This is a genomic window from Burkholderia sp. RF7-non_BP4, assembly GCF_001521935.1.
In the GTDB taxonomy this organism is placed as follows: Bacteria; Pseudomonadota; Gammaproteobacteria; order Burkholderiales; family Burkholderiaceae; genus Burkholderia; species Burkholderia diffusa.
In genome coordinates this window covers 1-54,840 of the sequence record NZ_LOTA01000048.1, presented here as the reverse complement: position 1 = coordinate 54,840, position 54,840 = coordinate 1, and the positions used below count along the sequence as shown (strand labels likewise).

Sequence of the window (54,840 nt, the reverse complement as noted above, 5' to 3'; positions counted from 1 at the left end):
TGCTGAAGAACAACGCCGGCTACGACCTGAAGCAGCTGTTCATCGGCAGCGAAGGCACGCTCGGCGTCGTCACGCGCGCCGTGCTGCGGCTGCATCCGAAGCTCGCCGCGCCGGCCACCGCGCTCTGCCGCGTGCATGGCTACGACGCCGTCGTCGGGTTGTGGAACCGCCTGCGCGCACTGCCCGAGATCGTCAGTTTCGAAGCGATGTGGCCGGCCTTCTACGACTACGTCGCGGGCCACACGCCCGGCGTCGTCGCGCCGTTCGCGGGCGACGGCGGCTTCGCGGTGCTGATCGAATGCGCGACGAGCGCACCGGGCGGCGATGCGCGCCAGGCGCTGGAAACCGGCCTGGCGGATGCGATCGAGGCGGGGCTGGTCGACGATGCGGCGCTCGCGACGTCCGAGCGGCAGGCGCGCGACCTGTGGACGTTGCGCGAGGGCCTTGCGATCGATGCGCTGCCGCATCTGGTGAACTTCGACGTGAGCCTGCCGACGGGCGAACTCGGCCGGTTCGCCGAGCGCTGCGAGGCGGCGTTGCGTGCGGTCTGGCCCGACATCGTGTGCCTGTTCTTCGGCCACGTCGGCGACGGCAACGTGCATATCGGCGTATCGCTCGCCGGCATGCGCGACGCGGACGCCGATGCGATCGATCGCTGCGTCTACGCGGTCGTTCGGGACATGGGCGGCTCGGTGTCGGCGGAGCACGGCATCGGCATGCTCAAGCGCGCCTATCTCGCGCACACGCGCAGCGAAGCGGAAATCGGCTTGATGCGGCGCCTGAAGGCCGCGCTCGATCCCGCCGGCGTGCTCAATCCCGGCAAGGTGCTTTGATCGGCGCGAGCCGGGGCGGGCGCGTCAGCCGTCGACCCAGCGCAGCGCGCCGATCTTCAGGTGTTCGACGACGCTGCGCGCCCAGTCGAGCTCCGCGTTGAGCAGCACGAGCGCATGTTCGTTCTGCAACAGGAACAGGCGCGGCACCTGGTCGTTCTGCGCGGCGTTGCGCAGCGACTCGAGACGTTCGCGTTCGGTGTCGAGCGCGGCGATGCGGCGCTCGAGTTGCTGGCGCGCATCGTCGGCGTCGAGCAGCGGCAGGAATGCGAGGCCGGCGCCGAACGCCGGAAACTCGCGCGCGGGCTCCGCGAGCAGCGCATGCAGCCACGCCTGCCCGGCCGTATGCCCGGCTTCGGTCAGCGTGTACAGCGTGCGTTCGGGAAACGCGCCGTCGCGCTCGGTGTCGTGCACGGCGATCAGCCCGTCGCGCAGCAGCCGGTCGATCGTCTGGTAGAGGCTCGTGCGCTGCCGCACGTTGACGACTTCGTCATAGCCGCGCGCCTTCAACTGCTGGAGCATTCCGTAGGGATGCATCGGCGTTTCGGTGAGCGTCGCGAGGACCGCGAGCGCGAGCGGAGACGGGCGGCTTGTTGCCATGAATAGTTCGGTTATATCTAGTGAGAATATAACTAGTATCGACTAGACTATCATATTCCACAAGGGTTTCAGCCGAGGTGTGAGCGCTTCGCGGCCGGCGCGACGGTTTCCATCGTCGTGAGACCGTGAACGATGCCGCAGTCCTCGACCGAATGTTCGCCGACGCACTGGCGGCGCAATTCGGTGAGCTGATCGCGCAGATGCGTCAGTTCGGCGAGGCGCGCGTCGACGTGGCCGATGTGCTCGTCGAGCAGCGCGTTGACCGAATCGCACGGGTCGGCCGGCGTGTCGGTGAGCTGTAGCAGCGCGCGGATTTCGTCGTGCGCCATGTCGAGCGCGCGGCAGTTGCGGATGAAGCGCAGCCGCTCGACGTGCACGTCGGTGTAGTTGCGGTAGTTCGAATCGGTGCGCTCGGCGTCCGGCATCAACCCCTCCTTCTCGTAGAAGCGGATCGTTTCGGGCGTGCAGCGGGCCGCCTTGGCCAGTTCGCCGATCTTCATGGCTTTCTCCGTTGTAAGGGTTGACCTTGTAGTGGCTTCAGGGTGTTAACTCTACACCGTCAAGCCATAGAGGAGGTTGTCATGACCGACGCCCAGCGTACCCCCGACCCACGACACCGCCATGCCGGCGGCGCCGATGCGTGCTGCGCCGACGCGCGCGACACGCAGGCGGCGACCGTTGCCGACGCGGCGCCGGCGGCCGGCGAGCACGCGCATGGCGACGCGGCGGCGCACCGCGCGCAGCCGCATGCATGCGGCCACGATCATGAGCACGATCACGCATCCGCGCACGGGACGGCGCACGCCCACGCGGCGCATGACCATGCCGGTCACGACCACGACCACGACCACGACCACGACCACGACCACGACCACGACCACGACCACGACCACGACCACGACCACGCGGCCGGCGCCTGCTGCGCGCCGGCCGCGCTGACGCTCGCGCCGCTGCCGGTCGCGCGGGCGACCGCGACGGGTCACGTCCGCTCCGCGTTCCGGATCATGCAGATGGACTGCCCGACCGAGGAAACGCTGATTCGCAAGAAGCTCGGCGGAATGCAGCAGGTCTCGGCGCTCGAATTCAACCTGATGCAGCGGATGCTGACCGTCGAACACGTACCCGGTGCGCAGCCGGCGATCGAAAGCGCGATCCGCACGCTCGGGATGACGCCGGAAGCCGCGTCGGCCGACGCACCGGCAGCCCCCGTCGCGCCGCCGCCCGCGAAGCCGTGGTGGCCCCTCGCGCTGGCCGGCGTCGCCGCGATCGCGTCCGAGGCCGTGAGCTGGGCCGGCCTGCCGGTGTGGCTGTCGGCGGTGCTGGCGCTCGCGGCGGTGCTCGCATGCGGGCTGACCACTTACAAGAAAGGCTGGATCGCGATCCGCAACGGCAACTTGAACATCAACGCGCTGATGAGCATCGCGGTGACGGGCGCGATGGCGATCGGCCAGTGGCCGGAAGCCGCGATGGTGATGGTGCTGTTCACGATCGCCGAGCTGATCGAGGCGAAGTCGCTCGATCGCGCGCGCAACGCGATCCAGGGCCTCATGCAGCTCGCGCCCGACACCGCGACCGTGCAGGACGCCGACGGCACGTGGCGCACGATCGAGGCCGCGCAGGTCGCGCTCGGCGCGATCGTGCGCGTGAAGCCGGGCGAGCGGATCGGGCTGGACGGCGAAGTGGTCGCGGGCCGCTCGACGGTGAACCAGGCGCCGATCACCGGCGAGAGCCTGCCGGTCGACAAGACGTCCGGCGACGCGGTGTACGCGGGCACGATCAACGAAGCGGGTTCGTTCGACTATCGCGTGACGGCGGTGGCCGCCGACTCGACGCTCGCGCGGATCATCCACGCGGTCGAGGAAGCGCAGGGCGCGAAGGCGCCGACGCAGCGCTTCGTCGACCAGTTCGCGCGCGTCTATACGCCGATCGTGTTCGCGGTGGCGCTGCTGGTCGCGGTGGCGCCGCCGCTCGTCATGGGCGGCGCGTGGCACGACTGGATCTACCGTGCGCTGGTGCTGCTCGTGATCGCGTGCCCGTGCGCGCTGGTGATCTCGACGCCGGTGACGATCGTGTCGGGGCTCGCGGCCGCGGCACGGCGCGGGATTCTCGTGAAGGGCGGCGTATATCTCGAAGAAGGCCGCAAGCTCGCATGGCTCGCGCTCGACAAGACCGGCACGATCACGCACGGCAAGCCGGTGCAGACCGATTTCGACCTGCATGCGACGGACGTCGACGCGGCGCGCGTGCGTCACCTCGGCGCGAGCCTCGCGGCGCGTTCCGATCACCCCGTGTCGCAGGCGATCGCCGCCGCGGCCCGCGACGCGCAGACGGCAGCGTTCGCCGATGTAGAGGACTTCGAAGCACTCGTCGGGCGCGGCGTGCGCGGCACGATCGACGGCACGCGCTACTGGCTCGGCAACCACCGCCTCGTCGAGGAGCTCGAACGCTGCTCGCCGGCGCTGGAGGCGAAGCTCGACGCGCTCGAGCGGCAGGGCAAGAGCGTCGTGATGCTGGTCGACGACACGCGCGTGCTCGGCATCTTCGCGGTGGCCGACACGATCAAGGACACCAGCCGCGCGGCGATCGCCGACCTGCACGCGCTCGGCATCCGCACCGCGATGCTGACCGGCGACAACCCGCACACCGCGCAGGCGATTGCGCGGCAGGCCGGCATCGACGATGCGCGCGGCAACCAGTTGCCCGAGGACAAGCTTGCGGCGGTCGAGGAACTGTCGGCGGGCGGTGCGGGCGCGGTCGGGATGGTCGGCGACGGCATCAACGACGCACCGGCGCTCGCGCGCGCCGACATCGGCTTCGCGATGGGCGCGATGGGCACCGACACGGCGATCGAGACGGCCGACGTCGCGCTGATGGACGACGACCTGCGCAAGATCCCCGCGTTCGTGCGGCTGTCGCGCGCGACGCACCGCGTGCTGGTGCAGAACATCGGCTTCGCGCTCGGCGTGAAGATCGTGTTCCTCGGCCTCACGGTCGCGGGGCTCGGCACGATGTGGATGGCCGTATTCGCCGATGCGGGCGCGAGCCTGATCGTCGTCGGCAACGGGCTGCGGCTGCTGTCGAAGACAGGTGTGTTCGACGGCGCGACGGCGAAGCGATGAGGAGCGGGCGATGAGCTTTCTGAAGCGGATCCTGGGCGGCCACGGTGGCGGTCACGGCGGAGGTGGCCACGGCAGCGGCCATGGAGGCGGCCACGGCAGCGGCGGGCATCACGGCGGGCAGCAACGCGGCGATCACGGCGGCCACGATGCACGCGGCCGCGACCGGCACGGATGGGGCTGGCAGCCGTCGGCCGACGCGCAGGGCAGCCTAGGCGGCAACGTGCCGCTGCGCCAGCTCGCGTGCGCAGGCTGCGGCGCGATCAACGCCGCGGATGCGCGATTCTGCGCGCAGTGCGGCGTATCGCAGCGCAGCAAGGCGTGCAGCCGGTGCCACGCGGCGCTCGCCGCCGACGCGCGCTTCTGCCCTGGCTGCGGGACGCAGGCCGGGTAAGGCGCGATCGCCGGCCGTGTTGCCGGCCGTGCTGCCGGCGTGACGGCCGATCCCCAAGACGGCATGGCGCGCGGGCTCGGCGCCCCCGCGCCACGCAACACCGCTCAACGCAGCGGCAAATGAATCTCGGTGCGCAGGTCGGCCGGCGCCGCATCCATCGGCGTATTCAGATACAGCTCGAACGGCGGCGCGTCGGCGGCTTCGCGGCCCGAGTGCCGCAGCCAGTCGCCGTAGAGCCACTGGTAGGCCGTCTTCAGGTCCGCATACGGCCCCGTGTGCAGCAACACCGCGTACTCGCCGCCGGCAACCGCGATGCGCTCCACGGGCGGCGTCGGCTCGACGTCCGGCGCGCCGTCGGCCGGCACGAAGCACGCTTTCGCGCGCAACTGCACCTCGGGCGTCGTATCCGGATCGTCGTAGAAGATCCCGATCATCCGCGCGCCGGGGCCGATCAGCCCGTGCCGCCCGGCCCACGCGCCGATCTGCCCGAACGCGTCGCCGACCTTCAGGTACGCGCCCGTATGCGGCACCGCATAACCGCGCAGTTCCGGCAGCCGCCGGATCTCGACTTCCTGCTTGAACATGTCTTCCTCTCCTCGCTGTAACGGATAAATCGGCCGGTGGACCCCGGCGAGCCGGTGCTGCGCGGGCGGCACGCCGTAAGCGTCGCGAAATGCGCGGGCGAACGCGTGCGTCGAGCCGTAGCCGGCGCGCCGCGCGATCGCGTCGAGCGGCAGCGCCGTGCACACCAGATCCTCGGACGCGCGCACGATCCGCATCCGCCGCACCGTCAGCACGATCGACTCGCCGTACAGCGCGCGATACACGCGCTGCCAGTGATACGGCGACAGGCACGCGATTTCGGCGAGCCGGTTCAGGTCGAGCGTGTCGTCGAGGTGCGCGAGGATGTAGTCGTGAACGCGCGCGATGCGTGCCGCATAGCGGGTCCACGCGGGCGTTTCGGCTTTCGTGTCGACGGTCATGCGTGCATCCCGGGCAAGAGTCGACGTCACGGTAGCACGCCGCCGATTGATAAATCTTGCGGAAATGCGTAGGGCAAAGAATTCCGGCCCTTTTTATTTTGGCGAAATTGGGTCTCGTTCCCGTCGATCTATGTCTAAAGTTAAAGACGGTGAAATCGGGTGATCGCGTCATTTTTCTCGGGTAAGTTGCTCGGACGGCAACGCACGGTTTTCGGAGTACGCAGGTAGTTCGTCGATGTTCAATCGCAACGCCACGTTTTCGGGAGAAGAAGAAATGGATGCTTCCAGCTTCATCACGTCGCTGCAGACCACGCTAGGCGGATACCTGCCCAAGATCGCCGGCGCGATCGGCATCCTGGTGATCGGCTGGCTGATCGCCGTGGCGGTGCGGGCCGGCGCGCTCCGGCTGCTCAACGCGCTGAAGGTCGATCAGCGGATCAACGAAAGCACCGGCCAGGGCGCGTGCGTCGAGCGGATCATCGCCGGCGGGCTGTTCTGGCTCGTGCTGCTCGTCACCGCGGTGGGCATCTTCAACGTGCTCAACCTCTACGCGGTCTCCAATCCGTTCTCGCTGCTCGTCACGCACATCGTCAACTACCTGCCGAACCTGATCGGCGGCGCGGCGCTGACGCTGATCGCGTGGCTGATCGCATCGCTGCTGCGCAGCCTCGCGAACCGCGCGCTGAAGGCGAGCAAGGTCGACGACAAGCTGTCCGAAAGCGCGGGCATGCAGCCGATGAGCGGCTATCTCGGCGACGTGCTGTTCTGGCTCGTGATCCTGATGTTCCTGCCGGCGATTCTCGCGTCGTTCGCGCTGTCCGGCCTGCTGTCGCCGGTGCAGGGGATGGTCGACAAGCTGCTCGCGATCGTGCCGAACCTGTTCGCGGCCGCGGTGATCGGCTTCGTCGGCTGGATCGTCGCGCGCGTGCTGCGCGGTCTCGTGACGAACCTGCTCGTCGCCGCCGGCGCCGATCGCCTCACGCAAGGCCTCGACAGCCCGACGCCGGTGCGCGTGTCGAGCCTGATCGGCACCATCGTCTACGTGTTCGTGTTCGTGCCGACGCTGATCTCCGCGCTCGATGCGCTGAAGATCGACGCGATCTCGATCCCGGCCACCAACATGCTGAACCAGTTCCTCGGCGCGGTGCCGGACATCGTCGCGGCGATCGTGATCGTGCTCGTCACGTTCTACTTCGCGCGCTTCGTCGCGTCGCTCGCGCAGAAGCTGCTGGAGGCCGCCGGCGTCGACGGGCTGCCGGCCGTGCTCGGCGTCGAGCGCGTGTTTTCGGGGATCCTGCAGCCCTCGGTGCTGGTCGCGCGGCTGATCGTGTTCTTCGCGATGCTGTTCGCGTCGGTCGAGGCCGCGAACCGGCTCGGCTTCACGCAGGTGCGCGACGTCGTCACGCTGTTCATCGAATTCGGCGGCCACGTGCTGATGGGCGGCGTGATCCTCGTGATCGGCGTGTGGCTCGCGGGCCTCGCGCGCCGCGTGATCGAGCAGGCCGACCGCGAGCACAGCGTGCTGTTCGCGCGGATCGCGCAATTCGCGATCCTCGGCCTGGTGTTCGCGATGGGGCTGCGCGCGATGGGCATCGCCAACGAGATCGTGCAGCTCGCGTTCGGCCTCGTGCTCGGCGCGATCGCGGTGGCGGTCGCGCTGTCGTTCGGCCTCGGCGGCCGCGAAGCCGCCGGCAAGCTGCTCGACCGCTGGTTCAACCAGCGCGGCGGCGGCCCGTCGGGCCAGTAAGCGTCGGCCGCCCGGCCGCCTCGTGCGGCCGGACGGCGCGCGCGGGACGACCGCGACGCGCGGCCGGCGTTGCCGTCAGCGAAACGTCAGCCGTCATCTTTGCCGAATTTCGATAACACGTCGTTTAATGACTCTCTAGCATCGATTCTCAGTCGCGCGGGCCTGGCAGGCCGGCGCCTTTCAGGAGAATCCGATGAAAGCAGAGTCGAATGGCCGGCCCGTCGCCGGCGCCAAGTCGTCCGGCCAGCCCGCGCTGCAGCAGACGCTCGGGACCTGGCAACTGTGGGGCATCGCGGTCGGCCTCGTGATTTCAGGCGAATATTTCGGCTGGAGCTACGGCTGGGCGAGTGCGGGCACGCTGGGTTTCGTCGTCACCGCGCTGTTCGTCGCGGCGATGTACACCACCTTCATCTTCAGCTTCACCGAGCTGACGACGTCGATCCCGCACGCAGGCGGCCCGTTCGCGTATGCGCGCCGCGCGTTCGGCCCGGCGGGCGGCTATCTCGCCGGCGCGGCGACGCTCGTCGAATTCGTGTTCGCGCCCCCCGCGATCGCGCTCGCGATCGGCGCGTACCTGCACGTGCAGTTTCCGGGGCTCGAACCGAAACACGCGGCGATGGGCGCGTATCTCGTGTTCATGGCGCTGAACATCGTGGGCGTGCAGATCGCCGCGACGTTCGAGCTGGTCGTCACGCTGTTCGCGATCTTCGAGCTGCTGGTGTTCATGGGCGTCGTGTCGCCGGGCTTCGCGTGGAGCAACTTCATGAAGGGCGGCTGGTCGGGCGCCGATCATTTCAGCGTCGGCGCATTCCACGGCATGTTCGCGGCGATCCCGTTCGCGATCTGGTTCTTCCTCGCGATCGAAGGCGTCGCGATGGCCGCCGAGGAGGCGAAGAACCCGAAGCGCTCGATCCCGATCGCCTACGTGGCCGGCATCCTGACGCTCGTCGCGCTGGCCATCGGCGTGATGGTGTTCGCCGGCGGCGCGGGCGACTGGACCAAGCTCGCGAACATCAACGACCCGCTGCCGCAGGCGATGAAGTACATCGTCGGCGCGAACAGCGGCTGGATGCACATGCTCGTGTGGCTCGGGCTGTTCGGGCTCGTCGCGTCGTTCCACGGGATCATCCTCGGCTATTCGCGCCAGATCTTCGCGCTGGCCCGCGAAGGCTACCTGCCGGAGTGGCTCGGCAAGGTGCATCCGCGCTTCAAGACCCCGCATCGCGCGATCCTCGCGGGCGGCGTGGTCGGCATCGCGGCGATCTACAGCGACGAGCTGATCCAGTTCGGCGGCCAGACGCTCACCGCCAACATCGTGACGATGTCGGTGTTCGGCGCGATCGTGATGTATATCGTAAGCATGGCGGCGCTGTTCAAGCTGCGCCGTTCGCAGCCGAACATGGCGCGGCCGTTCCGCGCGCCGCTGTACCCGTTCTTCCCGGCATTCGCGATCGTTGCGGCCCTGATTTGCCTCGCGACCATGGTGTACTTCAACGGGCTGGTGGCGATGGTGTTCGTCGCGTTCCTCGCGCTCGGCTACGCGTACTTCCTCGCGACCCGTTCGCAGCGCGCGAGCGCGCCGGCCGACGTGCTGCTGGAGGAATGACGATGACGAACCCGAACGCCCGCTGGTGACGGCATCCGGCGCGCCCCGTCGAACGGGCGCGCCGTTGGCGTTTCGCAAGGCAAGGACTGGCAAGGAGATTCGAACGATGTCCTACACGGAGACGATCGGCCCGCGTACGTACCGCTTCGCGGACCTGAAGACGCTGCTCGCGAAGGCGAGCCCGCTGCGCTCCGGCGACCAGCTCGCCGGCGTCGCGGCGGCGAGCGAGGAGGAGCGCGTCGCCGCGAAGATCGCGCTCGCGGGCGTGCCGCTGAAGGCGTTCCTGAACGAGGCGGTGATTCCGTACGAACACGACGAGGTCACGCGCCTGATCCTCGACGATCACGACGCGGCCGCGTTCGCGGAAATCTCGCACCTCACCGTCGGCGACTTCCGCAACTGGCTGCTGTCGCCCACGGCCGACGGCGCCGCGCTCGAACGGATCGCGCCGGGCCTCACGCCCGAGATGGTCGCGGCCGTGTCGAAGCTGATGCGCAATCAGGACCTGATCGCGGCCGCGCGCAAGCGCCGCGTCGTCACGCGCTTTCGCAACACGGTCGGGCTGCCGGGCCGGATGTCGGTGCGGCTGCAGCCGAACCATCCGACCGACGACGTGAAGGGCATCGCCGCGTCGATGCTCGACGGGCTGATGTACGGCTGCGGCGACGCGATGATCGGCATCAACCCGGCGACCGACAGCCTCGCGGCGATCGTGAAGCTGCTCGCGATGATCGACGGGTTCCGCGAGCGCTACGGCGTGCCGACGCAGTCGTGCGTGCTCACCCACGTGACCAACACGATCGCGGCGATCGAGAAGGGCGCGCCGGTCGACCTGGTGTTCCAGTCGATCGCGGGCACCGAGAAGGCGAACGCGAGTTTCGGGATCTCGCTCGCGCTGCTCGGCGAGGCGCACGAGGCCGCGTTGTCGCTCGGGCGCGGCACCGTCGGCAACAACCTGATGTATTTCGAGACGGGCCAGGGCAGCGCGCTGTCGGCGAACGCGCATTTCGGCGTCGACCAGCAGACCTGCGAGGTGCGCGCGTATGCGGTCGCGCGCAAGTTCGATCCGTTCCTCGTGAACACGGTGGTCGGCTTCATCGGGCCGGAATACCTGTACGACGGCAAGCAGATCATTCGCGCGGGGCTTGAGGATCACTTCTGCGGCAAGCTGCTCGGCGTGCCGATGGGCTGCGACATCTGCTACACGAATCACGCGGAAGCCGACCAGGACGACATGGACACGCTGCTGACGCTGCTGGGCGCCGCCGGCATCAACTTCATCATGGGGATTCCGGGCGCGGACGACGTGATGCTGAACTACCAGAGCACGTCGTTTCACGACCAGCTCTACGTGCGCGAGGTGCTCGGCCTGCGCCGCGCGCCCGAGTTCGAGGAATGGCTGGAGACGATGGAGATCGCCGACGCGCACGGCGCGCTGCGCGCCGCGAACGCGCGCGTGCCGCTGCTCGCGGGCGCGAACGACTGGATGGGGATTTCGGCATGAGCGACGCCGTCGAAAAGAATCCGTGGGCGCAGCTGAAGTCGTTCACGAACGCGCGGATCGCGCTCGGCCGCGCGGGCAGCAGCCTGCCGACCGCGCCGCTGCTCGCGTTCAACCTGTCGCACGCGCAGGCGCGCGACGCCGTGCACCAGCCGCTCGACGCGGACGCGCTGCGCCGCGAGATCGACGCGGCCGGCTTCGCGACGCTCGGCGTGCAGAGCGCGGCGCCCGATCGCCAGCATTACCTGCGCCGGCCCGATCTGGGCCGCAAGCTGTCCGACGACGGACGCGCGCTGCTGGCCGGCTACGGCGCGGCGCTCGACGATGCGCCGGACGTCGTGTTCGTGGTGGGCGACGGGCTGTCGGCCTTCGCGGCCGCGAAGCAGGCGCTGCCGTTGCTGCAGGCGATGCGGCCGCGGCTCGACGCGGACGGCTGGCGGGTCGGCCCGGTGGTGGTCGCGACGCAGGCGCGCGTCGCGCTCGGCGACGAGATCGGCGAGCTGCTGCGCGCGCAGGTCGTCGCGATGCTGATCGGCGAACGGCCGGGGCTCAGTTCGCCGGACAGCCTCGGCGTGTACCTGACCTGGGCGCCGAAGGTCGGCTGCCACGACGCGCTGCGCAACTGCATCTCGAACGTGCGGCCCGAAGGGCTGCCGCATGCCGCCGCCGCGCACAAGCTGCATTACCTGATGACGCATGCGCGCAGGCTCAAGCTGACGGGCGTCGGCCTGAAGGACGACAGCGATGCGTTGTTGCCGCAGGCGGAAGCGGAGCGGATCGGCGCGGTGTGACGGGGCGCTCCGTCTACTTGAACAACCGCTCGCACAGGAAATCGACGAACACGCGCAGCTTCGGCGACAACTGCCGGCTCGACGGCCACACGATCGAGAACTGCCCCGGCGCGATCCGGTAGTCGTCGAGCACGGTAACGAGCGCGCCGGTGTCCAGCGCGTCGCGCGCGAGGAAGTCGGGCATGTAGCCGATGCCGAGCCCCGCCATCACCGCGCCGCGCAGCGCCTCCATGTTGTTGCAGGTCATCGCGGTGCGCAGCTTCAGCGGCGTGCCGTCGTCGGCGGAGAGCGCCCAGTCCTGCAGCTTGCCGGTGGTCGGGAAACAGTAGCGCACGCAATCGTGCGTTTCGAGATCGTGCGGCGCCCGCGGCAGGCCGGCCCGCGCGAGATACGCGGGCGTCGCGCACAGCACGAACGCGAACGGGCCGAGCCGCCGCGACATCAGGCTCGAATCCGACAGCGGGCCGCTGCGGATCACCGCGTCGAAGCCGCCTTCGACGACATCGACCATCCGGTCGTTGAAATCCAGGTCGAGCTCGACGTCCGGATAGCGCTGCCTGAATTCGGGCAGCACCGGCAGCAGGAAGCGGTAGCCGATCACCGGCAGGCTCACGCGCAACTTGCCGCGCGGGCGCTGCGCGGAGGCCGTCACCGTCGCCTCCGCATCACGAAAATCCTCGAGGATCCGCTGGCAGCGTTCGTAGAAATGGCGCCCTTCGTCGGTCAGCGTGACGCGCCGCGTCGTGCGGTTGAACAGGCGCACGCCGAGCGACTGCTCGAGCCGCGCGATCGTCTTGCCGACGGCGGAGGCCGAGATGCCGAGCGCGCGGCCGGCCGCGACGAAGCTGAGCGCTTCGGCAGTGCGGACGAAGGCGGCGATGCCGTTCAGGTTTTCCATCGACGTAGGCGGGCGCGCGGGCGCGAATCGGTGAATTGAAGAATTTTAGTCCGCTATATGCGGAACTTCACGTTGTTTTTCGACGATTGAATCGAAATTATCCTTGATCGCGCTTGAGGCGCATCCGCGCCGGCTTTTCGAGGAGCGATGATGGATCACCCGTTTTCAGCCGCTACAGCCACGTCGGCGCGCCGGCGCGCGTGGGTGCTGGCCGCCGTCTGCATGGCGGCGGTCGCGCTGCCGCTGTCGTTTTCGGGCGGCGCGGTCGCGACACCCGCGATCGGCCGCGACCTGCACGGCGGCCCGGTCGCGATGAACTGGATCACCAACGCGTTCATGCTCGCGTTCGGCAGTTTCCTGATGGCGGCGGGCGCGCTGGCCGACCAGTTCGGCCGCAAGCGCGTGTTCGCGATCGGCGTCGGCGGCTTCACGCTGATGTCGGTGGCGCTCGCGTTCGCGCCGTCGATGCTCGCCGTCGACCTGCTGCGCGCCGCGCAGGGGCTCGCGGCGGCCGCGGCGCTCGCGGGCGGCACGGCCGCGCTCGCGCAGGAGTTCGACGGCGCGGCGCGCACGCGCGCGTTCAGCCTGCTCGGCACGACGTTCGGGATCGGGCTTGCGTTCGGGCCCGTGCTCGCCGGTGGCCTGATCGCGCACTTCGGCTGGCGCGCGATCTTCGTCACGGGCGCGGCGGCAGGCGCGGTGTCGCTCGCGTTCGGGCTGCCGCGCATGCACGAGTCGCGCGATCCGCACGCGACCGGGCTCGACTGGCCCGGCACGGCCGCGTTCACCGCCGCGCTCACGCTGTTCACGTTCGGCGTGATCGAGGCGCCCGCGCGCGGCTGGACGCATCCGCTCGTCGTCGCGCTGCTGGCGGCCGCGGCGCTGGGCGCGTGCGCGTTCGTCGCGATCGAGACGCGCGTCGCGCGGCCGATGCTCGACCTGTCGCTGTTCCGGATTCCGCGCTTCGTCGGCGTGCAGGTGCTGCCGGTGTCGACCTGCTGCTGCTACATCGTGCTGCTCGTCGTGCTGCCGCTGCGCTTCATCGGCATCGACGGCTTCAGCGAAATCGGCGCGGGCTGGCTGATGCTCGCGATCTCCGCGCCGATGCTGGTCGTGCCGCTCGTCGCAGCGACGCTCACGCGCTGGCTGTCGGCCGGCGTGATCTCGGGGCTCGGGCTCCTGCTCGCGGCGGCGGGCCTCGTGTGGCTGGACGTCGCGCTGCGCAGCGGCGCGGGGCCGGCGGCGATCGCGCCGATGCTCGCGATCGGCGTCGGGGCCGGCATGCCGTGGGGGCTGATGGACGGGCTGTCGGTCAGCGTCGTGCCGAAGGAGCGCGCGGGGATGGCGACCGGAATTTTCAGCACGACGCGCGTGGCGGGCGAGGGGATCGCGCTCGCGATCGCCGGCGCGGTGCTGGCGACGCTCGCGCACGCCGATTTGCGGCAGGCGTCGGGCGCGTCCGACGCGGCGTTGCGCGCGGCCGCGCGGCTCGCCACCGGCGATCTCGCCGGCGCGGCGGCCGTGTTGCCGGGTGTCGGGCGTACGGCGCTGCTCGCGAGCTATACGCACGCGTTCGACCGGTTGCTGATCGGGCTCGCGGTCGTCACGGTGCTGTGTGCGGTGGTGGTGTTCGCGTTTCTGGGTGCACGGCCCGGGGCGACGGAAGCGCGCGGCGACGACGGTGAACATGCGCATCGCGACGCGCCGGCGCGCGGCCGAACCGAGCCGGCTTGCGCGGAGGCAAGCGGGCGGTGAGCGGGGCGTCGCCGGGGGCGCGCAGGTCGACGACGACATGGCGCCGCGCCTCACCCCAGCACGAGCGGCGGCAACCCCGCATCGGCCCGCGCGTGCGCGCTTTCCACCTCGACGACCACATAGCGCAGCGCATCGGGCCACAGGTGCGCGCGACTGCCGGCATCTTCGTCGATCGCCGCGCGCCCTTGCACGAGCCACGTCGTCTGCCGGACGAAATCGACGAACAGCAGCGCGATCGCCGGATTCACGAGCAGGTTGCCGATCGTGTTGAACAGGTTGTTGCCCGCGAAATCGGGCAGCACGAGCGTACGGCGATCGGGCAGGTCGACGAGCGGGGCGAACGAACCGTCCGCGCGCGGCTGCCGGCCGCGATACGAGCAGTCGCCGTCGCCCGCCGCGTTCGCGGTCGCGACGATCAGGAAAGCCTGTTCGTGGATGAACGCGACGGCATCGTCGCCGAGGGGGCGCGGGTCGTTCATGGTTCGGGCGGCGCGTGGCCGGTGCGTGCGGATCCGCGTTCCGCACGCAAGCGACATGCCACGCTGCGCGCGGGGCGCGCGGCGACGCGTGCGCGGGCGCGCTGTGGAAAATCAGAACACCCGCCGCGCCGCCTGTGCCGTCGCGGTGTTCAGATTCGGCACACTCGTTTTCCGTGCGCCGGCACCGCCCGCGGCGGGCGGCCGGACGCACCGCTCCTGTTCCGTTTTCGGCCGGTTTGGCACGCATGTTGCGTAAACCGTGCAGCGCGATCCAACCGGCGCTGCATTCACACAAGCACGATGAACAGGAGACATGTATGAACCCGTTTGACCTGAAACAACTGGGCCTCGACGTCGAATATCCGTATCGTCAGCAGTACGACAACTACATCGGCGGCAAGTGGGTTGCGCCGGTGAAGGGCGAGTATTTCGAGAACGTGTCGCCGATCAACGGCAAGCCGTTCTGCCGCGTGCCGCGCTCCGGCGCCGACGACATCGAGGTCGCGCTCGATGCCGCGCACGCCGCGCGCCGCAAGTGGGGCAAGACGTCGGTCGCCGAGCGCGCGAACCTGCTGCTCGCCGCCGCCGACCGGATGGAAAAGAACCTGAAGCTGCTCGCGGTGGCCGAGACGATCGACAACGGCAAGCCGCTGCGCGAGACGATGGCGGCCGACCTGCCGCTCGCGATCGACCACTTCCGCTATTTCGCGGGCTGCATCCGCGCGCAGGAAGGCGGCATTTCCGAGATCGACGACAACACCGTCGCGTATCACTTCCACGAGCCGCTCGGCGTCGTCGGCCAGATCATCCCGTGGAACTTCCCGCTGCTGATGGCCGCATGGAAGCTCGCGCCGGCGCTCGCGGCCGGCTGCTGCGTCGTGATGAAGCCGGCCGAGCAGACGCCCGCGTCGGTGCTGGTGCTGATGGAGCTGATCGGCGACCTGTTCCCGGCCGGCACGATCAACATCGTCAACGGCTTCGGCAAGGAAGCGGGCGAGGCGCTCGCGACCAGCAAGCGCATCGCGAAGATCGCGTTCACCGGCTCGACGCCGGTCGGCAAGCACATCCTGCGCACCGCGGCCGAGAGCCTGATCCCGTCGACGGTCGAACTGGGCGGCAAGAGCCCGAACATCTTCTTCGCCGACGTGCTCGACCAGGACGACGCGTTCCTCGACAAGGCGCTCGAAGGGCTCGCGATGTTCGCGCTGAACCAGGGCGAGGTGTGCACGTGCCCGTCGCGGATCCTGATCCAGGAATCGATCTACGAACGCTTCATCGAGAAGGCCGTCGCGCGCGTCGAGCGCATCAAGGCCGGCCACCCGCTCGACCTGCAGACGATGATCGGCGCGCAGGCGTCGCAGCAGCAGCTCGACAAGATCCTGTCGTACATCGACATCGGCCGCGACGAAGGCGCGCAATGCCTGACGGGCGGCGAGCGCACGGCACCGGCCGCCGACCTCGGCACGGGCTACTACGTGAAGCCGACGATGCTGCTCGGCAACAACAAGATGCGCGTGTTCCAGGAAGAGATCTTCGGGCCGGTCGCGTCGGTGATGACGTTCAAGGACGAGCAGGAAGCGATCGAACTCGCGAACGACACGTTCTACGGGCTCGGCGCGGGCGTGTGGACGCGCAACGGCACGCGCGCATACCGCATGGGCCGCGAGATCGAGGCCGGCCGCGTGTGGACCAACTGCTACCACCTGTACCCCGCGCATGCGGCGTTCGGCGGCTACAAGCAGTCGGGTATCGGCCGCGAGACGCACAAGATGGCGCTGTCGAACTATCAGCAGACGAAGTGCCTGCTGGTCAGCTACCAGGCCGAGGCGCTCGGGTTCTTCTGATCGCCGGCGTGGGGAGGCGAAGTGCGGGCCGGGCGGCGGCGCAATGCTGCCCGGTGCGGTGGCCGGTGTTGGACGGCGGCGTGTCGTCCGACGCCGGATCGCCGTGCAACGTTCGACGGTCCGGGCGATCGTCCGGCACTTCGCCGTTTTTCGCCTTTCGTCATTCGATACGCGGCGTCGGCTGCGCGGCACCGGCCGTCGCGCGTTCGCGCCCGCATCGCGCATCCATCGATGGGCCCGACGGAAACCAGCATGGCAGAACCGCCCCGATCCTATCCGCGTCACCCGGTGTTCCACGCGGGCGAGCTCGACGCGCAGCACCGGTTCGGCGTCGCCGACGAAGCCGAGCGGATGAGCGACGTCGTCACGGCGCGGCTGAGCATCGGCGTGCGCCAGTTCGTCGAATCGCAGCCGTTCATGTTCGTCGGCACGACGTGCGGCGGCCCGGCGCGCGTGACCTGCGACATCGTGCAGGGCATGCGCGACGCGAACGGCGACCTGTGGCCGGTCGTGCGCGTGATCGACACGAAGACGCTGCGCTTCGCGCTGCCGACGCACGGCGACGGCGATCGGATCGATGCGCGCGCGTGCGACGGCAGCGGCATCGGGCTGTTGTTCGTCGATTTCGTGCGCGGCATCCGCTATCGGATCAACGGCCGCGCGACGTTGCGCGCCGATCTGCCGGCGGCGGATGCCGCGCCCTGGCCGGCCGGCGGCCCGATCGTCGAGCTGGCGGTCGCGCAGGCGTACGGCAATTGCGGCACGCGGGTCGTGCGGTTGCGGCCGGGCGCGTAGCGCGTCGCCGGGCCGCGCGCGGCGCGCATGCCGCACCCGCGCGGTGCGTGGCGTGCCGCCTCCGGGTGCGCCCTCATGGCGCGCGGCGGCCGCACGGCGTGCAATGACGGGCTTGTCGCCGGACCGCGCGGTTCGGCACGGGACTTGCGTGTTGGACGCAGTTCCGGGCAGGTGAGGAGAACACGATGGGTCAACGAGTGGAGTGCATGGCCGAGCCGACGGCCGAGGACACGCGGTGCAGCGCGCAGGGTGACGACGCGCTCGCCGGCCAGGCCGTGGTCAGCGTCGCGCACGACGCCGACGAGCAGGCGCGCAACCTGATCGGCTGGCGGCAGACTTACGACCAGCTCGCGGCCGGCCGCTTCGTCGGCACGCTGACCGAGCTGCCGCTCGACACGATGAAGCTGTTTCGCGAATCGACCAGCCACCTGCTGCGCCAGGCATGCGAGGTGCGCGGCGACGCGTACTGGTTCGGCATCCCGCTGGTCAGCGACGGCACCGCGCGCGTCGATGCGTGCCGCATCGGGCCCGGTGCGCTCGCGTTCCGGCCCGGCAACGTCGAATTCGAATTGCTGACGCCCGCGCAGTTCTCGATCTACGGCGTGGTCGTGCGCGGCGACGTGCTGCGCCGCTACGCGGAGGAAGTCGAACACCGCGCGCTCGACGAGCGGCTGTTCACGCAGCGCGTGATCCAGGTCGGCGATACGCGGCTCGCGCGCCTGTGCGCGCTGCTCGGCCGCCGGCTCGACGGTGCGGCGGCCGTGGGCGGGCCGCTGCCCGACGCGCAGCGCGACGACCTGCAGGCCGAGGTGCTGGCCGCGCTGTTCGATGCGTGCGCGCAGCCCGCGGACGACGGCGTCGGCGGCGCACCGTCGACACGGCGCTGGATCGTCGAGCAGGCGCGCGAGTACGTGCTCGCGCACCGCACGCGCCCGGTCGGCGTGCCCGAGCTGTGCGAGCAACTGCACGTGAGCCGGCGCACGCTGCAGTACTGCTTCCAGGACGTGCTCGGCATGGCGCCCGCGACCTACCTGCGCACGCTGCGGCTGAACGGCGCGCGGCGCGACCTGTGCGGGCGGGCGGCCGGCTCGGTGCAGGACGTCGCGGAGGCGTGGGGCTTCTGGCACCTGAGCCAGTTCGCGACCGACTATCGGCGGCTGTTCGGCAAGCGGCCGTCGGAGACGCTGCGCGAGCGCGCGGTGACGGTGGCGGCGGGATGAGTCGGGCGGCGGCGCATGGCTGCCGCTGCACGCCCGATCCTTCGGGCGATTTTCGTTTTTCTATCCGGACGTAGCCGCCGCGTCGCGCGGCGCAGGCCACGGCACGGCATCCCAGTCGATCGCCCGGTATGCGGCTTCGACCGCCGCGAGATCGTCCGGTCGCTCGCTGCGATGCAGCCCGTGCAATTCGGCCGGCACGTCGAGCGCGACCGGCACGCAGCGCGGATAGTCGCGCACGCGCAGCGCCGGCCCGATCGTCGTGAAACAGCCGAGCGTCGGCACGTCGAAGCCGTCGGCGAGATGCAGCGCGGACGTATCGGGCGCGAACAGCACGCTTGCCCCCTTGACCCAGGCAATGAAGCGCGCGGTGTCGGCCGCGTCGCGGCTCACGTCGACGTAAGCGGGATGCGCGACCGGGCCGAAGCCGACCACCGGCAGCCCGTAACGCTGCGCGAGTCGCTCGACGAACGTCGCGTGCAGCGCCGGCGGCACGCTGCGCACCGCGGTGCTCGCGGTCGGGCAGAACAGCACGTATGGCCGCGGCCATTCGGCCGGCAACGCGGGTAGCCGCAGCCGCGCGAGCCAGCGGTTGCGCTTCGCGGCGGGCGGCACCGTGGCCGGATCCGCGCCGAGCGCGTCCAGGAAGAAGTCGATCATCGGCTGCCGTGCGAACGCGGGCCAATACAGGTGATTGCCGAGATCGATGCGCGGCGCGTGCGCGGGCAGCGCATCGGCGGCGCACGGCAGCGCACGCGACGGCGCGACGACGTCGGCCGCGAGCGCATACAGCGCGTCGACGTAGCGCGGCGCGCGGGCCGGCCGGAACAGCGTGAAGCGCAGGCCGGGATGCATCGCGCGCAGCGCGGCGAGCGCGGTCAGCCCGATCACCGAGTCGCCGAGCGTGACGCCCATTCCGTTGATCACGTGCACGTCCGTCATGCGGTCGAAGTCGAGCCGGAACGGCTGGTGCGCGGCGTGCAGCAGGCCGAGCGCCGGCGCGGCCGGCACGTGATCCTCCGCGGGGCCGCCGCCGTGCTCGAGGTCGTACGGCGCGACGAGCGTGCCGTCGGGCGCGAGCAGCGTGCCGGGGTGGGCGAGCGCGTCGTCGCGCGACAGCGCGAGGCCGGCCGCGGCGGTGCGCCGTTCCACGGTCATGCGCCGCGCGCGCGGCGGCCCTGTTCGCGGATCTGCTCGAGCGTCGCGGCCGGCGTGCTGGCGTCCTGCGGGATGCGGATCTCGATCAGCGCCGGCAGCCCGCAGGTCAGTGCGCGCTCCAGCGCGGGCGCGAAGTCGGCGGTGCGCTCGACCGTCTCGCCATGCGCGCCGAACGCGCGCGCATACGCGGCGAAATCGGGATTCGTGAGCCCGGTGCCGTGCACGCGGCCCGGATAGTTGCGCTCCTGATGCATGCGGATCGTGCCGAAATGCCCGTTGTTGACGACGATTGCGACGATGTTCAGCCCGTACTGCATCGCGGTCGCGAGTTCGTTGCCGGCCATCATGAAGCAGCCGTCGCCGGCGAGCGCGACGACGGCGCGCGACGGATACAGCGACTTCGCGGCGAGCGCGGCGGGCAGTCCGTAGCCCATCGCGCCGCTGGTCGGCGCGAGCTGCGAGCGGAAGTGCCGGTACGCGAAGTGGCGATGCAGCCAGATCGCGTAGTTGCCGGCGCCGTTGGTCAGGATCGCGTCGTGCGGCAGGCGCTCGCGCAGCTGCACCATCACGTCGCCGAGCTGGACGTCGCCGGGCATCGGCAGCGGCGCATGCCATTCGCGGTATGCACGGTGCGCGTCGGCGGCCGTGCCGGCCCACGCGGGGTGCGCCGGCGGTTCGAGCGCGGCGAGCGGCGCCGCGATCTCCGGCATCCCCGACACGATCGGCAGATCGGCCGCATACACGCGGCCGAGTTCGTCCGCGCCCTGATGCACGTGGATCAGCGTCTGGCGCGTCTTCGGGATGTCGAGCAGCGTGTAGCCGCCGGTCGTCGCTTCGCCCAGGCGCGGGCCGAGCACCAGCAGCAGGTCGGCGTCGCGGATCCGCTTGCCGAGCGCGGGATTGATCCCGAGACCGACGTCGCCCGCGTAGTTCGGGTGCGCGTTGTCGAAGGTGTCCTGGAAGCGGAACGCGCATGCGACCGGCAGTTGCCAGCGCTCGACGAAGGTGCGCAGGTTCGCGCATGCGTCGGGTGTCCAGCCGCTGCCGCCGACGATCGCGAACGGCCGCTCGGCGCGCGCGAGCCGTTCGCGCAGCTCGTCGATCTGCGCGGCCGACGGCGACGCCGCGACGCGCTTCGCGGCCGGCACGACGGGCTGCGGCGCGCAGGCTTCGGACAGCACGTCCTCGGGCAGCGCGAGCACGACCGGACCGGGCCGGCCGGACGTCGCGACGTGAAATGCGTGGCTCAGGTATTCGGGAATGCGGCGTGGGTCGTCGATCTGCGCGACCCATTTCGCCATCTGGCCGAACATCCGGCGGTAGTCGATTTCCTGGAAGGCTTCGCGGTCGAGGTGCTCGCGCGCGCACTGGCCGACGAACAGGATCATCGGCGTCGAGTCCTGGAACGCGGTGTGCACGCCGATCGACGCGTGGGTCGCGCCGGGCCCGCGCGTGACGAACGCGATGCCGGGACGGCCGGTCAGCTTGCCGACCGCCTCCGCCATGTTCGCGGCGGCCGCCTCGTGGCGGCAGACGACCGTCTGGATGCGCGCGGTGTCGTCCGCCAGCGCATCGAGTACGGCGAGGAAGCTCTCGCCCGGCACGCAGAACACGCGTTCGACGTGATTGGCGAGCAACGCATCGACGAGCAGTCGCGCGCCGGAGGTGGCGCGCGGCTCGAGATCCTTGGAATGCGACATGGGCTGCCGTCTCCCTGGGTAGCGGGAGCTACAGCTTACGCCTGTCGGCGGGGTGTCGGTGCGCCGGCCGGTGAAAAGTGTCGGAACGAGCGGGGCGGTGGCGCGCCTCGGCGCGTGCGCCCGCCCGCCGTCACCGCATCAGCATTCGACGATATTCACCGCCAGGCCGCCGCGCGACGTTTCCTTGTACTTCGTCTTCATGTCGGCGCCCGTCTCGCGCATCGTCTTGATCACCGAGTCGAGCGACACGTAATGCGAGCCGTCGCCGCGCAGCGCCATGCGCGCCGCGTTGACGGCCTTCACCGATGCCATCGCGTTGCGCTCGATGCACGGGATCTGCACCATCCCGCCGACGGGGTCGCAGGTGAGGCCGAGGTTGTGCTCCATCCCGATCTCGGCCGCGTTCTCGACCTGCTGCGGCGTGCCGCCGAGCACGGCCGCGAGCGCGCCGGCCGCCATCGAGCATGCGACGCCCACTTCGCCCTGGCAGCCGACTTCCGCACCGGAGATCGACGCGTTGAGCTTGTACAGAATGCCGATCGCGGCGGCCGTCAGCAGGAAGTCGATCACGCCCTGCTCGTTCGCGCCCGGCGTGAAGCGCGTGTAGTAGTGCAGCACGGCGGGGATGATGCCGGCCGCGCCGTTGGTCGGCGCGGTGACGACGCGGCCGCCGGCGGCGTTTTCCTCGTTGACCGCGATCGCGTACAGGTTGATCCAGTCGATCATCGACAGCGGATCCTGCAGCGCACGCTCCGGGCTGCCCGTCAGCGTGCGGTACAGCTGCGGCGCGCGGCGCTTGACCTGGAACGGGCCGGGCAGGTTGCCGTCGGCTTCCGGGTTGCCGATCCCACAGCCGCGCGACACGCACGACTGCATCACGGCCCAGATCTTCAGCAGCCCGTCGCGCGTCTCTTCCTCGGTGTGCCACGCGCGCTCGTTTTCCCACATCAGCTGCGCGATCGACTTGCCGGTCGACTCGGCAAGCGCGAGCAGCTCGGCGCCGGTGCGGAACGGATGCGTCATCTGCTCGGCCGCGCTCAGCACCTTCGTGTTCGGCGCGCCGGCCGTCACGACGAAGCCGCCGCCGACCGACAAGTAAGTGCGCTCGACCAGCACCGCGCCGTTCGCGTCGGACGCGCGCAGCTTCATGCCGTTCGGGTGCTCGGGCAGCGCCTGGCGGTAGAACGCGATGTTCTCCTTCAGCACGAACGGCACCGGATGCGTGCCGAGCAGCGCGAGCTTCTTCGACTTGCGGACGTCCTCCAGACGCGCGTCGATCGTGTCGGGGTCGACGGTGTCGGGCGCGTCGCCGAGCAGACCGAGCATCACGCCGCGATCGGTGCCGTGGCCCTTGCCGGTGGCGCCGAGCGAGCCGTACAGCTCGACCTTCACGTTGGCCGTCGCGTCGAGCAGCCCGTCGCGCTCGAGGCCCTGGACGAACATCAGCGCCGCGCGCATCGGTCCGACCGTATGCGAACTGGACGGGCCGATGCCGATCTTGAAGAGGTCAAACACGCTGACTGCCATTTGGATTCCTGCCTTGCTTTGAGAATAGTGCTAACGCGCCTGCAACGGCAGGCACGCGGCGAGCCATGCGGGCGGATTGGGGGAAAGCTGCCGCGCGACGCGGGCATAACGCCCGTCGAGCCGCGCGGCCAGATGAAAGAGTTCAGTGGCGTTTTTCGGGTCCCACTGCCCCGTGTAGCCCGGCAAGCCGGCTTCGCGGCGCTTCGCGTCGAACGGCACCGGCGAATTCACGAATTCCTCGTGCGTCTTCTCGCCGAGCGCGTACGGCACGAGCCAGTCGAGCGCGGCCGCGAGCGTCGCGCCGTTCGCGCCGCGCTCGCGCAGCCAGTTGCGGTTGAAGCGGCGCGCGGCGAGCGCGGCCGTCACCAGCGGCTGGAGGTCGTACACCGCGTAGTGCAGCGCGTCGCGTTCCTCGAAATCCCAGGTCTTGCCGTCCGGGCCGATGTTGTCGGCGAGATGCTCGACGAACAGCCGCTGCGCGGCGTTCATCATCTTGCGGTCGCCGAGCGTGAACGCGGACAGCGCAATCAGCTTGATCCGGTGGCTTTGCCAGTTGTTGCGCCAGGTGCCGGCGAGCGGGCGCTTCTGCGCGTCGATCTGCGCGACGTAACCGGCGCCCAGCTTCGCGATGAACGCCGCCGTCGCGTTGCGCGTCTTGACCGGCAGCGCGCTCGCCGTCATGTCGTACGCGACGATCAGGCTGTCGAAGCGCGTCTCGTCGATCGGGTTGAAGCTCGGCTGGTAGGTCGACACCCACGCGGACAGGAAGCGGTCGACGAGCTGCAGGTAACGCGGCGCATTGGTCACGCGCCACGCGAGCGCGGCGTCGCGCATCAGCTCCATGTCCTTGAGCGCGTCGGCGCTCTGGTCGTAGATGCCTTCGTGCGGCAGCGTGCCTTCGGTGTGCACGCGCGGCAACGCCTTCGGCTGCTCGCCGATACGTGCGTCGACGCTGCGGATCAGCGCCTGCACGCCTGGCTCGGCCTGCGTCGTCTCGCTCGCCTGCAACGCGGGCGCCGCGCAGAAATTCATCGCCGCGCGCGCGCTGCCCGCCGTGCCGAGGCCGGCGGCGGCAAACGACAGCGACGCGACGAGCAGCGGCACGAAGCGGCGCGTGCGCGGCCGCTCCTGCGTTGCACCATGGCCCGGAAACATCGGACGCACCATGCGGAACTCCTTGATTGGCTGGATCGCGTGTGATGTTAGCCGGATTGGGGGGCGAGCGTGAATCGATCGGCCTGGCGGAGGACGCAAAAACCGCACGCAACCGGCGGTTGCGTGCGGTGTCGTCACGGCCGGACTCCGGTGCGCGCGGGCGTTATGCGTATTCCGACATCGGCACGCACGAGCAGAACAGGTTGCGGTCGCCGTAGGCGTTGTCCGCACGGCCGACGGGCGGCCAGTACTTGTTCGTGCCGAGCGATGCGACCGGGTACGCGGCCTGCTCGCGCGAGTACGCGTGCGGCCATTCGTTCGCGGTGACGACGGCTGCCGTGTGCGGCGCGTGACGCAGCGGGTTGTCCTCGCGATCGGCGCGGCCTTCCTCGACCGCACGGATCTCATCGCGGATCGCGATCATCGCGGCGATGAAGCGGTCGAGTTCTTCCTGCGATTCCGATTCGGTCGGCTCGACCATCAGCGTGCCCGGCACCGGGAAGCTCATCGTCGGCGCGTGGAAGCCGTAGTCCATCAGGCGCTTCGCGACGTCGTCGACGCTGATGCCGCTGGTTTCCTTGAGCGGACGCAGGTCGAGAATGCACTCGTGCGCGACCAGCCCGCCCGGGCCCGAATACAGCACCGGGTAGTGCGGCGCGAGGCGCTTCGCGATGTAGTTCGCGTTGAGGATCGCGGTTTCGGTGGCGGCGGTCAGGTTCTTCGCGCCCATCATCGCGATGTACATCCACGAGATCGGCAAGATCGACGCCGAGCCGTACGGTGCGGCCGACACCGCGCCGATGCCGTCTTCCGCGCGCGCGTAGCCGGTCGAACGCTGGTTCGGCAGGAATTTCGCGAGGTGCGCGCCGACCGCGACCGGGCCGACGCCCGGGCCGCCGCCGCCGTGCGGGATGCAGAAGGTCTTGTGCAGGTTCAGGTGCGACACGTCGCCGCCGAACTGGCCCGGCGCGGTCAGGCCGACCATCGCGTTCATGTTCGCGCCGTCGACGTACACCTGGCCGCCGTGCGCGTGCACGATCTCGCAGATTTCGCGGACGTTCTGCTCGAACACGCCGTGCGTCGACGGATACGTGATCATGATCGCCGCGAGGTCGTTCGCGTGCTGCTCGGCCTTCGCCTTCAGGTCGGCGATGTCGACGTTGCCCTGCGCGTCGCAGGCGACGACCACGACCTTCATGCCGGCCATGTGCGCGGACGCCGGGTTCGTGCCGTGCGCGGATGCCGGGATCAGGCACACGTCGCGATGCGCTTCGCCGCGCGACGCGTGATACGCGTGGATGATCAGCAGGCCCGCGTATTCGCCCTGCGAGCCGGCGTTCGGCTGCAGCGACACGGCCGCGTAGCCGGTGGCCGCGACGAGCATCTGCTCGAGCTGGTCGATCATCTCGCGGTAGCCGACGGTCTGCTCGGCCGGCGCGAACGGGTGGATCCGGCCGAATTCGGGCCACGTGACCGGCAGCATTTCCGACGTCGCGTTCAGCTTCATCGTGCACGAGCCGAGCGGGATCATCGAGCGGTCGAGCGCGAGATCCTTGTCCGACAGGCTGCGCAGGTAGCGCAGCATTTCGGTTTCGGAATGGTGGCGGTTGAACACGTGGTGCGTCAGGTAGGCGCTCGTGCGTTCGAGGCCGGCCGGCAGCGCGGCGACGCCGGCGAGGCCCGCGTCCAGCGCGTCGACGCCCGGCGCGGTGCCGCCCGCGGCCTGCGCGAACACGGCGAGGAGATCGGCGAGGTCGTCGCGGGTCGTCGTTTCGTCGACCGACACGCCGACTTGCGTGTCGCTCACGCGGCGCAGGTTGATGCGCTTGGCCTTCGCGAATTCATGGACCTGCGCGGTGCGCGCGCCGGTGTCGATCGTCAGCGTGTCGAAGAACGTGTCGTTGACGGTCGCGAAGCCGAGCTGCTTCACGCCGGCGGCGAACAGCGCCGCGATGCGGTTCACGCGCAGCGCGATCGTCTTCAGGCCGTGCGGGCCGTGGTAGACCGCGTACATGCTCGCCATGATCGCGAGCAGCGCCTGCGCGGTACACACGTTCGACGTCGCCTTCTCGCGGCGGATGTGCTGTTCGCGGGTCTGCAGCGCGAGACGCAGCGCGGGCTTGCCCTGCGCGTCGACGGTCACGCCGACGAGGCGGCCCGGCATCTGGCGCTTGAATTCGTCACGCACGGCCATGTAGGCGGCGTGCGGGCCGCCGAAGCCCATCGGCACGCCGAAGCGCTGCGTGTTGCCGACCGCGACGTCCGCGCCCCATTCGCCGGGCGGCGTCAGCACGGTCAGCGCGAGCAGGTCGGCCGCGACGACGACATGGCCGCCCGCCGCGTGGATTGCTTCGGTGAGCGCGCGGTAGTCGCGCACGTCGCCGTTCACGCCCGGGTACTGGAGCAGCACGCCGAACGCGTTGGCCTGCGCGGCGTCGGCCGCCGGGCCCGTCTTGACCTCGATGCCGATCGGCAGCGCGCGCGTGCGGATTACTTCGAGGGTTTGCGGCAGCACGTCGTCGGCGACGTAGAACACGTTCGACGCCGGCTTGCCGGTGCGCTGCAGCAGCGTCATCGCTTCGGCCGCGGCCGTTGCTTCATCGAGCAGCGACGCGTTCGAGATCGCGAGGCCCGTGAGGTCGGCGACCATCTGCTGGAAGTTCAGGAGCGCCTCGAGGCGACCCTGGGAAATTTCGGGCTGGTACGGCGTGTAGGCCGTGTACCACGCCGGGTTTTCGAGCACGTTGCGCAGGATCACGGCCGGCGTGTGCGTGTCGTGGTAACCCTGACCGATGTACGAGCGGAACACCTGGTTCTTGTCCGCGAGGGCGCGCAGCGCGGCGAGGGCTTCGGCCTCGCTCTTCGGTTGCGCGAACGGGCCGAGCGGCAGCGTTTCGGCGCGGCGGATCGAGGCCGGGATCACGGCGTCGATCAGGGCGGCGCGCGACGCGAAGCCGAGCGTGTCGAGCATGGCCTGCTGGCTGGCGGCATCGGGGCCGATGTGGCGTTCTGCGAACGCGTCGTGCGTTTCGAGCGCGGCGAGCGAGAGGGGCGTGCGGTTCATCAGGCGGTCCGGGTGTTCGAGCTTCATGGCGTGACTCTGGTCCCGCGCGGGCCGGTTGGCCGGCCGCGCGCGGTTCGGGTAGGGAAAATTAGTCGATCAGCTTGCTGTAGGCGTCGGCGTCGATCAGCTTGTCGGTCGAGGCGCCGGCCGCGAGCTTGATCTTGAAGAGCCACGTGCCGTATGCGTCGCCGTTCACTTCTTCCGGCGAGTCGGCGGCTTCTTCGTTGATGGCGACGACCTCGCCGGACACCGGCGAGTAGATGTCGGATGCCGCCTTCACCGATTCGACGACGCCGACGGCGTCGCCCGCGTTCACCGACTTGCCGACTTGCGGCAGTTCGAGGAAGACGATGTCGCCGAGCGTGCTCTGCGCGTGATCGGTGATGCCGACCGTCAGCGTGCCGTCGGCTTCGGTGCGGATCCACTCGTGTTCGTCGGTGTACTTCAGATCGGCCGGGACGTTGCTCATCGGATGCTCCTGGATAAAAGGGTGTGTTCGTTATGCTGGCGCGCCGCCGGGACGCGCCGGGGTGTGGTTGCGCCGGGCGCCATTTCCCGGCTTCCCGAGAGGCGGCCTCCCGGTCGCCTCTCGGTCGTTACGCAGCGAGGACCTTGCCGTTGCGCACGAACGGCAGTTTTACCACGCGCGCGGGAAGTTGCTTGTCACGAATCTGCACATGAATGATGTCGCCGACCTGGACGGCCGCCGGCACGCGCGCGAACGCGATCGATTCCTGCATCGACGGCGAGAACGTACCGCTCGTGATCTCGCCTTCGCCGTGCGGCGTGACGACCTTCTGGTGCGCGCGCAGCACGCCGCCCGCCTTGCCGTTTTCCTTCTGCAGGATCAGGCCGACGAACGCGGCGCGCGAGCCGTCGCGCTCGAGCGCGGCGCGGCCGACGAACTCGCGCGGCGCCGACAGGTCGACCGTCCACGCGAGGCCTGCGTCGAGCGGGGACACGGTGTCGTCCATGTCCTGGCCGTACAGGTTCATGCCGGCCTCGAGGCGCAGCGTGTCGCGCGCGCCGAGCCCGCAGGGGCGCACGCCGTTTTGCTGCAGTGCGGCCCACAGCGCTTCGACGTGCACGGCCGGGACGATCACTTCGAAGCCGTCTTCGCCGGTGTAGCCGGTGCGCGCGATGGTGAGATCGCCGAACGGCGTGCCGGCGACCTGCGCGGCGTTGAACGGCTTCAGTTCGCTGGTCGCGGCACGCGCGGCGGGCACCGTCGTCCAGACCTTTTCACGGGCGTTCGGGCCCTGAACGGCGACGATCGCGAAATCGCGGCGCGGCGCGATGGTCAGGCCGTAGCCGCCTTGTTCGTTGAGCTGGTTGAACCACGCGATGTCCTTCTCGGCCGTGCCGGCGTTGACGACGACGCGGAAGAAGTCTTCGGTGAAGTAATAGACGATCAGGTCGTCGACGACGCCGCCCTGCGGATTGAGCAGGCACGAGTAGAGCGCCTTGCCGGGGGTCTTGAGCTTGCCGACGTTGTTGGCGATCGCGTGTTCGAAGAACGCGCGCACGCGGCTGCCGGTGAAATCGACGACGCACATGTGCGACACGTCGAACATGCCGGCGTCGGTGCGCACGGCTTCGTGTTCTTCGATCTGCGAGCCGTAGTTGACGGGCATGTCCCAGCCGCCGAAGTCGACCATGCGGGCATTGAGCGCGCGGTGCGCGGCGTTGAGCGGGGTTTGATTCAGTGCAGTCATCGAGGCCTCAGGCAAGGCGCTTGCGCGCGGGTCAGAACGGCCATGTGCCGACCGTCGCGGCCGTGTGCCTGCGAGCGATGCGATACATGCCCCTCTGTCCTCGATACCTGAGAGATTGCGCCGCGGCCACGAGCCGGCGAACGCGCGCCCCTTCGGTGGGCAGCCTGCCCGCGCTGCAATCGCGCAGCGGGCTACTGCCGCTCTCCAGAGTGCGGGGAGTGCGGCCCGCGCGAAGCGCGGACGGGATCCCCGACGCGGTCGGTCCTTTTGCCTGAGAGTTTGCGGGTGTGCCCCTTCGGCGGCGCGACCGGCGTTGCGAAGCTACGCGGTCACACGCTCTCCCGACGCGTGCGGGCGACTGTACGCGAGCGGGTCGGCATTGTCAATTTGGGCAAAATAATGTCGCTTCGCGACAAGCGGCGGCGTGAGGGACGCCGCCGCTTTTGCCGGCGCCGGCGGACGCCGGCATGGCCGGTTTTACTCGCCGATCGCGCGCGCGGCCGTGTCGAGTTCCTGGTTCAGCACGCGCTGCTCGTCGCCGGACAGGCCGCCGTTGTGCTGGGTCGACATGTCGCTCGCTTCCTGGCGGATCACGTCGAGCCGGTGGTGCAACTGCGCGCCGTACGGCGGCGGGTAGTAGCCGCCGTTGACGCGCGCGTCGATCCGGCGGTGCAGGTTGTCGATCCGGCCCTGGACCTCCAGCAGGCGATCGTTCGCGACGACCTGCGGATTCGGCCGCGGCGGGGGCGGGGGCGCCTGTCGGGCCGGCCGCTGCGGCTGCACGACACAGGCCGCGAGCGAGGAAACCAGGACGCAGCATGCCGCTGCGCGAATCAACCGTTGCATCACATTCTCCTGACGGTTTGGTGTCGGATCGACTTTTTGAGAAACGCATCAGACCGGGCGACCGCTGACTTTCGTTCCCGCACCATTTGTAACGGAATGTTCGGGACCGTGCCGTCGCGGCGGCAGACGCGTTGCCGCTGCCGGGGTCGGCGCGGCGCGACGCGATGGCCGAGGCCGGGACGGCATCGACCCGGCCGGCGGCCGTCAGACGGTGCGGCGCACGAACGGTACCCGGCGGCCTTCATGCTCGCTTTGCGCGGCGAGCTCGATGATCGTCATCACGTCGACGGCGTCCTGCGGCGTGACCGGGAACGGCGCGCCGTCGTGGACCGACGAGGCGAGCGCGCGGTAGAACTCCGCGTACTGGCCGTCGAGCGTCGGCACCGGCCGCTCGACCTCGACTTCGCCGTCGAGCACGCGCAGCACGCCGGGCGGGTTGCCGCCGCCGAACTCGACGTGGTCCGGCGTCAGGCCGGCCTTCAACTGGTCTTCCTGCGTGTCGAGCCCGAACTTCTGGTAGCTGCCGCGCGTACCGTGCAGCGTGAAGCGCGCGGGCTCGATCGCCGACAGCGCGCTCGCGTGCAGCGCGACGTCCTTGTCCGGATAGCCGAGCAGCAGGTGCACGAAATCGGGCGCCGTGCCGTTGTCGCGGCGCGTCTTGACCGTGGCGCTGACCGTTTCCGGCAGCCCGAACAGCGCGAGCGCCTGGTCGATCAGGTGCGGGCCGAGGTCGAGCAGCAGGCCGCCGCCGCGTGCGGGCTCCTCGCGCCAGCGCGTGCGCGGGGTCGGCCGGAAGCGGTCGAAGTGCGACGCGAAATACGTGAGCCGCCCGAGTTCGCGGGATTCGACGATGCGCCGCACGGTGAGGAAGTCGCCGTCCCAGCGGCGGTTGTGGAACGGCGCGAACAGGCGGCTGCGCGCGTTCGCGAGCCGCGCGAGCGCGAGCGCTTCGTCGGCCGTGAGCGTGACGGGCTTGTCGACGACGACGTGGCGGCCGGCTTCGAGCACCTGGCGGGCGAGCGTGAAGTGCGTGTCGTTCGGCGTGGCGATCACCACGCAGTCGATGTCGTCGAGGCCGAGCAGCGTGTCGAGATCGGGGACGATGCGTGCGCCCGGGTATGCGGCGCGCGCGCGGTCGGGCTGGCCCGTCGCGATCGCGGCGATCTCGGTGCGGCCGCTCGTGGCGATCACGGGCGCGTGGAACGTCGCGCCGGCGAAACCGAAACCCATCAAACCAATCCTGAGCAATGACGACATGGCAATCCTTGGCTGCGTACGAGGGGGCAAAGCGCTGCGGCCACCGGCCGCGCGGACGGCTATTGTGGCACGGCGGCACGCGCGCGAGCGGGCGTTGGCCGAACGGACAGGGAGCCGGTGCGCAGGCGCATGAGCGACCTCGGCCGAATGGCGGGATCGCGCCCGCCGGCGCGCGAATCCGACACAATGGAGCCGTTCCGGCGCGTCCCGCGTCGCCTGCTTGCCCCGTTACCGGATCGAAACCATGGGATATCCGCTTGCCGCCGCCGCCCTGGGCCCGTTGCTGCTGATGCAGGGGCGGCGCGTGCGCCGCGTCACGCCGCGGCTCGCCGAGGCGGCCGGTCCGCGCGACGGCACGGCCGGCGACGGGCCGCCGCTGCGCGTGCTGGTGTTGGGCGATTCGGCCGCCGCGGGCGTCGGTGTCGCGTCGCAGCGCGACGCGCTGTCGGGGCAGCTCGCCCGCGTGCTTGCGGCATCGCACCGCGTAAGCTGGAAATTGCTGGCGCGCACGGGGCTGACCGCCGAGGAACTCGTCGACTGGCTTGCCGCCGAGCCGGCGCAGCGGTTCGATGTGGCTGTGACGTCGCTCGGCGTGAGACGTGACGGGCGGCGTGTCGCCGGCGCGCTGGCGTGCCGCGCAGGCGGCGCTCGTCGAGCTGCTCGCCGCGCGATTCGGGGTCGCGCACGTGATCCTGTCGGCGGTGCCGCCGATCGAGCGCTTTCCGGCGCTGCCGCAGCCCCTCGCGTGGTATCTCGGCCTGCGCGCGAAGCGGCTCAACGCGACGCTCGCCGAGTGGGCCGCGACGCAATCGCGCTGTACGTTCCTGCGCGTCGCGCTGCCGCTCGAGCCGCACCTGATGGCGGCGGACGGCTTTCATCCCGGCGCGGCCGCGTGCGCCGCGTGGGCCGCCCAGGCCGCCGACGCGCTCAGGCAGCGCCTGCGCGCGTGACGGTGCGCCGGGTTTGAACCGTCAGCGGGTGCGGTTCATCCGGATCACGCCGTCGGCGCCCGTCTCGAAGCTGACCTGCCGCGCGAACGACGGATGCTGCGCGACGAGCTCGTCGCCCATCGCGAACCACGTGTAGCCGAGCGTCTTCAGGTAGTCGAGCAGCGCGGCGCGCTTTTCGGAGAACCATTCGAGGTTCCAGGCCTCGAGCAGCAGCGGCGGAAAGCCGTGCCGTTCGAGGAAGGCCGTGCCGCCTTTCAGCACGTCGAGTTCGAGGCCTTCGACGTCGATCTTGATCAGCGACGGCGACTTCGGGAAGTTCAGCGTGTCGAGCCGGGCGATCGGCACGTCGCTCGGCTGCTGGCTCGCGACGGTCTCGACCGAGTTGCGGCGCAGGTTGAACTGCTCGTCGAGAGAGAAGCCGCCGATGTTGATCGAACGCGAATAGTCGATCGCGGGCAGCGGGATGATGCCGTCCTGGTTGCCGATCGCGACGTTGAACGCGTGCACGTTCTCGAGCCGGTTCAGGAACACGTTGCCGCACAGCTGGTAATAGACGATGCGCTGCGGCTCGAACGCGTAGACCATGCCGCCCTGCGCGGCGATGCTCTTGGCGATCGGCACCGCATAGGCGCCGAGGTTCGCGCCGATGTCGAGGACCAGCGGCGCCTCCTCGTTCGCGTAGAACATCTGGCTGATGGTCAGCAGCGATGCGTCCCAGGAGCCGTTGTAATAGAGGTTCGCCGAAATCGCGTCCCGGGTCGCGAACAGCAGGTAATCGGCGTTGTCGGTCTTGACGAGGTTGACTCTGGGTAGCATGGCGCGGGGTGTCAGGGTTGTCGGGCGAAGAGGGCGGCGTGCACGCAGGGCGCGGCGATGCGCCGACGCTCGCCGCCGCCGTGTGTCAGGCCAGGTAGTTCGACCACTTCTGGTGTTCGCGGTAGTACTGCTCCTCCGCGTCCGTCAGGCCGGTCTCCTTGTACCAGGGCACGTGCTTGCAGGTGTAGCGGCCCGCGAACCGGACGCCGCACAGATGCGAGTCGCGGCGGAAGTAGCGCTTGTTGTAGACGGCGAACGTCGTATCGATCGGCGCGTTGTAGATCGGGTCGCCGCCCGCCGTGCTGCCGATCTGGTGGCGCCAGAAGTTCGCCTCCCATTCGAGCGTCGTGTATTGGCGGTCGCCGCAGAAGAGCGTCGTTTCCTTCATCAGCTCCGGTTGCGAGATGTCGAGCGCGAAGCCGGCCTTGCCGGTCTGGAACGCTTCGGTCGCGTCGATCAGTTCGAACAGGAATTCGGGCGGCAGCGCGTCGTTCAGTTCGAGGTCCGGATCGGTGACGCAGAAGAGGTCCGGCAGGCGCGCGTAGTTCGCGTCCGACAGGAACAGGTCGCGCGGGCCCGCGTTGCGATCCAGGCGCACGACGGTCACGTCGTCCTGCACGCTTTCCAGGAACGCGAGCATGTCCGGCGCACTCGACGCGTTGTCGACGATCACGATGTTGCGCAGGCCGCGCGCCTTCAGCTGGGCCACCATCCGGCGCGTATAGGTCGGATTGTTGAAGGTCGGGATCAGCACCGGCACCGTGGCGACCAGGCCGCCCGCGAAATGCCGGAACTGACGGCTGCCCGGCAGCGTCGTGCAGAGCGTCGCGTTCGGCACCAGCGGCATCGCGACGGGCTGCGGCGCCGGCGCGGATTGCATCACGTGCGCCTCGAGGTCGGCGAGGTCCTGCCGGGTGTCGGCGTCGTCGGGCATCAGCGCGGCGGCCTTGCGCATCGGCGCGAGCGCCTCCGCGTGACGCTCCTGCTGAACCAGCGTGACGGCCAGCGCCCGCCAGCCGAGCCCGACGTCGGGCATCCATTCGGTCAGCTGGGTCGCGATGCCTTCGGCCTGCGCGAATTGCCGCTTGTCGAGCAGCGCGGCGAGCGTGTTCATGAATTCGGAGAGCACGGCCGCCAGCTCGTCGGCGGAGGCCGACGGCGCATCGGCCGCCGCGAGTTCGAGCGACAGCGCGTCGATGCCGTGCGTGCGGGCCTGCGCGACCAGCGCGCGCGCCGCATCCATCTGGTTGTCGCGCGTCAGCGCGTCGATGCACGCGATCCAGTAGCGTCGCTGCGACGGCTCGGTCGCCACCGCGGCCCGGAAGTGCCGCAGCGCGGCGTCGCGCCGGTCGAGCTGTTCGAGCACCGTCGCGAGGCGGAGGTGCGAATCGGCGTGTTCGGGATGCGCTTGCAGGATCTGGCGGTAGGCCTGCTCCGCGTCCTGAAGCGAGCCGGCGGCGTGAAGCGCGGCGGCGCGGGCCAGCTCGGCCTCGGAGACGGGAGCGGCAATGACGGTGTCATTCATGGCGGCGGAAGTCGATGACGGCGAATGAAGGGGCGGCGGCGCGTACTCGCCGACGTTTCGCGTATGTTGCCGCCGGGGGCCGCGCGACGATGGATCAAACAGAGGGGAGATTTGCTGCCTGTTCGGATGTTCGGCGTGCGTCCGCTGGCGCGGGCAGCGCACGGAAAGCGCGTGGGGAAAGGGTGCGGGAAAAGGACGCGGGAAAAGGGTGCCGGAAAAGGGGCGCGAAGCCCGCCGGTGTTGCGCGTCGCCACCCGGCGGCATCGTCAGCCGCCGGCCGCCGCCGACGTGTTAACATGCGCGTCCTGCCCCGCATGTCCGCCTGCAATCCAGGCCTGCCGCGCGCGGCATCCTCCCGGCGTTCCGCCGTCAACCGCAACATCATCCGTCATCATGTCCGCAGGCCTCAACCCCGCTCAGAACGAAGCGGTGCGCTACCTCGACGGTCCCTGCCTCGTGCTCGCCGGCGCGGGCAGCGGCAAGACCCGCGTGATCACGCAGAAGATCGCGCACCTGATCGAAGCGAAAGGTTTCGAACCGCGCCACATCGCGGCCGTCACGTTCACGAACAAGGCCGCGGCCGAAATGCGCGAGCGCGTGTCGAAGCTGCTGGAGGGCAAGACGCTCACCACGCCCGGTAAGGAAGGCCGCAAGGTGCCCGTCAACCAGCTCACCGTGTGCACGTTCCACTCGCTCGGCGTACAGATCCTGCGTCAGGAGGCCGAGCACGTCGGCCTGAAGCCGCAGTTCTCGATCATGGATTCGGACGACTGCTTCGGGATGATCCAGGAGCAGATCGGCACCACCGACAAGGGCCTGATCCGCAAGATCCAGAGCACGATCTCGCTGTGGAAGAACGGCCTGATCATGCCCGACGAGGCGATGACGATCGCGGCCAACGAGGACGAGCACCAGGCTGCGCTGGTTTACCGCAACTACGTCGCGACGCTCCACGCGTACCAGGCGGTCGACTTCGACGACCTGATCCGCCTGCCGGCCGAGCTGTTCGCGAAGAACGAGCAGGTGCGCGACCGCTGGCAGAACAAGCTGCGCTACCTGCTGATCGACGAATACCAGGACACCAACGCGTGCCAGTACGAGCTGCTGAAGCTGCTCGCCGGCCCGCGCGCCGCGTTCACGGCGGTGGGCGACGACGACCAGGCGATCTACGGCTGGCGTGGCGCGACGCTCGAGAACCTCGCGCAGCTCGGCAAGGATTTCCCGAAGCTGCACGTGATCAAGCTCGAGCAGAACTACCGGTCGACGGTGCGGATCCTGACCGCCGCGAACAACGTGATCGCGAACAACCCGAAGCTGTTCGAGAAGAAGCTGTGGTCCGAGCACGGGATGGGCGACTCGATCACCGTCACGCCGTGCAACGACGAGGAACACGAAGCCGAATCGGTCGTGTTCCGGCTGTCCGCGCACAAGTTCGAGCGGCGCACGCAGTTCCGCGACTACGCGATCCTGTATCGCGGCAACTTCCAGGCGCGGATCTTCGAGCAGGTGCTGCGGCGTGAGCGGATTCCATACGTGCTGTCGGGCGGCCAGTCGTTCTTCGACAAGGCCGAGATCAAGGACCTGTGCGCGTACCTGCGCCTGATCGCGAACGCCGACGACGATCCCGCGTTCATCCGCGCGGTCACGACGCCGCGCCGCGGAATCGGCAACACGACGCTGGAAGCGCTGGGCTCGTTCGCGGGGCAGGCGAAGGTGTCGCTGTTCGAGGCCGTGTACATGGGCGGGATCGAGGCGCGGCTGTCCGCGCGCCAGGTCGAGCCGCTGCGGATGTTCTGCGACTTCATCCAGCGCCTGACCGACCGCGCGGACAAGGAGCCCGCGACCGTCGTGCTCGACGACATGATGGAGGCCATCCACTACGAGGCCTACCTGTACGACGCGTTCGACGAGCGGCAGGCGCAGTCGAAGTGGCAGAACGTGCTCGAATTCCTCGAATGGCTGAAGCGCAAGGGCACCAAGCCCGAGACGGAGGCCGTCGACGGCGAGGCCGACGGCTTCCACAACGCCGACGGGCTCGCCGATACCGGCAAGAACCTGCTCGGCCTGATCCAGACCGTCGCACTGATGTCGATGCTCGAAGGCAAGGACGAGGATCCGGACGCGGTGCGCCTGTCGACCGTCCATGCGTCGAAGGGGCTCGAGTATCCGCACGTGTTCCTGGTCGGCGTCGAGGAAGGCATCATGCCGCACCGCGGCGGCAGCGAGGACGACGGCCCGATCGACAACGAGCGGATCGAGGAGGAGCGCCGGCTGATGTACGTCGCGATCACGCGCGCGCAGCGCAGCCTGCATCTGAACTGGTGCAAGAAGCGCAAGCGGGCGCGCGAGACGGTCGTGTGCGAACCGTCGCGCTTCATCCCCGAGATGGGTCTCGACGAAGCGCCGCCGCCGACGCCGGAGGAAGCGCCGATGACGCCGAAGGACCGGCTCGCGAGCCTGAAGGCGCTGTTGCAGAAGTGACGTGCGGGAGGCGGCCGGCCCGGCCGCCCCGGCAAACGAAAACCCCCGCGATGCGCGTGCGCCGCGGGGGTTTTTTCTGGCCGGCAGGCGTTACTTCGACGCGTTGACCATATAGTCGACGGCCGCCTTCACGTCGGCGTCGGACGCGCTCGACCCGCCCTTCGGCGGCATCGCGCCCTTGCCGTGCAGCGCGTAGTTGTAGACGGTATCCATCGAGTCCTTCAGGCGCGGCGCCCAGTCCTCCTTGCTGCCGAACTTCGGCGCGCCGAGCACGCCGGCCGCGTGACACGCCTGGCAGACCTGCGTATACAGCGCCTTGCCGGCCGATGCGGCGTCGGCGCTGGCCGGCGCGGCCGCGGGCTTTTCGCCGGCCTTCGGAATCGCGGCGATCGCGGCCATTGCAGCGGCGGCCTGCGCGTTCGACGCGTCGGCGCCCGACGCGCCTGCCGCACCCGCCGCGCCGCTCGCCGCCGGCGCTGCATTGGCGGCCGGGGCAGCCGGCTCGGGGAAGTTCGCGCCGTCGTTGTTCGCCATGTAGACGATCGCGCGCGCGATTTCATAGTCGCTGACGTCGTCGGGATTCGTGCCGCCACGCGGCGGCATCGCACCCTTGCCCGACAGCGCCGTCTTGAGCAGCGTGTCGAAGCCTTGCGAGATGCGCGGCGCCCAGTCGTCCTTGTTGCCGAACTTCGGCGCGCCGGCGGCGCCCGTGCCGTGACACGTCACGCACACGGCCTTGTAGACTTCCTCGCCGGTCTTGTACGTGCGGGGCGCGTTGGCGTCCTTCACGTCGACCTTCGCGAGCGGCGCGATCCGCGCGGCGACCTGTTCGTCCGATAGCGCGTCCGTGCCGGCGCCCGAGCGGAACGCGTGGTTGGCATAGGTGGCAAACAGGACGATCAGGGCGATCGGAATCGCGAATGATGCGATGACGACGGCAATCAACTGCCCGGGAGTTTTGACGGGAGATTCGTGGGGTGCTTCGCTCATGCTTGCCTCGTCTCCGTGAATAGGAATTGTGAGCGCGGTGCAACGGCAAAATGGCAGTCCAATGAAGCACGGACGATTATAGACGGAACGTTTACATCACGGCGAGCGGCGCGAAGGCGCGTGTTTACCCGCACGAATGGGGGGACTGACGGGGATTCTGCGGGCAAGGTGGACGCTTCATGGGAAACCGGGTATCCTTGCCGTCTTGCCAATGGTGGGCGGCCGGTTTATTGGGGTCGTTTCACTGTCACACGCGCCCGTAGCTCAATGGATAGAGTACTGCCCTCCGAAGGCAGGGGTTGCTGGTTCGATCCCAGCCGGGCGCGCCAAAAAGCCTGATCAGGCTTTCAGCGGTTTCTCCCACTTCAGTGAAATTACAGTCAGCCGGCGACGACGTGCAGCTCGGCGGCCTGCGTGCGACTGTGATGCACTCGTTCAACGTTACCAGCCGTGGTGTTCGTACCGGAGGCGCCGGATCGTCAGACTCAGGTGATCATCCGCGAAAGAAACGCGATGAACGCACGTACTAACATCCAAATCATCAACGGGCCGGACGGAGCGCCGGCCTTTGTGGTGATCCCCTACGCGGACTATATGGCGCAGCATGAAGAAGAGCGCGACCTGATTTCGCATGCAGTCGCCAGCGCGACAGTCGACGGGGCGACGCCGCTGCGCGCATGGCGCGAATATTTGAAACTGACGCAGGCGGAAGTCGCAGCGCGACTCGACGTCAGCCAGTCCGCCTACGCGCAGCAGGAGCGGACCGAGAAGCTGCGCAAGTCGACGCGCGAGAAGATCGCCGCCGCGCTCGGCATCACGGCCGCGCAGCTCGACGTCTGACGAGCAGTCGGCCAGCAGTAAAACGCCGCTAGGCACTTCGGTGCCGGCGGCTTTTTTTCGCCCATGCCCTGTGCACGGCAGCGGTCAGTTCAGGCGCCCTCAGAGCGGCCGGTCGCGTGGATGGGAATTCGCCTGGTGCGTCGATATGCGGCAGGCCCGTGGCGAGGCTGTTGAGGCGCGCACGGGCCCCTTCGCTGGCGCGGGTCCGGCGCTGACGAGGCTGGCGCGGACCCGGCGCGCGCAGTTGGTGCCCCCGCCCCACCTGCCCGCAAAATCGAGCGGTTTTTAGGCACACATGCACTGGCCGGCCCAGCCCGCCCAGCACGGGGCGCGCGGCGATCGACGGGCCGTTTCTCCTATGCACTTTTATGCGCCTTGGTTATGCAGTCTCGGCGTTTTCGGCCGTCCCGGGGGCGTTCGGCCGTGCATAATGACCTCTCACGCGACTTCGGCATCGTGCGGTCAGGTGCCCGGAAGGCCCTGCTGATGAAGGCCCGCCCCCCGAGTGCCTGCTGGCCGCGCGAGCGGTGTACGGGGAAAGTCGAAGGCCGCGTGATTACGCGAACGTCGGACAACACGAGGGTTGCATGACGAACGAAGGCGATTCGAGTCCTGAGCAGGACGATTATGAGAAAGGCGTTGTGGCACTCATGGAAGCGCTCGGATTGCCAGCCGGCTTCTACCGGTCGATATACGAAGAGCGTGATTGGTCGTTCGTGATTCAACTGCACGCGCTCATTGAAACCGCATTGATGCATGCGATCGAGAAAAAGGCCGGAGAAGAACTTGCGTCAATCTTCGCCCGGATGCCTATGAACGGCCCGACAGGAAAGGTCGCGGTTGCGACCAAGCTGGGGTTGTTGGACTACTCGGACGCGACCGCCTTTCTCAACGTCCTCAGTCAGATGCGAAATGTGTGCGCGCATGGGATTCGTAACGCGGTCAATTTCACGATCGATGGCTGGCTAGAAAGTCACGAGCATCGGGATCGGATCGTCACTGACTTATGCGGCGGCCGCGGCGCGGCCTCAGAGATCATCACGCTGGGTGGCAAGGCTGTCCAACGCGGCGCATTCGCGCGCCAGAATCCCAAGATCGTGTTGTATTGGCTAGGCGGCATGCTCGTCGGCCAACTGTATGAGGTGGCACGGCTGGCCGCAATGGAGCAGGAGAAAGCTGAGACTCTGGAAAGGTTGTGGCAGCTTCAGCGGCAGCAGGATGCTCTCATGAAGCCGATTGGCCTGTTTCAACTCCTCGGACAAATGGCGGAGCCAACCGATGGGGCCGATAACTTGGGGGAGGGGCGAGTTCCGGCGCGGCCGGCCAAATCGCTAGGCGAAGGCCATGAATCGGCCGATCAATAGTCGGTCGAGCGTGTCTAGAACGGCGCGGCAAACCGATATGCCTCGCTTCTGGTGTGCAGCTAAATTGCAGCTTGGATGAGCTGGATTGACCTTGTGCAGCCTTGGTTTTGCAGTTTGCGAGTTGTGTAAGGCTTTGATTTAACAGGAAGTGTTGCGCGCCGGTAAAGCTCCGAAGGCAGGGGTTGCTGGTTCGATCCCAGCCGGGCGCGCCAAGCCTAGTAAGGCTCTCAGCAGTTTTATTCCTCGAATTGATTTTCCGCCATGCTCCGCTAGGGCAGCATGAGGGCAAAACCTGCTGTGGGGTGGTGCTCGATATGGCATCAGCTAAGGCAGCCGGAAACTTGGCGCAAAGCTAATAACGACGGGACTGACGGGCTAATCGACCGCGCGAGCCAGTTTGGCACCGATTGTGCGAAGATCGAGCAAGTCTGAGCAGGTTTTGCACAGAACTTGGCACCATTCGAGCACCCCGTCACTTTTTCCCCATGACGGCCCGATATAGGCGCTCCAATTCATCGTCGCCCAGCTCGATCATCGATCCCTTACCGAACGTGCGCTGCATATAGCCGCGTCGCCAAGTCTCAAGTTCTAGCGCCTTACATCGAGTGTGGATTGCCTTTATCCGCATATTTCGCCAGTCCGGCAGCTTTTTAGGCGCGGACGCCATGCCGAGAAGAATCGCGCGCTGCTTCAGCATGTACTTCAGCGCCTTTTGGAAGCCTTCGGCCGGAATCTCGTGATACGTGTTCACGTTCATGTGCTTGTTGAGTCCGTACATGACGCTCTGCGGTGTCTTCGGCTTCTTTTTAACCTCCGACGCCTTGACGATGTCGTCCCGGAGATCGAGCAGCTGCCGCTTCTGCCCCGCATCGACCACGCCTACGCCAGTCTGCACAACAACTGAAGGAGGTGCGACCTTCTCGATACGGTATATGTTGTGGATGTCGCCGCCCGCCACTTGGCCGGCGCTTCCGCTGACGACAATATTGCGTGCGGGTCTCGTTCCTCGTTGTTTAACTGCGGGTTGCCCTTCGGGTTGCGAGGATTCCACACTCGTTCCGCTGACCATCAATTTCGCAGCTATGTCTCTGATTTTGTTCTTGTCTTCCATCTACACCCCTACATCAGTGGCTTGAAACAAGTTCCATGAGCCGCGCTACATAAGCCGTAGCTTCTGTTTCTGCCTTTTCGATGAGGAAATACTGGTACACCAAGGCACCAAGCTTTCCGCGCGTTTCCGGAGGCAGCTTTAACCGGCGCTCGCCAGCGATCTTTTCCACTGCGGCCAAGGCCATGCCGAGAGTCTCCCCGTTGACCGCGGAGGTGGACGCTCCCAGGTCGGCGACAAGCATCGGTCCCTTGCCCGTTAGAAGCCAGTTAATGTTCAGTCCGTTCTGCGCCAGTCCAGTAAGCAACCTGCTGTTCGGTGCCGTCCGACCGACCTCGTTATCCTGAATTCCGCGCTTCGTTCCGCCGACTAGGTCCGCCAGCCGCTCTTGGGACAGGCGTAAGTGCTCTCGATAAGCACGCAATCTCTCGCCTATTTCGACAGAAATGCGTGTCGCACTTTCAGTCATTCGCTCACCCCAGAAAGCGCGACACGCATGTCGCGCTTTCGCACGCTGCGTCGCACTTCAAAAAAATCAATCAAATCAGCGCGTTACACAAGAGCTGCAGAAAGACGCGCAAAAACGAACGCGCGACACGCAAAATACGTTGAGTGGCACGGTTTTACGTGCTATCGTTCACTCTCATGAGCACGCTAAACATGTCAAAAAAACCAGCCGAGCAGGTTGCCCTGCAAGACTGGCATCGCGCCGACATCAAGGCGGCGCTGGAAAAGGCCGGATGGTCGCTACGGCGACTGTCAATGGCCTACGGGTACGCGCCCGGCGCGTTGAAAAATGCGCTCGACGTACCCTGGCCGAAGGCCGAATCGATCATCGCAGCGACGATCGGCGTACCTCGTCACCTCATTTGGCCGAGCCGCTATCACATCGACGGCACTGCCCGTAGCGGGCGCGGTGAGCGCGGTTTCGGCCGACGCAAACCGGCCGCGTCAACCGAAGGTAAGTCTATCACCCGACCTGATCTGTGCAACGTCAATTGCACGGGAGGCGCTTGACATGTCGGCACGCAAAACCACCCGAAGAACCACTTCCACGCAGATGGAACTCAGCTTTTTTGACGTTCCGCCGACACCGCGCCCCGAAGCCGGCGGTCTCGACGTCGCACTTGCTGTACGCGAGACGCTCGCAGACATGCTCGGCACCGTGTCCAGCCGCGGTATCGACCGTCACGAGGTGGCAGCACAAATCTCCCGTCTGTCCAATTACGAAACAACGAAGAACATGCTCGATCGCTACTGTGCGCCGAGCGCCGAAGGCTGGCGCTTTCCAGCCGAGGCTATCCCAGCACTGACAGTCGCGACCGGTGACTACCGGATGCTCGAAATGCTCGCCGACCGCTGCGGCTGCCGCGTGTATCGCGGCGAGGAAGCCATGCTCGCGGAGATCGGCGCGCTGACGCTGCAAGAGCGTTCGGTGAAAGCTCGCTTAGGGGAGCTTCGCAAAAACGTGCCTGACACCGTCATGGACCGACTTGTCGATGAAGTCGTTCGCCGTCTTGGAGGTCGTGCGCAATGATCGACTTTGATGTGATTGCAGGTGCGCTGACTATCACGAAACGCTCGGCTGAGCGCCGCGCCAGTCGCGAAAATTGGCCCTTCGAGTTGGAAGCCGTGCGCGGTGGCCAGCGCAAGCTGTTCGACCTGGCGAACCTGCCGACCGACGTGCGCAAGGCCGTCGAGCGGTATCGGGAAATCAAGGCGCGCGGCGACGCGGCTGGCCGCACGCTCAAGATGATCGAACAGGTTCGCGCTGGTGCCGAGGCCGAGCGCGTCTCGAAACACCAACGCGCGCAGGAGAGCCTCAAGAAGCTGACGGCCGAGTTGCCGGCAGGGGTACAGGCGCGGTTCGACGCGCGCTACGAGATCGTGAAGAGTTGGGAAACATGGTTCGTCACGGTGCAACCGATGAGCCGCCGCGTGTCCTGGCCGACCTACACGAAGGCATACAACCTGAAGGAAATCGAGGTTGCGGCCGCTGTCCGGTCGACGATCCCGTCGATCTCGCCGCGCTCGCTGCAACGGTGGGTGCTCGAATACGAGCGCGTCGGCCTCGCGGGCTTGATCGACGAGAAGGACGGTCGCCATCAGCGCGACGTGAACGTGTTCACGAAGCAACCCGAGCTGGAAAAAACAGCGCTCGCGCTGCTCATCGACCGCCCGAATCTCGGTATCCAGCACCTCGTCAATTTGCTGAACCAGGCATCGGTCGATGATGACACCGGTGAAATCCTGTTCGCAGCGCCGTCCTACGATGCGACGTATCGGTTCGTGACGGCATGGCGGCGTAAGCATGACGGCCTGTTCACGGCGGCGACCAATCCCGACGAGTGGAAAAACAAGTATATGACCGCATTCGGTGACGCGTCGGCCGACGTCGAGCGCCTGAATCAGCGGTGGGAAATGGATGCCACGCCGGCCGACTGGATGCTGACCGACGAAGACGGCGTCGAGCGCCGCTACTCCGCGTCCGTCGTGATCGACGTGTACAGCCGGCGCAAGCTGGTTGTGCTCGCCCCGACGCCGAAGACCGAGACGCACAAGTATGCGCTGCGCCTTGCCTTGCTGTTGTGGGGTGTCCCGGAAGAAGTCGTTACCGACAACGGCCAGGACTACAAGAGCCGCGACTTCATCGAAACGCTTGCCGCGCTCGGCATCGCGCATTACGTGACGGCCCCGTTCTCGCCGTGGCAGAAGCCGCACGTCGAGCGCGGCATCCAGACGATGCTGCACTCGATCCTGGAAGGGCTGTCCGCATTCATCGGACATAGCGTCGCCGAGCGTAGCGCGATCGAAGCACGCCGCGCGTTTTCCGAACGCCTGTTCAAGAAAGGCGAAGCCGTCACGCTCGCGATGCCGGCATCCGAGCTGCGCTCGCTCATCGAACAATGGATCAAGGGCGTCTATGAACACGCCCATCACGAAGGCATCGGCATGACTCCCTATCAGCGGGCATCGAGCTATACCGGCCCCGTGCATCGCATCGAGGACGAACGTGCTCTCGACGTGCTGCTGGCACCGCCGGCCGGCAAGGGCCGATATACCGTCACGAAGAAGGGCCTGCGCATCGATAACGCGCAATTCATCGCCCCGGAACTGGCGCTCTACGTCGGCAAGGATGTCGCGGTACGCATTACGCCCGATCTCGGTGAAGTCGTTGTCTATCACGAAGGCGAATTCGTGTGTGTGGCGCGCAATCCGGAGCGTACTGGTGTGTCGCGCGCCGAAATCGCCGTGCTGGCGCGCCGCAAGCAACGCGAGCATGTGAAGCAACAAATGCACGCTATCAAAGGCACGAAGGTCGATACGGATCGTCTCGTGCGCGATCTGGTGGCCAACAAGGCGGCGCAGGCCGGCAAGCTCACCTCGCTGCCGACACGGACCGCCACGCATACAACCGATGGCCTCAAGGCGGCAGGTATAGCAGCGCGCGCACTCGATGGTGTCGTGCCGAAGGCTGACATCCCGGCCGACTTGCAGCGAATCATCGACGCGCGACAAACCGCAAGCCAGGCGCAGCCCGCGCCCGAGAGCAACGTGAAGAAGATTCGGCCAGTCCCGGAAACACCTGAGCTGCGGTTCCGCAAATGGCAGGAACTCGACCAACTCGTGGCGGCTGGCGGCACGATCGACGATCCGATTCTGACGCGCTGGTACGGTCAGTATCCGCAGACCCCTGAATTCGCAATTGCTATGCGAAAACACCGCCAGGCATCAAGCCCGGCAGTGCCCGGCACAGCCACGGTCGCCACCGTGACACGTGCTTTCAACTAACCCCTTGACGAGAGGCATTGTCATTATGGTGAAAACCACCCCTGCAATCAATCGCCCGGCCGGCGGCATCGCGCCGATCGCGACACTGGACCTTGTGGCGGCGACCATCGAGCGACTGAATCAGCGTCGCGGTGGCGTGCCGGGCATCGGTGTCCTGCATGGCCCGGCCGGATGGGGCAAGACCTTCGCGACGAACTCGATCGCGGTGGAATCGCGCGCCTACTACGTACAGATGCGCAGCGCGTGGAGTGCGAAAGTGATGCTAGAAAAAATTCTCTACGAGATGGGTGTGAAGCACGGCCGCGCGACCAAGTCCGGCCTGCTCGATCTGGTCTGCGAGCAATTGTCGGCCTCGCGGCGCACACTGATTATCGACGAGTTCGACTATTGCGCGAAATCCGACGCCCTCATCGAGCTGACGCGAGACATCTACGAGGGTTCGCAGGGATCGCTGCTGTTGGTCGGCGAAGAACTGCTGCCGAAGAAGCTGGAACAGTGGGAGCGCTTCCATTCACGCGTGCTGACCTGGGCACCGGCGCAGCCGGTCAGCGTCAGCGACGCCAGCAAGCTCACCTCGATCTACGCCCCCGATCTCGCGATTGCCGACGATGTGCTGTCGCACCTGGTCGAACTGTCTCGCGGCTCCGTGCGGCGCGTATGCGTGAATCTCGTTTCGATCCACGAGCACTGCATGACGCGCGGCATGGCCGACTTCGAGCGCTCGGACCTCGATTCCATTGCCCTCTACACCGGCCGCGCGCCTGAGCGGAGGGTGTAATGGACGTGAGCCTGAGTATCGATGGCCTTCGTGACGCACGGATTTTTACCGTGAACGATCAAGGTGAAGAGATCAATTCCGACATCGCAGACTCCGGCGACATTGGGATTACATGCCGCGAAGGTGACGGCTTTGCGTTGCTGACCGTCTATTTCAACGGACTCACCTGCAACGGCGGTCAACGACTCGCCGATCTTTTCCTTAATCGCCGCGAAATGCTGGTCCTCGCGCGCGCACTTCAATCTGCTGCGGAGGCGGTGAGCGACGTTGATCCGCGAATGGAGGATTCTCGTGGCGCGTAAGCCGATCAACCTCGAAATGATGGGCGGCAAGAACCCTCGCCAACGCATCTGGGAAGCGATTCGCAATGCGCGCGATGCCTTCCAGCAACGCGAGATTGCGATCGCCTCCCGTACCGAGATCAGTGCCGTCCAGGACTACATGAAGGGATTGCTCAAAGGCGGCTATGTCGAGGTCGAACAGGAGGAGCGACTCGGAGGCGCGGCGGTGCGTCGTACGTATCGACTTGTGCGTGACAACGGCGTTGAGGCACCGCGTCTGACCCGCAACGGGGGGGAAGTCGTACAGGGTTCGATCAATGAGGCGATGTGGTCGACGATGCGTCGGGTGTTCGTCGCGAAGGACTTCAATCACGTCGAACTTGCGGCATTTGCCAGCACGGCGTCTCGCCCGATTTCGGAGGCAACCGCCGCGACCTATGTCGGCAAGCTTGCAGCGGCCGGCTATCTCGAATGCATTGCTCCCGCGAACAAGCACTCGCGGCGCGCCGCGCCGGCTCGTTACCGGTTGCGTAAGGACATGGAGTCCGGGCCGAAAGCGCCTCTTGTTCAGCGAACGAAGGTCGTTTTCGATCCGAACTGGAACCGCGTCATGTGGATGGAGCATCAGGAGATCGCCGATGAGTAAGCCCGCCTACATGCAAGAAGACTGGTTCGTGAACGGGCTGATGCGCGAGGTCCGTGCAATCAATGTCACCCAGGTCGCGGCGCGGATGGGCGTTGCGCGCAAAACGCTTTCCATCTTCGTCAACGGCAGTGGTGCCTACGGCACCGGCAAAGCGAAGCCCGACCGGATCAGAGCGCGTTACCACGCAGCATTCGGACGCGTTGTCTGTCCGTTCAGCCACGCCGAGGTGGACGGCGAACATTGTCGTGAGTATGCCTTGCAGAAGGCCCCGATCCACAATCCGATCAAGCTTGAGCACTGGCGCACATGCCAAACCTGCCCGCATCGCCCCGTTAAAGGAGAGTCCAATTGACACCGAATTTTAACGCCCTCAATCCGGAAGTGCCGCCAATCAATCAACTGATGCAGCTCACGGCGCTGCGCCTTGCGGCAACGATCGGAACGCTCACCGAAAAGGGCTTCACCGTGATCGGGATCGAGTTCTCGAACGGCTCGAAACCGACGATCCAGGTGCAGAACTGCACGGCATGCGCCGACATGGTCGAGAAAGGTGAAGCCACGTACTACCGCACGGGTGGTTCCGGGGTATCGCGCTACCGTACCGGCCAGTTCAAGGTCGGCGAAATTCGCGTGCTGTGGACGGAGCGAGGACACTGACAATCACGCCATCGTCACCGGTTCGAATCGAATAATCACATTAGGACTCCTATAGTGAAACTTCACGTGTTTACCTACTCCGAACAAGCGGCTCGTGCCCGCCGAATCAAGGTCGATGGCGAGCGCATCGATTTTCCGCAGTATCCGACTGAGCTGTTTGCAGCACACGCCAATCCGGTTGCAACTACGTCCGGCGAGCCTGCATTTGTCGTGACGCATGTCGGCACCGGGTTTCGTATCGCAGGCGGCAAGACCCAAGCGACCGCAATCGCGTCAGCAAGACGCCTGATCAGCGAGAAGTCCGCAGAAGAGTTTTGGCAGGGAGTTGCCGCAGCCCGAAAACTCATCAAGGCAGCCCAAACCCTCACATAACAGGAGCGACAAAACCATGACAATCCATGTCACCCAAGGCCCGACGCTGGCCAATCCGGATGCGTTCGACAGTGTGCGGGAACTGCGTCGTGAATTGCATCGCGCGAACAATTCCCTGCTCGACTATTCTGCCGCCCTTGAACACCGCGATGCAATCGGTCGCGACTGCGCAGGCTTGATCAATCGCGTGCTGTTGCAGCACATCGTCGGTGACTTCCGTGGCGTGGCCGCGATTCTCGACGCACAGCTAGAAGCCAGTCCGCGTCTTCGCGAGTCTCTCGAAGAGGTGCGCGAGTCGAAGGAGCTGCGCCAGCACGAGCAATGGCGTGCGGCCCACGCGGGTGCCTCGGACCGGATGCCCTCCTATAACGCTGGCGCACACGATCCCTGGGCCATGTCTGTCGACGAGCTGCGTGCCGCCGTCGACACAATGAACCGCGCCGGCATCCGGCTTTTCTCGACGCTTGATTCACTCGAAGCCGTGCTGCGCGACCTCACCCGTGAAGTGTCCGTGATCGTCGTCGCACACGCCAAGGGTAGCCCGGACGATGTAGTCAAGGCCGTGAGCGAGTTCGTCGCAAAACGCGTTGTCAATAAAGACGACAGGCCGATCAAATTTCACTAAACCACACCTACGCAATAGAGGAACACGTCATGACAAATCAAGCCATCCCGGCCGGCTATGTGCAGGACGCACGGGGCCGCCTCGTTCCTGCATCGCTCGTTGCGCCGATCGACCAGCTCCGCGATCAGACGGTCACGTCGCTGGTCGCTGATGCGAAGCGCCTCCAATCGGAGTTGGCCGAATTCAAGGCACGGGCATTTGGCGACATCGCTGCGTTCGTCGAGGCCAGCCACGAGCAATATGGCGTCAAGGTCGGCGGTGCCAAGGGCAACATTTCGTTGATCACCTTCGACGGTCGCTACAAGATCGTGCGCCAAATCGCGGAGCGCATCCAGTTCGACGAGCGCCTTCAAGCGGCGAAGGAACTGATCGACGAATGTCTGCGCGAGTGGACCGAAGGTAGCAACGACAAGATCAAGGTGCTGATCAACGAAGCGTTCCAGGTCGACAAGGAAGGCAACGTGAACACCGGCCGCATTCTCGCGCTGCGTCGCCTTGCGATCGACGATCCGAAGTGGACCAAGGCAATGCGGGCGATCGTCGACAGCATCCGAGTGACAGGTAGCAAGCCCTATATCCGGCTGTACGAGCGCGTCGAAGATACGGAGGAGTACCGCGCGATCAGTCTCGATCTCGCGGCTATCTGAGAGGACATCGTTATGCCCACCGAACTCGACAGTGCCGTTCTACATTTCGTCTCGTCGTCATACCAGCCGATCATCACGATCGCCGACGACGGCAGCGTGATGATTGCCGATCACCTTACCGTCGACGAAGCGGCTCGCGAATTATGGAGCGCAGTGCTGCGGCTCAACCCGTTGCTGCCGCGCCCCGTGCCAGCAGCACGGATCGGAGACGAAGCATGCCGCCACATCAGGGCAATAGTGCACGCGACCGAGATTTGGAGCGGAGGTGCCAGGCTGGCAGTCGCAACCTCGTACGCCATTGCCAACGAAATCGCCGAGGCGTTGAATGGCCGTTCAACGGCAACCCGAGCCGAACCGGCGATGGCTGAAGCATTGCTTGAATTTGCCGAGGCCATCGCGAACGACCCTGACGAACATACAGAAACTCGGGCACGTGCACGGGAAGCAATTGAAGCCGCTCGCGCATCTGTGGCGAAACCGGTCTAGGGAGGAACCATGTCAAAACTCGCGCGAGAAGACATTGAGAAGATCGACACGGAGCTGTCGTTCCCATATGGCTGTGTCGTGCTTCGTTGCGACGGGTACACGGTGACGATTGAAGTGCAGCGGACGAAACCACGTCGATACGATTTGATGGTCTTTGTGAATGGCTGGTTTCGAGGAAGCTATCTGAAGGAGGATGCGCCTGAGCATCGGTTCTATCGGCCCGTGAAGATCAGCGCCTATAAGCCCTCCGAACGCGCGCGCATCGAGAAGCAATTCGGGAAGCGTAACGCACGCAAGTACTTTCCCAATTTGGACAAAACCGTAACGATTTTCGCGATGACGTGGAATTCACCGGGGTCCATGCTTCGCCATTTTGCGCGCGTCTGCGAATCGGTCGCATTGGTTTCGGTTGGCGTGGCGGTCAATACGTCGGTCGAGACCACAGGTTCGGAGGCGGCACATGTCTGACTTCGTCGTCATCCTGGCCGGGATCGTGTTCCTGGTGTGTCTCTGCCGCAAGGAACTGCGGCGCTGGTGGAGGTCGTGATGCTGATCGCGAAAACAACGGTAGCGAAAATCCACATCGCAAAGCAGCAGCTCGCGATGACCGATGACGAATACCGCACGGTGCTGCGCAGCGTCGCCGGCGTCGGCTCGTCGAAAGACCTGACGCCGGAAGGCGCGCACAAGCTGCTAAAGCACTTCGAGCGCTGCGGTTTCAAGCCGAAGCGCGATGCTGGTCGCCGGCCGAACGTTGCACGGCCGCGCGCGGCTCAAATCCGCAAGATCGAAGCGCTGCTCGCCGAGGCGAACCTGCCCTGGGATTACATCGGAGGCATGGTGAAGCGAATCTGCAAGGTCGACGCAATCGAGTTCTGCGATGACGTGATGCTCGGCAAGTTGATCGCCGCCCTCCAATACGATGCGAAGCGGAGGTCGGCATGAATTTTCAGGGTGTTGAACACCTGCTGCCAGACGTCGTGAAAACGATGATTAAGCTGATCGGCTGGCCAGCTACGATCCGCTTGATCGAGCAGCTCGGCGGCACGAATTTCCCGATCGCAATGCGTCGATCGCGTCGCGGCGAGATCCGCTACGAGGCGCTGGCCGAAATCGTCGGCACTGACGCGGCGGATCTGCTGACGACGCACTTTGGCGGCGATGTCCTGTGTGTTCCGCTGTGTAAGGTCGCGATTCGGGAACTGCAACACCGCAGCATTCGAGCCGAGTTCGACGCACTGACGCGCGAGCATCCCGCGAACCATGCGGCGACACAGCTCGCTCGTCGGCACCGAATGACCGAACGACACATTTGGCGTATTCTCAAGCGCTCCGACACGTCTGAGAGCGCATCGCCCCAGGCGGAGTTGTTCTAGTTGCTCCCTGATCCACCGAAGCCCCGCGATGCGGGGCTTTTTATTTTGTACCTACTGTCCTAGCGCGGGTGGTCCACCAGCGCCGCAGCATCAACAATGCGGTCATCATTCCAGATACCGAGGGTATTGATGGCACGCATTACGGCGAGCGCGGCGGGCGGACAAAACGTCGTCGCATTTCTCGACATGCTCGCCGCGAGCGAGATCGATGCATGGACGCGTCGGAACAGCGACGACGGCTATAACGTACTGGTCGGCTCGCACGGGCCGATCACCAAGAAGAGCAGCGCGCGCGGTACTTACATCATCCCGGCCCGACTGCTTACGTTCCCCTCCTACGCGAAGCACCCGGGCATCCTCAATACGGAGCTGAATTCGACGGCCGCCGGTCGCTATCAGCTCCTGTCGCGCTACTACGCGCCCTACGCGAGTTTGCTCAAGCTCGACGACTTCAGCCCGGTTTCCCAGGACATGATCGCGATCCAGCAGATTCGGGAGCGCCGCGCGCTGCCGCTGATTGCTGCCGGCCGGCTCGTGGCTGCGATCAAGGCGTGTTCGAATATTTGGGCGTCGCTTCCCGGTAACGACTACGGCCAGCACCAAAACGAGCTGACGATGCTCACGGCAGCATATCGCGCGGCCGGCGGTGTCGTTGCGATCGCCTGATCAGGAGCGGCGATGTCACTCAGCGATCTGATCACCGGCCACGACGGCAAGCTTTCGCACGCGAAGCTCTGGCCGAACATCGCGTCGGCTGTCGCAACTCTCATGTTCATCTACCAGGGATACAGGAATCAGCTCACGTTCGATACGTGGCTGATCTACCTCGGCTGCGTCGGCGGTTACTCGGCCGTTATCCAGGCACTCGCCGCATGGCGCGGCCGTCCCTCCAAGGAGGCTGTAAATGACGGAAGCAATCAGTAAATGCGCAAAGGTGCTCGCGAGCATCGTCGTCGCAACACTGGTCGCGTTTGCCTTCACGAGAACCTACCAGCACGGCTACAGCGTTGCAGCCGCACGTGGTGACAAGGCACTGGCCGACTACCGCGCCTCCGTCGAGCACGCGTCGGCTTCGGCCGCGAGCGATGCCTTCGGCCGGTACGCGGCTGACGTGGCACGCGCATCGGCCGCGGAATCGGGCTATCTCGTCGTGCAATCCGCCGCCACACAAACCACAGCTGCACTGAAGGAGCGAATTGACCATGTCACGCAACCTCGCCGTAGCCCGCCGGTTCCCGGCGCGAAAAATTATGCACCTGTCGTTGGTTGCGTGTTCAGCCGTGGCTTTGTCCGCGTGTGGAACCACGCAGCAGGCATCGCCGACGCTGGTGATTCCCCCGTGCCGGCAAGCGCCGATCCCGCCTCTGCTGTTGTCGGTCCCGACGCCGATGCCGCCGCTGACTCCGGGGTATCACAAGCCGACGTCCTCGCCTGGTTCGTCGACTATGCCGCCCGCACGCGAAGCACTGAATTGAAACTGAAGGCGGTAAAGGCCGCGCTTCCCAAGCAAGAGGACAAGCAATAGATGGACGACTTCGACCACGCGAGCAATATCGAAGAACAGTATCGCGCGCTCGCCATCGCGGCAGCGACGCAGCCCGCACGCAGCACCGCTGAATCCGAGTCGGTTTGTCAGAACGATGCATGCGGCGAACCGATTCCCGATGAGCGTCGCCACGCGGTACTGGGGTGCCGCTTCTGCATCGAATGCCAGCAACGCCGCGAGCGCGTTATCAAACGGAGGTACTCGTGCAAGTGACATTCGATCCGGCTGCGATTTTTATGGGCGTCATCACGCTTCTGCTCGGGGCGGTCAATCTCTTCGGCGGCGTCGTGATTCGCAGCGTCCTGAAGAAGTTGGAAGACAACGAAGCCCGGGACGCTGGTATCCAGCGCGAGCACGCTGCGTTTCGCGAGATGGTGGCGCGCGAATACGTCCGTCGCTCCGAGAACCAGGCAATGCGCGATGAATTCCGAGACGGTCTGCGCAGCATTGACCAGAAGCTGACCGACATCAACAACAAGCTGGACAAAAAACAGGACAAGCAATGAGCGACATCAAGGCGGAAGACAGCCCCGAAATGAAGCTGCTGAGGAAGATCGACGCAGGGGTCAGCGAGCTGAAGGAACGGGTCGCCAATGGCGAGAAGCGTGCGATCAAGTATGGCGCTGCGGCTGGCGCCGGAGCCGGAGCAATGGCGGGTGGCATAGTCGCGATGGGTATCTCGTTCGCTCGCGCGAAGCTGGGCCTGTAACGCACATGACCTACCCGAAGGAAGTTCGCGACAAGGTCCGCCGAGCGTTCGTGTTCGACCGCCTGTCGCTCGAAGTTGCCGCCATGAAGAGCGGCGTCAACTATTCCACCGCACGCCGATGGAAGGATGATGCGCGCGCTGCCGGCGACGATTGGGATAAAGCCCAGGCTGCACAGTTGATGGCCGGTGGCGGGATCGAGGGTGCGGCTCGACAAATGCTCGCCGGCATGATCACGCAGTATCAGGCGACGATGGATCAGCTCGACGCCGATACCGTGATGAAACCGGCCGATAAGGTCGCCATGCTGGCCAGCCTCGCCGACGCATACAACAAGACGATCAACGCATCCAAACGTGTGCTTCCGGAGACGAATGAACTCGCAGTCGCAATGGGCGTCGTGCAGCGACTTGCCGCGTTCGTGAAAGAGCGCTACCCGAGTCACGTGGAAGCGTTCGCGGAGATTCTGGTGCCGTTCGGTGAAGAACTGAGCGCCGCCTACGGATAGGAGTTGCCATGATCATCAAACTGGACCGCTATCGCGCGGTGAATACGGATCATATCGTCTCGGCCACCATCGACACGTATGGCGACACTTACCTCGACGTCGCGCTGATGACGGGCGAAATGATCCGAGTGAAACATACGCCCCATTGCTTCGATGGCGCTGACGTCTACAAGCTGTTTGACCGCATCACGGCCGCGCAGGAATGACATGGCGCAGAAGTTCACTGAGAAGGATTTCCACAAGGAAATCGCGGAGCTACAAGCGGAGTTGCGGCGTGACATCGAGGCCCATGCAACGGGCCTCGATCCGTCGCCGACCGCGCGGCTGGAACGCCGTCGACGCGTGCTCGTCGACGGCGATTACCAGTTCTTCGCGTACACGTATTTCCCACATCACATTCGCGGCACGCCGTCGTTGTTCCAGGCGCACTTCTGCGGGCGATTTCCGAAGCTGCTACGCCAGCTCGGCGGCACGCGCGAGTGGTGGGTCGCGCCACGCGGCGAAGCGAAGTCGTCCATGTGCACGAAGATCGGCCCTGTCTACATCATCGTGCAGGGTCTCTTGCAGCGTGAGGAAATCCGGCGCGAGGTCGGATGGACGGACGCGCTCCTCGCGTTCCTCGACTACATCATCCTGCTCGGCGCTGAAACATCACTGCCGACCAAGCTGCTCGAAGTGGTTAAAACGGAGCTGACCGCTAACGCGGCGCTTCAGCTCGACTTCCCGGAAGTGTGTGGCAAGGGGCCTACATGGAAGGTCGGCGAGTTCGTCACGAAGAACGGCGTCAAGGTAGAACCGTTCGGTGCTGAACAGGCGATTCGCGGCACGTTCCACGGCGCGAGCCGACCGAAGGTGCTGATGGGCGATGACCTGATCACCGACTCCGAGGCGAAGAGTCCGACCGAACGTCAGAATCGCTGGACGTGGCTGGAAAAGGCCATCGACTACCTCGGCCCGCCGGACGGTAGCGTGAAGTACATCGGCGTCGGCACGGTGCTCGACAAGGATGACCCGATCTCGCGCGCGAAGCGCACGATCGGCCACGTCGTCCATCACTTCCGCGCGATCGCGCAGATGCCGAAGAACATGGATTTGTGGCAACAGTGCGAAGCGCTGATGCTCAATGACGACAAGCCGGCGATTGAGGCGGCCGCGCAACGCGGCGAGGCGATCGCCGACACCGAGCTGCCGTCGTACCGGTTCTACCTGGAGCACCAGGCCGAGATGGACGCTGGCGCCGTCACGTCCTGGCCGTCCGTGCGCACGCTGTTCTACCTGATGCGGCAGCGCGCGAAATCGCCGCGTGCGTTCGCGACCGAGATGCAGGGTGATCCGCGCACCGAAGAAGACAAGGTGTTCGGCCACAT

The 54,840-nt window shown here is 66.8% G+C and carries 57 protein-coding genes, 1 tRNA gene, 2 pseudogenes and 2 riboswitches (1 of these 62 only partly in view); of the genes and pseudogenes, 40 read left to right on the top strand and 20 right to left on the bottom strand.

All coding sequences use genetic code 11. From position 1 onward, the window contains the following. Positions 1-833: the 3' portion of an FAD-binding oxidoreductase gene (locus WS49_RS17745; RefSeq protein WP_059531179.1), read on the top strand. Its footprint begins 598 nt before the window's first position; only the last 833 of its 1,431 coding nucleotides appear in the window; its start codon lies off the left edge, out of view; the stop codon is at positions 831-833. A 24-nt stretch (positions 834-857) separates the two neighbouring features. Here WS49_RS17745 and WS49_RS17740 read toward each other — a convergent pair whose 3' ends face one another. From WS49_RS17740 to WS49_RS36115, 3 genes are all read right to left on the bottom strand, one after another. Further along, a complete protein-coding gene (locus tag WS49_RS17740; RefSeq protein WP_059531176.1) occupies positions 858-1,430 on the bottom strand; it encodes a PadR family transcriptional regulator in 573 nt (190 codons plus the stop codon). Between the two features lie 68 nt (positions 1,431-1,498). Continuing rightward, the gene (gene cadR, locus WS49_RS17735; RefSeq protein WP_059531173.1) at positions 1,499-1,930 is read right to left on the bottom strand and encodes a Cd(II)/Pb(II)-responsive transcriptional regulator; all 432 of its coding nucleotides are present in this window, start codon (positions 1,928-1,930) and stop codon (positions 1,499-1,501) included. 51 nt (positions 1,931-1,981) lie between these two features. Then, positions 1,982-2,413 carry a hypothetical protein gene (locus tag WS49_RS36115; protein WP_257130205.1) on the bottom strand — a complete coding sequence of 144 codons (432 nt, stop codon included), beginning with the start codon at positions 2,411-2,413 and terminating at the stop codon, positions 1,982-1,984. A 27-nt stretch (positions 2,414-2,440) separates the two neighbouring features. Between WS49_RS36115 and WS49_RS17730 the strand changes: the two genes are divergently transcribed. Continuing rightward, entirely contained in the window at positions 2,441-4,549 is a 2,109-nt protein-coding gene (locus tag WS49_RS17730; protein ID WP_257127696.1) for a heavy metal translocating P-type ATPase, read from the top strand. A gap of 10 nt (positions 4,550-4,559) precedes the next feature. Continuing rightward, the gene (locus WS49_RS17725) at positions 4,560-4,940 is read left to right on the top strand and encodes a zinc ribbon domain-containing protein (RefSeq protein WP_059531167.1); all 381 of its coding nucleotides are present in this window, start codon (positions 4,560-4,562) and stop codon (positions 4,938-4,940) included. Between the two features lie 104 nt (positions 4,941-5,044). Here WS49_RS17725 and WS49_RS17720 read toward each other — a convergent pair whose 3' ends face one another. Continuing rightward, positions 5,045-5,923 carry an AraC family transcriptional regulator gene (locus WS49_RS17720; RefSeq protein WP_059531162.1) on the bottom strand — a complete coding sequence of 293 codons (879 nt, stop codon included), beginning with the start codon at positions 5,921-5,923 and terminating at the stop codon, positions 5,045-5,047. Positions 5,924-6,197: 274 nt separating this feature from the next. On the opposite strand from WS49_RS17720, the gene WS49_RS17715 reads away from it, so the two are divergent. The 4 genes from WS49_RS17715 (at position 6,198) to eutC (ending at position 11,568) form a co-directional block, all read left to right on the top strand. Continuing rightward, a complete protein-coding gene (locus WS49_RS17715; protein ID WP_059531158.1) occupies positions 6,198-7,670 on the top strand; it encodes a mechanosensitive ion channel in 1,473 nt (490 codons plus the stop codon). 193 nt (positions 7,671-7,863) lie between these two features. Beyond that, a complete protein-coding gene (gene eat / locus WS49_RS17710; RefSeq protein ID WP_059531155.1) occupies positions 7,864-9,276 on the top strand; it encodes an ethanolamine permease in 1,413 nt (470 codons plus the stop codon). 106 nt (positions 9,277-9,382) lie between these two features. Further along, positions 9,383-10,780: an ethanolamine ammonia-lyase subunit EutB gene (locus WS49_RS17705; protein ID WP_059531152.1), complete on the top strand. Its 1,398-nt coding sequence runs from the start codon at positions 9,383-9,385 to the stop codon at positions 10,778-10,780. Then, a complete protein-coding gene (gene eutC / locus WS49_RS17700; protein WP_059531149.1) occupies positions 10,777-11,568 on the top strand; it encodes an ethanolamine ammonia-lyase subunit EutC in 792 nt (263 codons plus the stop codon). The genes WS49_RS17705 and eutC overlap by 4 nt, the downstream gene beginning before the upstream one ends. A 13-nt stretch (positions 11,569-11,581) precedes the next feature. Here eutC and WS49_RS17695 read toward each other — a convergent pair whose 3' ends face one another. Further along, entirely contained in the window at positions 11,582-12,466 is an 885-nt protein-coding gene (locus WS49_RS17695; protein ID WP_059531146.1) for a LysR family transcriptional regulator, read from the bottom strand. Positions 12,467-12,616: 150 nt separating this feature from the next. Between WS49_RS17695 and WS49_RS17690 the strand changes: the two genes are divergently transcribed. Next, the gene (locus WS49_RS17690) at positions 12,617-14,221 is read left to right on the top strand and encodes an MFS transporter (protein ID WP_059531143.1); all 1,605 of its coding nucleotides are present in this window, start codon (positions 12,617-12,619) and stop codon (positions 14,219-14,221) included. A 50-nt stretch (positions 14,222-14,271) separates the two neighbouring features. Here the strand turns inward: WS49_RS17690 and WS49_RS17685 are convergent, their stop codons facing one another. Next, a complete protein-coding gene (locus WS49_RS17685) occupies positions 14,272-14,700 on the bottom strand; it encodes a pyridoxamine 5'-phosphate oxidase family protein (RefSeq protein WP_059531139.1) in 429 nt (142 codons plus the stop codon). Positions 14,701-15,017: 317 nt separating this feature from the next. Here WS49_RS17685 and exaC point away from each other — a divergent pair, with 317 nt between their 5' ends. From exaC to WS49_RS17670, 3 genes are all read left to right on the top strand, one after another. Beyond that, positions 15,018-16,544: an acetaldehyde dehydrogenase ExaC gene (exaC, locus tag WS49_RS17680; protein ID WP_059531136.1), complete on the top strand. Its 1,527-nt coding sequence runs from the start codon at positions 15,018-15,020 to the stop codon at positions 16,542-16,544. Between the two features lie 252 nt (positions 16,545-16,796). Continuing rightward, a complete protein-coding gene (locus WS49_RS17675) occupies positions 16,797-17,339 on the top strand; it encodes a hypothetical protein (RefSeq protein WP_059531133.1) in 543 nt (180 codons plus the stop codon). Between the two features lie 185 nt (positions 17,340-17,524). Next, on the top strand, positions 17,525-18,559 hold the full coding sequence (locus tag WS49_RS17670) for a helix-turn-helix domain-containing protein (RefSeq protein ID WP_059531131.1): 1,035 nt from the start codon (positions 17,525-17,527) through the stop codon (positions 18,557-18,559). Positions 18,560-18,619: 60 nt separating this feature from the next. Here WS49_RS17670 and WS49_RS17665 read toward each other — a convergent pair whose 3' ends face one another. The 9 genes from WS49_RS17665 to WS49_RS17625 all read right to left on the bottom strand — a co-directional run bounded on the left by WS49_RS17665 (position 18,620) and on the right by WS49_RS17625 (position 30,978). After that, entirely contained in the window at positions 18,620-19,714 is a 1,095-nt protein-coding gene (locus tag WS49_RS17665; protein WP_059531128.1) for a hypothetical protein, read from the bottom strand. Beyond that, on the bottom strand, positions 19,711-21,414 hold the full coding sequence (locus WS49_RS17660; protein WP_059531125.1) for a thiamine pyrophosphate-binding protein: 1,704 nt from the start codon (positions 21,412-21,414) through the stop codon (positions 19,711-19,713). Before WS49_RS17660 ends, WS49_RS17665 begins: the two co-directional genes overlap by 4 nt. A gap of 138 nt (positions 21,415-21,552) precedes the next feature. Next, entirely contained in the window at positions 21,553-22,941 is a 1,389-nt protein-coding gene (locus WS49_RS17655) for an L-serine ammonia-lyase (RefSeq protein WP_059531123.1), read from the bottom strand. A gap of 30 nt (positions 22,942-22,971) precedes the next feature. Continuing rightward, complete coding sequence (locus tag WS49_RS17650; RefSeq protein WP_059531120.1) at positions 22,972-24,108, bottom strand: alginate lyase family protein; 1,137 nt, start codon at positions 24,106-24,108, stop codon at positions 22,972-22,974. A gap of 151 nt (positions 24,109-24,259) precedes the next feature. Beyond that, positions 24,260-27,187 carry an aminomethyl-transferring glycine dehydrogenase gene (gene gcvP / locus WS49_RS17645; protein ID WP_059531117.1) on the bottom strand — a complete coding sequence of 976 codons (2,928 nt, stop codon included), beginning with the start codon at positions 27,185-27,187 and terminating at the stop codon, positions 24,260-24,262. A 61-nt stretch (positions 27,188-27,248) separates the two neighbouring features. Beyond that, positions 27,249-27,629: a glycine cleavage system protein GcvH gene (gcvH, locus tag WS49_RS17640; RefSeq protein WP_059452603.1), complete on the bottom strand. Its 381-nt coding sequence runs from the start codon at positions 27,627-27,629 to the stop codon at positions 27,249-27,251. Positions 27,630-27,756: 127 nt separating this feature from the next. Beyond that, a complete protein-coding gene (gene gcvT, locus WS49_RS17635; RefSeq protein WP_059531115.1) occupies positions 27,757-28,875 on the bottom strand; it encodes a glycine cleavage system aminomethyltransferase GcvT in 1,119 nt (372 codons plus the stop codon). Between the two features lie 84 nt (positions 28,876-28,959). Continuing rightward, positions 28,960-29,093, bottom strand: a riboswitch (glycine riboswitch). A gap of 31 nt (positions 29,094-29,124) precedes the next feature. Next, positions 29,125-29,229: riboswitch (glycine riboswitch) on the bottom strand. A gap of 123 nt (positions 29,230-29,352) precedes the next feature. After that, complete coding sequence (locus tag WS49_RS17630; protein ID WP_059531112.1) at positions 29,353-29,721, bottom strand: hypothetical protein; 369 nt, start codon at positions 29,719-29,721, stop codon at positions 29,353-29,355. Positions 29,722-29,925: 204 nt separating this feature from the next. Then, a complete protein-coding gene (locus WS49_RS17625) occupies positions 29,926-30,978 on the bottom strand; it encodes an oxidoreductase (protein ID WP_059531109.1) in 1,053 nt (350 codons plus the stop codon). Between the two features lie 244 nt (positions 30,979-31,222). On the opposite strand from WS49_RS17625, the pseudogene WS49_RS17620 reads away from it, so the two are divergent. After that, positions 31,223-31,928 (top strand): annotated as a pseudogene (locus tag WS49_RS17620) (SGNH/GDSL hydrolase family protein). 21 nt (positions 31,929-31,949) lie between these two features. Here the strand turns inward: WS49_RS17620 and WS49_RS17615 are convergent. Together WS49_RS17615 and WS49_RS17610 are read right to left on the bottom strand one after the other, a co-directional pair. After that, positions 31,950-32,744: an FkbM family methyltransferase gene (locus WS49_RS17615; protein ID WP_059531107.1), complete on the bottom strand. Its 795-nt coding sequence runs from the start codon at positions 32,742-32,744 to the stop codon at positions 31,950-31,952. 85 nt (positions 32,745-32,829) lie between these two features. Further along, positions 32,830-34,269 carry a glycosyltransferase family 2 protein gene (locus tag WS49_RS17610; protein ID WP_059531104.1) on the bottom strand — a complete coding sequence of 480 codons (1,440 nt, stop codon included), beginning with the start codon at positions 34,267-34,269 and terminating at the stop codon, positions 32,830-32,832. 393 nt (positions 34,270-34,662) lie between these two features. Here WS49_RS17610 and WS49_RS17605 point away from each other — a divergent pair, with 393 nt between their 5' ends. Next, positions 34,663-36,750, top strand: coding sequence for a UvrD-helicase domain-containing protein (locus WS49_RS17605; protein WP_059531101.1), 2,088 nt, complete (start codon positions 34,663-34,665; stop codon positions 36,748-36,750). A 90-nt stretch (positions 36,751-36,840) separates the two neighbouring features. Here the strand turns inward: WS49_RS17605 and WS49_RS17600 are convergent, their stop codons facing one another. Then, positions 36,841-37,740 (bottom strand): c-type cytochrome, encoded by a 900-nt coding sequence (locus WS49_RS17600; RefSeq protein WP_059531098.1) that lies wholly within the window; start codon positions 37,738-37,740, stop codon positions 36,841-36,843. Positions 37,741-37,993: 253 nt separating this feature from the next. Here WS49_RS17600 and WS49_RS17595 point away from each other — a divergent pair. The 3 genes from WS49_RS17595 (at position 37,994) to WS49_RS17585 (ending at position 39,944) form a co-directional block, all read left to right on the top strand. Then, positions 37,994-38,069, top strand: a tRNA-Arg gene (locus WS49_RS17595). Positions 38,070-38,253: 184 nt separating this feature from the next. Continuing rightward, positions 38,254-38,580 carry a helix-turn-helix domain-containing protein gene (locus WS49_RS17590; protein ID WP_059531403.1) on the top strand — a complete coding sequence of 109 codons (327 nt, stop codon included), beginning with the start codon at positions 38,254-38,256 and terminating at the stop codon, positions 38,578-38,580. A gap of 587 nt (positions 38,581-39,167) precedes the next feature. Then, a complete protein-coding gene (locus WS49_RS17585; protein WP_059531095.1) occupies positions 39,168-39,944 on the top strand; it encodes a hypothetical protein in 777 nt (258 codons plus the stop codon). Between the two features lie 472 nt (positions 39,945-40,416). Here the strand turns inward: WS49_RS17585 and WS49_RS17580 are convergent, their stop codons facing one another. Both WS49_RS17580 and WS49_RS35120 read right to left on the bottom strand, forming a co-directional pair. Further along, positions 40,417-41,055 carry a hypothetical protein gene (locus WS49_RS17580; protein WP_156441411.1) on the bottom strand — a complete coding sequence of 213 codons (639 nt, stop codon included), beginning with the start codon at positions 41,053-41,055 and terminating at the stop codon, positions 40,417-40,419. A gap of 13 nt (positions 41,056-41,068) precedes the next feature. Next, on the bottom strand, positions 41,069-41,521 hold the full coding sequence (locus tag WS49_RS35120) for a helix-turn-helix domain-containing protein (RefSeq protein ID WP_059596260.1): 453 nt from the start codon (positions 41,519-41,521) through the stop codon (positions 41,069-41,071). 191 nt (positions 41,522-41,712) lie between these two features. On the opposite strand from WS49_RS35120, the gene WS49_RS33775 reads away from it, so the two are divergent. The 24 genes and pseudogenes from WS49_RS33775 to WS49_RS17465 all read left to right on the top strand — a co-directional run. Then, entirely contained in the window at positions 41,713-42,069 is a 357-nt protein-coding gene (locus tag WS49_RS33775; protein WP_218921267.1) for a helix-turn-helix domain-containing protein, read from the top strand. A gap of 1 nt (position 42,070) precedes the next feature. Then, positions 42,071-42,589 carry a phage regulatory CII family protein gene (locus WS49_RS17570; RefSeq protein WP_257127697.1) on the top strand — a complete coding sequence of 173 codons (519 nt, stop codon included), beginning with the start codon at positions 42,071-42,073 and terminating at the stop codon, positions 42,587-42,589. Next, on the top strand, positions 42,586-44,844 hold the full coding sequence (locus tag WS49_RS17565; RefSeq protein ID WP_059531084.1) for a DDE-type integrase/transposase/recombinase: 2,259 nt from the start codon (positions 42,586-42,588) through the stop codon (positions 44,842-44,844). Before WS49_RS17570 ends, WS49_RS17565 begins: the two co-directional genes overlap by 4 nt. A 25-nt stretch (positions 44,845-44,869) precedes the next feature. Further along, positions 44,870-45,622, top strand: a complete 753-nt coding sequence (locus tag WS49_RS17560) for an AAA family ATPase (RefSeq protein ID WP_257127698.1) — start codon at positions 44,870-44,872, stop codon at positions 45,620-45,622. Further along, entirely contained in the window at positions 45,622-45,924 is a 303-nt protein-coding gene (locus tag WS49_RS17555; protein ID WP_059531081.1) for a hypothetical protein, read from the top strand. Before WS49_RS17560 ends, WS49_RS17555 begins: the two co-directional genes overlap by 1 nt. Further along, positions 45,914-46,549 (top strand): hypothetical protein, encoded by a 636-nt coding sequence (locus tag WS49_RS17550; protein ID WP_059531078.1) that lies wholly within the window; start codon positions 45,914-45,916, stop codon positions 46,547-46,549. Before WS49_RS17555 ends, WS49_RS17550 begins: the two co-directional genes overlap by 11 nt. Further along, complete coding sequence (locus WS49_RS17545; RefSeq protein ID WP_059531075.1) at positions 46,542-46,901, top strand: hypothetical protein; 360 nt, start codon at positions 46,542-46,544, stop codon at positions 46,899-46,901. The genes WS49_RS17550 and WS49_RS17545 overlap by 8 nt, the downstream gene beginning before the upstream one ends. Then, positions 46,898-47,206 carry a hypothetical protein gene (locus WS49_RS17540; protein ID WP_257127699.1) on the top strand — a complete coding sequence of 103 codons (309 nt, stop codon included), beginning with the start codon at positions 46,898-46,900 and terminating at the stop codon, positions 47,204-47,206. Before WS49_RS17545 ends, WS49_RS17540 begins: the two co-directional genes overlap by 4 nt. 54 nt (positions 47,207-47,260) lie before the next feature. Beyond that, positions 47,261-47,578 carry a hypothetical protein gene (locus WS49_RS33770; protein ID WP_082725355.1) on the top strand — a complete coding sequence of 106 codons (318 nt, stop codon included), beginning with the start codon at positions 47,261-47,263 and terminating at the stop codon, positions 47,576-47,578. A gap of 16 nt (positions 47,579-47,594) precedes the next feature. Then, entirely contained in the window at positions 47,595-48,203 is a 609-nt protein-coding gene (locus WS49_RS17535) for a hypothetical protein (RefSeq protein ID WP_156441410.1), read from the top strand. Positions 48,204-48,232: 29 nt separating this feature from the next. Continuing rightward, positions 48,233-48,850 (top strand): DUF3164 family protein, encoded by a 618-nt coding sequence (locus WS49_RS17530; protein WP_059531066.1) that lies wholly within the window; start codon positions 48,233-48,235, stop codon positions 48,848-48,850. A gap of 12 nt (positions 48,851-48,862) precedes the next feature. Then, entirely contained in the window at positions 48,863-49,336 is a 474-nt protein-coding gene (locus tag WS49_RS17525) for a hypothetical protein (protein ID WP_059531063.1), read from the top strand. Positions 49,337-49,345: 9 nt separating this feature from the next. Then, positions 49,346-49,804, top strand: a complete 459-nt coding sequence (locus tag WS49_RS17520; RefSeq protein ID WP_059531060.1) for a beta galactosidase jelly roll domain-containing protein — start codon at positions 49,346-49,348, stop codon at positions 49,802-49,804. A 78-nt stretch (positions 49,805-49,882) separates the two neighbouring features. Beyond that, on the top strand, positions 49,883-50,281 hold the full coding sequence (locus WS49_RS17515) for a gp16 family protein (RefSeq protein WP_063888598.1): 399 nt from the start codon (positions 49,883-49,885) through the stop codon (positions 50,279-50,281). Beyond that, on the top strand, positions 50,278-50,712 hold the full coding sequence (locus WS49_RS17510) for a Mor transcription activator family protein (protein ID WP_059531054.1): 435 nt from the start codon (positions 50,278-50,280) through the stop codon (positions 50,710-50,712). Before WS49_RS17515 ends, WS49_RS17510 begins: the two co-directional genes overlap by 4 nt. 129 nt (positions 50,713-50,841) lie before the next feature. After that, entirely contained in the window at positions 50,842-51,378 is a 537-nt protein-coding gene (locus WS49_RS17505) for a glycoside hydrolase family 24 protein (RefSeq protein WP_059531051.1), read from the top strand. A gap of 12 nt (positions 51,379-51,390) precedes the next feature. Further along, positions 51,391-51,636, top strand: coding sequence for a hypothetical protein (locus WS49_RS17500; RefSeq protein WP_059531048.1), 246 nt, complete (start codon positions 51,391-51,393; stop codon positions 51,634-51,636). Then, positions 51,617-52,237, top strand: coding sequence for a hypothetical protein (locus tag WS49_RS17495; RefSeq protein ID WP_059531046.1), 621 nt, complete (start codon positions 51,617-51,619; stop codon positions 52,235-52,237). Before WS49_RS17500 ends, WS49_RS17495 begins: the two co-directional genes overlap by 20 nt. After that, positions 52,238-52,471: a TraR/DksA C4-type zinc finger protein gene (locus WS49_RS17490; protein WP_059531043.1), complete on the top strand. Its 234-nt coding sequence runs from the start codon at positions 52,238-52,240 to the stop codon at positions 52,469-52,471. Continuing rightward, entirely contained in the window at positions 52,462-52,764 is a 303-nt protein-coding gene (locus WS49_RS17485) for a hypothetical protein (RefSeq protein WP_257127641.1), read from the top strand. The genes WS49_RS17490 and WS49_RS17485 overlap by 10 nt, the downstream gene beginning before the upstream one ends. Further along, a complete protein-coding gene (locus tag WS49_RS17480) occupies positions 52,761-52,967 on the top strand; it encodes a hypothetical protein (protein ID WP_059526301.1) in 207 nt (68 codons plus the stop codon). The genes WS49_RS17485 and WS49_RS17480 overlap by 4 nt, the downstream gene beginning before the upstream one ends. Before the next feature lie 5 nt (positions 52,968-52,972). Next, positions 52,973-53,473 carry a DUF1804 family protein gene (locus WS49_RS17475; RefSeq protein ID WP_059531039.1) on the top strand — a complete coding sequence of 167 codons (501 nt, stop codon included), beginning with the start codon at positions 52,973-52,975 and terminating at the stop codon, positions 53,471-53,473. An 8-nt stretch (positions 53,474-53,481) separates the two neighbouring features. Continuing rightward, positions 53,482-53,679 (top strand): hypothetical protein, encoded by a 198-nt coding sequence (locus WS49_RS17470; protein ID WP_059531036.1) that lies wholly within the window; start codon positions 53,482-53,484, stop codon positions 53,677-53,679. 1 nt (position 53,680) lies between these two features. Then, a pseudogene (locus WS49_RS17465) lies at positions 53,681-54,840 on the top strand (hypothetical protein); the annotation flags it as partial.

Excerpts from the sequence above, each read along its gene's own strand:
- WS49_RS17605 (WP_059531101.1), top strand. The coding sequence starts at position 34,663 with ATGTCCGCAGGCCTCAACCCCGCTCAGAACGAAGCGGTGCGCTACCTC.
- WS49_RS17615 (WP_059531107.1), bottom strand. The coding sequence starts at position 32,744 with ATGCTACCCAGAGTCAACCTCGTCAAGACCGACAACGCCGATTACCTG.
- WS49_RS17630 (WP_059531112.1), bottom strand. The coding sequence starts at position 29,721 with ATGCAACGGTTGATTCGCGCAGCGGCATGCTGCGTCCTGGTTTCCTCG.
- WS49_RS17500 (WP_059531048.1), top strand. The coding sequence starts at position 51,391 with ATGTCACTCAGCGATCTGATCACCGGCCACGACGGCAAGCTTTCGCAC.
- gcvP (WP_059531117.1), bottom strand. The coding sequence starts at position 27,187 with ATGAAGCTCGAACACCCGGACCGCCTGATGAACCGCACGCCCCTCTCG.
- WS49_RS17520 (WP_059531060.1), top strand. The coding sequence starts at position 49,346 with ATGTCAAAACTCGCGCGAGAAGACATTGAGAAGATCGACACGGAGCTG.
- WS49_RS17570 (WP_257127697.1), top strand. The coding sequence starts at position 42,071 with ATGTCGGCACGCAAAACCACCCGAAGAACCACTTCCACGCAGATGGAA.
- WS49_RS17585 (WP_059531095.1), top strand. The coding sequence starts at position 39,168 with ATGACGAACGAAGGCGATTCGAGTCCTGAGCAGGACGATTATGAGAAA.
- gcvT (WP_059531115.1), bottom strand. The coding sequence starts at position 28,875 with ATGACTGCACTGAATCAAACCCCGCTCAACGCCGCGCACCGCGCGCTC.
- WS49_RS17690 (WP_059531143.1), top strand. The coding sequence starts at position 12,617 with ATGGATCACCCGTTTTCAGCCGCTACAGCCACGTCGGCGCGCCGGCGC.
- WS49_RS17535 (WP_156441410.1), top strand. The coding sequence starts at position 47,595 with ATGACAATCCATGTCACCCAAGGCCCGACGCTGGCCAATCCGGATGCG.
- WS49_RS33775 (WP_218921267.1), top strand. The coding sequence starts at position 41,713 with ATGTCAAAAAAACCAGCCGAGCAGGTTGCCCTGCAAGACTGGCATCGC.
- WS49_RS17655 (WP_059531123.1), bottom strand. The coding sequence starts at position 22,941 with ATGGCAGTCAGCGTGTTTGACCTCTTCAAGATCGGCATCGGCCCGTCC.
- eat (WP_059531155.1), top strand. The coding sequence starts at position 7,864 with ATGAAAGCAGAGTCGAATGGCCGGCCCGTCGCCGGCGCCAAGTCGTCC.
- WS49_RS17650 (WP_059531120.1), bottom strand. The coding sequence starts at position 24,108 with ATGGTGCGTCCGATGTTTCCGGGCCATGGTGCAACGCAGGAGCGGCCG.
- WS49_RS17730 (WP_257127696.1), top strand. The coding sequence starts at position 2,441 with ATGGACTGCCCGACCGAGGAAACGCTGATTCGCAAGAAGCTCGGCGGA.
- WS49_RS17740 (WP_059531176.1), bottom strand. The coding sequence starts at position 1,430 with ATGGCAACAAGCCGCCCGTCTCCGCTCGCGCTCGCGGTCCTCGCGACG.
- WS49_RS17590 (WP_059531403.1), top strand. The coding sequence starts at position 38,254 with ATGAACGCACGTACTAACATCCAAATCATCAACGGGCCGGACGGAGCG.
- WS49_RS17725 (WP_059531167.1), top strand. The coding sequence starts at position 4,560 with ATGAGCTTTCTGAAGCGGATCCTGGGCGGCCACGGTGGCGGTCACGGC.
- WS49_RS17505 (WP_059531051.1), top strand. The coding sequence starts at position 50,842 with ATGGCACGCATTACGGCGAGCGCGGCGGGCGGACAAAACGTCGTCGCA.
- WS49_RS17720 (WP_059531162.1), bottom strand. The coding sequence starts at position 5,923 with ATGACCGTCGACACGAAAGCCGAAACGCCCGCGTGGACCCGCTATGCG.
- WS49_RS17490 (WP_059531043.1), top strand. The coding sequence starts at position 52,238 with ATGGACGACTTCGACCACGCGAGCAATATCGAAGAACAGTATCGCGCG.
- WS49_RS17660 (WP_059531125.1), bottom strand. The coding sequence starts at position 21,414 with ATGTCGCATTCCAAGGATCTCGAGCCGCGCGCCACCTCCGGCGCGCGA.
- WS49_RS17665 (WP_059531128.1), bottom strand. The coding sequence starts at position 19,714 with ATGACCGTGGAACGGCGCACCGCCGCGGCCGGCCTCGCGCTGTCGCGC.
- WS49_RS17675 (WP_059531133.1), top strand. The coding sequence starts at position 16,797 with ATGGCAGAACCGCCCCGATCCTATCCGCGTCACCCGGTGTTCCACGCG.
- WS49_RS17670 (WP_059531131.1), top strand. The coding sequence starts at position 17,525 with ATGGGTCAACGAGTGGAGTGCATGGCCGAGCCGACGGCCGAGGACACG.
- WS49_RS17530 (WP_059531066.1), top strand. The coding sequence starts at position 48,233 with ATGACAAATCAAGCCATCCCGGCCGGCTATGTGCAGGACGCACGGGGC.
- WS49_RS17545 (WP_059531075.1), top strand. The coding sequence starts at position 46,542 with ATGAGTAAGCCCGCCTACATGCAAGAAGACTGGTTCGTGAACGGGCTG.
- WS49_RS17475 (WP_059531039.1), top strand. The coding sequence starts at position 52,973 with ATGACCTACCCGAAGGAAGTTCGCGACAAGGTCCGCCGAGCGTTCGTG.
- WS49_RS17565 (WP_059531084.1), top strand. The coding sequence starts at position 42,586 with ATGATCGACTTTGATGTGATTGCAGGTGCGCTGACTATCACGAAACGC.
- exaC (WP_059531136.1), top strand. The coding sequence starts at position 15,018 with ATGAACCCGTTTGACCTGAAACAACTGGGCCTCGACGTCGAATATCCG.
- WS49_RS17715 (WP_059531158.1), top strand. The coding sequence starts at position 6,198 with ATGGATGCTTCCAGCTTCATCACGTCGCTGCAGACCACGCTAGGCGGA.
- WS49_RS17610 (WP_059531104.1), bottom strand. The coding sequence starts at position 34,269 with ATGAATGACACCGTCATTGCCGCTCCCGTCTCCGAGGCCGAGCTGGCC.
- WS49_RS17470 (WP_059531036.1), top strand. The coding sequence starts at position 53,482 with ATGATCATCAAACTGGACCGCTATCGCGCGGTGAATACGGATCATATC.
- WS49_RS17625 (WP_059531109.1), bottom strand. The coding sequence starts at position 30,978 with ATGTCGTCATTGCTCAGGATTGGTTTGATGGGTTTCGGTTTCGCCGGC.
- WS49_RS17695 (WP_059531146.1), bottom strand. The coding sequence starts at position 12,466 with ATGGAAAACCTGAACGGCATCGCCGCCTTCGTCCGCACTGCCGAAGCG.
- gcvH (WP_059452603.1), bottom strand. The coding sequence starts at position 27,629 with ATGAGCAACGTCCCGGCCGATCTGAAGTACACCGACGAACACGAGTGG.
- WS49_RS17560 (WP_257127698.1), top strand. The coding sequence starts at position 44,870 with ATGGTGAAAACCACCCCTGCAATCAATCGCCCGGCCGGCGGCATCGCG.
- WS49_RS17685 (WP_059531139.1), bottom strand. The coding sequence starts at position 14,700 with ATGAACGACCCGCGCCCCCTCGGCGACGATGCCGTCGCGTTCATCCAC.
- WS49_RS17580 (WP_156441411.1), bottom strand. The coding sequence starts at position 41,055 with ATGGAAGACAAGAACAAAATCAGAGACATAGCTGCGAAATTGATGGTC.
- WS49_RS17510 (WP_059531054.1), top strand. The coding sequence starts at position 50,278 with ATGAATTTTCAGGGTGTTGAACACCTGCTGCCAGACGTCGTGAAAACG.
- WS49_RS17495 (WP_059531046.1), top strand. The coding sequence starts at position 51,617 with ATGACGGAAGCAATCAGTAAATGCGCAAAGGTGCTCGCGAGCATCGTC.
- eutC (WP_059531149.1), top strand. The coding sequence starts at position 10,777 with ATGAGCGACGCCGTCGAAAAGAATCCGTGGGCGCAGCTGAAGTCGTTC.
- WS49_RS17555 (WP_059531081.1), top strand. The coding sequence starts at position 45,622 with ATGGACGTGAGCCTGAGTATCGATGGCCTTCGTGACGCACGGATTTTT.
- WS49_RS17525 (WP_059531063.1), top strand. The coding sequence starts at position 48,863 with ATGCCCACCGAACTCGACAGTGCCGTTCTACATTTCGTCTCGTCGTCA.
- WS49_RS17515 (WP_063888598.1), top strand. The coding sequence starts at position 49,883 with ATGCTGATCGCGAAAACAACGGTAGCGAAAATCCACATCGCAAAGCAG.
- WS49_RS17600 (WP_059531098.1), bottom strand. The coding sequence starts at position 37,740 with ATGAGCGAAGCACCCCACGAATCTCCCGTCAAAACTCCCGGGCAGTTG.
- WS49_RS17480 (WP_059526301.1), top strand. The coding sequence starts at position 52,761 with ATGAGCGACATCAAGGCGGAAGACAGCCCCGAAATGAAGCTGCTGAGG.
- WS49_RS35120 (WP_059596260.1), bottom strand. The coding sequence starts at position 41,521 with ATGACTGAAAGTGCGACACGCATTTCTGTCGAAATAGGCGAGAGATTG.
- cadR (WP_059531173.1), bottom strand. The coding sequence starts at position 1,930 with ATGAAGATCGGCGAACTGGCCAAGGCGGCCCGCTGCACGCCCGAAACG.
- WS49_RS17705 (WP_059531152.1), top strand. The coding sequence starts at position 9,383 with ATGTCCTACACGGAGACGATCGGCCCGCGTACGTACCGCTTCGCGGAC.